This window comes from Streptomyces sp. NPDC006798, assembly GCF_040635975.1.
Taxonomy (GTDB): domain Bacteria; phylum Actinomycetota; class Actinomycetes; order Streptomycetales; family Streptomycetaceae; genus Streptomyces.
This window is the reverse complement of sequence record NZ_JBEYIS010000041.1, coordinates 1-55,527: the sequence shown is the minus strand read 5'-3', so window position 1 is coordinate 55,527 and position 55,527 is coordinate 1. Positions and strand designations below refer to the sequence as shown.

Below are 55,527 nucleotides of genomic sequence, written 5' to 3'. Positions count from 1 at the left end.
GTCCCCGGCGTCCGCGGTCCCGCACCCCACGAGCCCGGCCATCGCCGCACCCCCGACCCCGATCGCCACGATGCCCCGGATGGTACGGCCGTTCATAAGAAGTCCCTTTCCCCTGCCCGCCCCGCTGACGTTTCTCCAAGCTAGGCCGACCGCCCCGCCCGCTCGATCCGGTGACCCACCCGATCCGTGGTGGGGCTGTCCCCCGTAAGCCCGGCGCCACCCCGGGAACGGGTTTGCGACCGGCCCCGGTGGGCCATGTAGGCTGGTGGCTCATCCACGGGTGCGTAGCTCAGGGGTAGAGCGCTGCTCTTACAAAGCAGATGTCGGCGGTTCGAAACCGTCCGCGCCCACCGGTAAGCGAGTACGGCGAAGGCCCGGTCCGACGACGCGATGTCGTCGGACCGGGCCTTCGCCGTGTGCCGAGCCCCTGTCGGAGCCCCTGCCGTGGCTCAGCGGAAGAGGGTGGAGATCTTCTCGCCGAGCGAGGTCAGCTCCGTCACCGTGGGGAGGGCCGCGCAGATGCCCAGCCAGAGGGACTTCAGGACCGTCTTCTTCGGGGTCTCGGCCGAGAGTTCGGCCGAGAGCGCGTCGAAGTACTCCGCCGCCTCCTCGTTCTGCGACTCGGCCACGATCTCCCCGACGCGCCGCAGGGCGTCCGCCACGTCCGGCCCGTGGTCGGACCGTACCCGGTTCAGCGAGTTGATCAGCACGCTCTTGTTGATGACCGTCGCGCCGTCGCCGATATTGCTGAAACTGTCCCCCATGACTTTGTCCCCCATGATCTTGTCGCCGCCGACGATGTCACCCGCGTGATCGTATTCGGTCATGCTTCCTTCGGCTTTCTTCCGGGTATGTCGATCAGCCTCTGAACTTCTTGTCACCCATGATCTTGTTGCCCATGGTCTTGTCCCCCATGACTTTGTCGCCGTGAACGGTATCGCCCATCTTGAAATTATTGACCGTCTGCTGGAATGTGACCGACGGGTCGTTGATCGCCGCCATGATCTTTCCGGCGATATCGGCGATTACTTTCGGGTCGTCGTTCACCAGGGCGGTATGCGGATCGCCCGCCGTCTCGATCACCAGACCGTAGTAGGTCCTCCGGCGGGTGATCTGGACGATCCGGTATCCGGCGAACCCCGTCGCGACCACGGCTGCCAGCCCGACCACCACACCGGCCTGGGCGGACGCCGCATCGGCCACCGCGGAGCCGATCCAGAGCGCGATCGCCAGAGCGAGTGCCTTGGCGGCCGGCCACACCAGGTAACGCAGTCGGATGGTCCACTCCACCGAACTCACACGGGCCACGCTCTGCAGCGGGTAGAACGAGGAGCCGATTGTCAGGATCTGCCGGCTCACGGAGACATCGATAGGTGAGCTTTTGCTCATGGTTTCTCCCCCGATGGTGCTTGTTCCCGCACCCTGAAATCACTTCCCGGGCCCGGGTCGACAGGTGTCCGCATGGCGAGGCAAGGAAATTGTGTTCCTGCTGAATGAGTTCGATCGGCCGGTTGTGCGGACTCCGGCGGGCAGGTGAATCGTAGGTGAAGGGATGTCTGGCGGCGGATGGCCGTCGGCTCGTGGCGGACGGCGCCGGGGGTAGCGGCGGCGGAGTCGTTGACCAAATCGATGCCGACCGGGTCGGCCGGTTCTCATGGGTGAAGCCGCCGATCGGTGCTGACCGGTACGCGCGCACCGAAAAATCCGGTCATCCCCTTTCACCTGCGGGGAGATGGAACGGTCGGCTATGGGCTGCTTATTCGGGTTCGGTCACTTTCGATAGTGATGCCGGTTGTCCGAGGGGGTCCGACCGGACGCCCGCCGCTGCCGCCGTCCGCCTTCGAGCGCAGCAAGACTCCTCCGAACGCCGCCCCGGAACCGTCGCCGGTGTACGAGACGACCTCGGGGAACATCCCGTTCCCCGGCGGCCGGTGACTACGGCGGTATGCGCAGTTCTCCCGGCAGGCCGACGAGGCGGACCGCAGTCGATCGGCCGAGACGCATCGGACGGGTGGCGCGATCCGTGCGCCCCTCGAACAAACGGGCTGCGCCTAGGATCGGGCGGATGGGTAAGAAGATCGAACTCACGGATCAGTTAATCGAGTTGGAGACCCGGGCCTGGGCGGAGATCCGGGACGGGGCGCTGACCCTGGCGACCGCGGAGGTCGTGCAGGCCGCCATCACCGCGCACGCCGAGGCCAGTGGGCAGAGCCGGCAGGCGGTCGAGCAGGCGCTCAAGGGGCGGGTGCGGGGGACGGAAGTGGGGGAGGCGGCGGAGTGACCGGGCGGCCGAACATGTGATGAATGGACGGCAGTTGAGGGGTTTCGTCACTCACATGGAGTACCCCTAATGGGTGAGTGCCCGTGGCCCGCGCGGAAGCGGTTCGTTGCCAGATGGGGGCAGGGCGTATCCGCCGGGAGCGTGCGGAGGGGCCCGTCGCCCCGGTGAGGGCGACGGGCCGGGAACCGCGGAAGGGATGGGGGGACGGTGGGTTACTTCGTGCCGCGGAGCCGTGCCCACGCCCCGGACCAGGTGGCCGCGGGGAGCAGGGTCAGGCGGAGGCCGAGGGTCATGGCGAGGGCGAGCAGCAGCGCCGGGACCGGTGGCTGGTCGCCGACCGTGAGCAGGACCGCCAGGGTGCCCGGGCCGGTGGAGGCGAGGGCCGCCTCGGTGGGGGCCCGGAGGGTGAAGGGGCGGTCGGGGTCCGGGGGCGGCGGCGGGGTGCCGCGGTCCTCGGCGGGGGGCGGGTGGGGGAGAGGACGGCCCGCGGGAGACCGCGGGTCCTCGGGGGGTTGCGCCATGGCGACCTCCGGAGAAAAGGGGAGGCGTCGCGCGGGCTCGCCGGATCCTGCCAAGACGAGACGAGCCGCGCGGCGCCGGTCCCGGACCAGTGCGTCGCCATCGCTAACGGGGCGCGCTCCCCGGGGGGTGCGCTCCTCCACTTGGATGAATGAATCCCGTCCGCTGACGTGTTGACGCGTGATGTTGACGATCGCCTGACCGAGGGATCACCCGGGGATAGCGTCGGGGTGAAAGAGGGAGGTGGTCCCATGGGGTCGTGGGACGCGGATGGTCCGGGAGTGCTGGAGCTGCCGTCCGGACGGCTGGTACGGGGCCGGGGGCTGCGCAGGCCCCGGCCCGAGGGGCCCGTGCCCGAGCTGGGTGTGTATCTGCTGGGTGAGCGGCCGCCCGCCGTGGAGTGGGAGAGCGACTGGATCCGCTGGCCGGACTTCCGGCTGCCGGCCGACCGGGAGCGGGCCGCGGCCGTGCTGCGGCGGACCTGGGAGCGGTGCGCGGGGGAGCGGGTCGAGGTGGCGTGCGGCGGCGGCCGGGGCCGTACGGGGACGGCGCTGGCCTGTCTGGCCGTACTGGACGGGGTGCCCGCGGCCGAGGCCGTCGCCTACGTCCGGGCGCGGTACGACCGGCGGGCTGTCGAGACGCCCTGGCAGAAGCGTTACGTTCGACGGTTCGGGCCGGGCTGACGGCGGCACCGGGCCCGGTGCCGCCGTCAGCCCCGGGCCCGTTGTCGGTGGGCGGGGGCACACTGGAGGCATGTGCCGCAGTATCAAGACGCTTCGACCGCCCGCCCTGCCCGAAGAGGCCACCGAGGAGGACATGCGCGCCGCCGCCCTCCAGTACGTACGGAAGGTCTCCGGCTTCCGGGCCCCCGCCGCGCACAATCAGGAGGTCTTCGACCGGGCCGTGGACGAGATAGCTGAGGCGACCGCCCGGCTGCTCGACGGGCTGGTGATCAAGGGGAGGGCGTAGCCGCGGCCCTCGCGGGCGGACCGGGTCGCGGTCCGTCGCGCCCGATCACGTCGCACCGGTGCTGATCGGGCGTGTGCCGTCAGGCCGGTTCGGTGGCCGGCTGCGGGGCCGGGCGGCGGCGCATCACATACGCCGCCAGCGCGCCCGCGCCGAACAGGGCGAAGACCGAGACCGCCGCGCCCACCCAGCTGGCGCCCAGCCACTGGCCGCCGAAGTAGCCGAGGCCGACGCTGTAACCCGCCCAGATCACTCCGGCGAGGGCGGACCACGGCAGGAACTCCCGGACCCGGCGGCGGGCGGCGCCCGCGCCGAGGGAGACGACCGAGCGGCCCGCCGGGGCGAACCGGGCGATCACCACCAGGGCGCCGCCGCCCCGGGCGAGGGTCGAACCGAGTCTGTCCTGTGCCTTGGTGAGCCTGCGGGAGCGGGCGATGGCCCGGTCGAAGCGGTCTCCGCCGCGCCGGGCGAGCCGGTAGGCGAAGAGGTCGCCCAGGACCGAGGCGGTCGCGGCGCAGAGGATGAGGATCAGCAGGGACGGCACCTCGCGGGGCACCTGGCCGGTGACGGTGGTCGAGCCCGCCGCGGCGGCCGTCGCGGCCGTGATCACCAGTACGCCGCTCGGCAGGACCGGCAAGAAGACGTCGAGCAGCACGGAGAGCGCCACGACGGCATAGATCCAAGGGCTGCCGACCAGCGGCCCCAGACTCTCCAGCACTGTTTACTCTCCCCGTTGCCCCATGTGATGACAGTGCTGTGTCGGTCTGGTCGGTCTGTGTTCAGGTGACGATGGCACTGACAGCTGTACAGCGTACGCGCGGTGTCCACCGGAAGTTCGTCCTGGGCGGCGGATGTTGTGATCATCACCTTGGCTGCCGGTGAGTCCGTCGTCTCCGTCCGCGCCCGGGAAACCCCCAAAACCGTCCGGACGGCTCGACGTTACTCGGCCGCGCAGACCACGGGTAACGCCCGAACCCTCCAAAGAGGGGCCGGGCGCTCCGTTGTGTATCGACACATACCTGATGGGTGATGCGTCGGTTGTCGCCGCCGGTGCGGCGGATCAGCAGGTCGGCGGCGGTGTCGGTATCGGCGTCAGTGGCTCGTGCCGGCCTCGGCGCGCGGCCGTGGCCGGTCCTCGGCGCCGGCCGGGCCGCGGCCGAACGCCGTGTCGAGCGCCAGCGCGCCGGGGCCGGTGAAGACCAGCAGCAGGAAGGCCCAGCAGAACATGGCCGACGCCTCGCCCATGTTCTCCATCGGGAACAGGCCCTCGGGCTGGTGGACCTTGAAGTACGCGTACGCCATCGAGCCCGAGGAGACGAACGCGGCCGAGCGGGTGCCCACGCCCAGCATCACCAGGCCGCCGCCGACCAGCTGGATCACCGCCGCGTACCAGCCCGGCCAGGTGCCGGCCTCGGCCGTCGCGTTGTCGGGCACGCCCAGCAGCCCGAAGAGGCTGGCGGCGCCGTGGCAGGCGAAGAGCAGGCCGACCACGATCCGGAAGGCGCCGATGGCATAGGGCTGATAGCGGGTGAGGGTCCGGGTGACGTCGGTGCTGGTGGTCATGTGGGGGCTCCTGAGTGGTGGGGGGAGCGGAGGGGACGGTCTCGGCCCCGGGTGTTCGTCCCGGACGGGACGCTGTCACAAGTTAGGTACCCCTTATGGATGCTTGCAAGTTCAAGTAACGGTTCGAGGGTGATTTTCATGCGACTTTCATCGAGCGCCCCGAGCCCCCGTGCGCCGGTGTGCGGCCCACGCGCCGGTAGCGGCGCGCGCCCGGCGCGCACATAGGGTTGGCGCGTGCTGCTGACGGTCGGTGTCCCCTTCGGCGCGGTGCTCGCCGTACTGCTCGCCGCGGCCGCGACCGTGGCCGCCGTCGCCCATCTCGGACGCTCCCGGGAGATCGTCGTCGCGGGCGTCAGGGCCGCGGCCCAGCTCGCGGCGGTCTCCCTGGTCATCGGCTGGGTGGTGCGCGCGCTGCCGCTGCTCTTCGGCTTCGTCCTGCTGATGTACGCGGTCGCCGTCCGGACCGCCGGGCGGCGGCTGACCCGCAACACGACCTGGTGGTGGGCCGCCCTGCCGATCGCGGCCGCGGTGTTCCCGGTCGTCGCGGCGCTGCTGCTGACCGGTCTCGTACCGCTGAAGGGGATCGCCCTGGTCCCGGTCGCCGGGATCCTGATCGGCGGCGCCCTCACGGCGACCGTGCTGGCCGGGCGGCGGGCCCTGGACGAGCTGCGGCAACGGCGCGGGGAGGTCGAGGCGGGTCTCGCGCTCGGGCTGCCGGAACGGGACGCCCGGCTGGAGGTGGCCCGCCCGGCCGCGGCGGACGCCCTGCTGCCGGGCCTCGACCAGACCCGTACGGTCGGTCTGGTCACCCTGCCCGGGGCATTCGTCGGGATGCTGCTGGGCGGCGCCTCCCCGCTGCTCGCCGGGGCCGTACAGCTCTTCGTGCTGGTCGCGCTGATGGCGGTCCAGGCGGTGGCCGTCGCGGTGGTCCTGGAGCTGGTGGCCCGGGGGCGGCTGCACCGGACCGGCTGCGACGGCCCTTCCGACCGGCACTGACCGGCACTGAGCGGTTCTGGCCGGCTCCGGCCCACTCCGATGGGCTACCCTGGGCGGAGCAGAAGGGGAGTAGCTCTTCGCCGGAACGTCGACATACTGCCGCATCAGGGTCCTGGGGCCCCGGTCCGGCCGGCGCCCGGAGGCGGCGGACCGTGTCATCGGTCCGGTCCGCCAGCGAGACCTTCGGCCGCAGTGTCCTATTGACGCTGCCGTGCCGAAGCGACCCCTTTTCCGGGTGAGCGGATTCCCCGAGGATCCCGGTCCCGCGGTCTCTCGGTACGGGCAGCCCGACCGACAGAGGAACCCATTCCGTGATCAGCTTCACCGTCATGGCGATCACCTTCGGCGTCGTCTTCCTGGCCGAACTCCCCGACAAGACAGCCCTGGCCGGGCTGATGCTCGGCACCCGCTACCGCGCCTCCTACGTCTTCGCGGGGGTCGCGGCGGCCTTCGCCGTCCATGTCGCGCTCGCGATCGCCGCGGGCAGTGTGCTCACCCTGCTGCCGCACCGGCTGGTGCAAGGCGTGGTGGGCGCGCTCTTCCTGGGCGGCGCGCTGATTCTGCTCTTCCGCAAGGCGGACGGCGACGAGGAGGGCATCAAGCAGCCCGAGGACCAGTCCTTCTGGAAGGTGTCGGGCGCCGGGTTCATGCTGATCCTGGTCGCCGAGTTCGGTGACCTGACGCAGATCATGACCGCGAATCTGGCCGCGCGGTACGACAATCCGATCTCGGTGGGGCTCGGGGCCGTTCTGGCGCTGTGGGCCGTGGCCGGTATCGGGATCCTCGGTGGCCGGACCCTGATGAAGTACGTACCGCTGCGGCTGATCACCAAGATCGCGGCGGCGCTGATGCTGGCCCTGGCGGGGTTCAGCTTCTACGAGGCGATCACGGGCTGACCGGGGCCCGAAGCCCAGGCGGCCCGAGACCACCGGTGGCCGGGCGGTGCGGCGCCCCGGGCGGCCCGAAGCCCCGGCAGTCCGGCACCCCGGACAGCTCGGCGGTCCGGCGCCCCGGCGGCCGGCCGCGGCCAGGGCCGGGGTGGGCGCGGGAAAGGGGGCGTACGGAACATTCTCCGTACGCCCCCTTCGGCTGGGCGGCACCCCCGCCCGAAGGCGGAGGCGAGGGCGCTCCGGGCGCGTCAGACCAGGGCGAGCCGGATCCGGCCGTCGGCCTCGGCGGTCACGGTCAGCCCGGTCAGATCGGCCACATGCAGGTCGGGTCCGCACGACAGGGCGCGCGGCCCGACCCCGACGACCCGCATCCCGGCGGCGCGACCGGCCGCTATCCCCGCCTCGGAGTCCTCGAAGACGACACAGTCGGCGGGGGCGAAGCCCAGCTCGGCGGCGCCCTTGAGGAAGCCCTCGGGGTCGGGCTTGCTGGCGCTCACGGACTCGGCCGTGACCCGGACGGACGGCAGCCGCAGTCCGGCCGCGGCCATCCGGGCCGTCGAGAGCGCCACGTCGGCCGAGGTCACCAGTGCGTGCGGCAGATTCGCCAGGGCGGCGAGGAAGGCGGGCGCGCCGGGCACGGGCACGACCCCCTCCATATCGGCGGTCTCCCGGGCCAGCATCACCGCGTTGTCCGCGTGGTTCTCGGCCATCGGCCGGTGGGGCAGCAGTTCGGCCATCGTGGCGTACCCCTGACGGCCGTGGACGACCTTCATCGTCGCCTCGGGGTCGAGGCCGTGCTCCACGGCCCAGCTCCGCCAGACGCGTTCGACGACGGCGTCCGAGTTGACGAGGGTGCCGTCCATGTCGAGGAGAAGGGCTCGGGCGGTGAGGGCGGTGGCCTGCATGGGCGTACTCCTGGCGCGGCATGGGCAGGCGCCGGGCCGGCCTGGCGGCGCGGCGGCGCGCTGCGGGGCGTACATGGATTCCGCGTGCGCCGGACGGGGCGCGGCGCCGGGTGGCGTATCCGGGCCGTCGGTGTCCGGTTCCGCGCGGTGCGCGTCGGCGGTCGGTGCGGCGGGCTGCCGCACCGGGCGGAAACAAGCGGCTCCGCCCACCGGTCAGGGAGACGGGCGGAGCCACTTTGTTCAATCATGGTACAAAGCGCTGGCCGAAAGTGCCACCCCCGGCCGGTTCGACGGGCCGCGACGGAGTATTCGCCCCACTATGGGATGGCGGGAACACGACCGGGCCCGACGCCGGGCGTACGGCTCCCGCCAGGATCCACGAGGCGCGCCCCGGGCCTCGGCGGTGGGTCCCGGACGGCGAGGAGGCCCGGATGGCACAGCAGCAGCCGCGGACGTATGCCGGGGACCCGGCGCCCGGCGAGGGGCAGGACCGGCGCGGCGTCCTGCTGGCCATCGGCGCGCTGCTGCTCGGCATGCTGCTCGCCGCCCTCGACCAGACCATCGTCTCCACGGCGCTGCCCACCATCGTCAGCGAGCTGGGCGGACTCGAACACCTCTCCTGGGTCGTCACGGCCTATCTGCTGGCGTCCACCGCCGCCACCCCCCTCTGGGGCAAGCTCGGCGACCAGTACGGGCGGAAGAAGCTCTTCCAGACCGCGATCGTGATCTTCCTGATCGGCTCGGCGCTCTGCGGCATAGCGCAGAACATGCCGCAGCTGATCGGCTTCCGGGCGCTCCAGGGCCTGGGCGGCGGCGGGCTGATGGTGCTCTCGATGGCCATCGTCGGCGATATCGTCTCGCCCCGGGAACGCGGCCGCTACCAGGGCCTCTTCGGCGCCGTCTTCGGCGCGAGCAGCATCCTCGGCCCGCTGCTCGGCGGCTTCTTCACCGAGCATCTGAGCTGGCGTTGGGTCTTCTACATCAATCTGCCGATCGGGGCGGTCGCCCTGGTGGTGATCGCCGCCGTGCTGCGCATCCCGGCCCGGCCCACCCGGCACACCATCGACTACCTCGGTACGTTCCTGATCGCGGCGGTCGCCACCTGTCTCGTCCTGGTGGCGTCCCTCGGCGGGACCACCTGGGCCTGGGGTTCCGCGCAGGTCATCGGACTGGCGGTACTCGGCCTGGTGCTGCTGGTCCTCTTCGTCCTGGTCGAGCGCCGGGCGGCGGAGCCCGTACTGCCGCCGCACCTCTTCCGGATCCGGACCTTCACCCTGGTCTCGGTGATCAGCTTCGTGATCGGCTTCGCCATGTTCGGGGCGATGACCTTCCTGCCGACCTTCCTCCAGGTCGTCCGGGGGGTGAGCCCGACGCTCTCCGGGGTGCACATGCTGCCGATGGTGCTCGGGCTGCTGATCGCCTCCACCGCGTCCGGCCAGCTCGTCAGCCGTACCGGCCGCTGGAAGGTGTTCCCCGTCGCCGGGACCGCGATCACCGCCGTGGGGCTGTTGCTGCTCCACCGGCTGACCGAGTTCAGCTCCGACGCCGTGATGAGTCTCTCCTTCTTCGTCTTCGGCTTCGGTCTTGGCCTGGTGATGCAGGTCCTCGTGCTCGTGGTGCAGAACGCCGTACGGTACGAGGACCTGGGCGTCGCCACCTCGGGCGCCACCTTCTTCCGCTCCATCGGGGCCTCGTTCGGGGTCGCGGTCTTCGGCACGATCTTCTCCAACGGGCTCCGCGACAAGCTCTCCGCCGCCCTCGCCGGACGCCCGGTGCCGCCGGGCGCCGGGGCGGACCAGCTCGCCGCCGACCCGCAGGCCATCTCCCAGCTGCCGCCCGCCCTGCGCGGCCCGGTGGTGCACGCCTTCGCCTCCGCGATCACCGATGTCTTCCTCTACGCGGTCCCCGTCGTCGTCCTCGCCTTCGTCGTCTCGTGCTTCCTGCGGGAGGACCCGCTGCGCGCCTCGGTGACCGCGCCCGAACCCAGTCAGACGCTCGCCTCCAACCCGGTGGAACGTTCCTCCCACGAGGAGGCCGCACGCGCCCTGTCGGTACTCGGATCGAGGGAGGGGCGGCGGCACATATACGAGAAGATCACCGAACGCGCCGGATACGACCTGCTGCCCGCGTCGAGCTGGCTGCTGCTGCGGATCCGCCGCCACGGGACCGTCGAGCCGGGGCTGCTCGCCGACACCACCCCCGTACCGCTGCGGGTGATCACGGACGCGGCCCGGCAGGTGGAGGAGCGGGGCCTGGCCGCCCGGGAGGGGGTGCAGCTCGTCCTCACCGAGCCGGGTCTGGAGACGGCGGTACGGCTGGCGAAGGCGCGCGAGGAGTCCCTGGCCGAGCTGCTGGGGGACTGGTGGGGGCCGGACCGGCCGACCGATCTCGTCCAGCTCGTGGAGGAGCTGAACGCGGAGCTGTGCGGCTCCGACCAGGAGCGGCCGGGCGGGCCGGGGCCGCGGGGCGACCACGCGCCGCCGTCGTCGCCGGGCGGCTGACAGCCGCTCCTTCGGGGCGGACGCCGGTACGGCTCACTCAGGCGGCGGCCCGGCGCTCCGTCTCGACGCGCCGCTCGGCGTCGCCCCAGGCGATCGGCAGCTCGTCGGCGGCGACCTCCCAGTAGACGAAGGTCGAGTCCTTCATGGTGGGCCGCAGCCCGGTCATGACGCTCCGGTGCGGCTCGGCGCGGGCGTACGCGTACAGGGCGTCCCGGCTCTCCCAGGCGGAGAGGGTGAAGAACTCGCGGCGCAGCGGCCGGGCGTTCAGCGACGCGCCGAGGGCGCCCGGCGCGGTCCGGAGCTGCCGCCAGGCCCGGATTGCCCCGGCCAGGAAGCGGGGCACGTCCTTGAGCGAGTGGACCTCGAACCGGGACGCCATCACGACGGCGCGGGTGCCGGGGTCGGCGGGGTGCGGGGTGATCCAGGGCAGGGCGGGCATGGTGACCTCCAAAGGGACGGTCCACAGTGGATAGCTTTCCTATCTACTTCAGAGAGTAGCACTCGCCGCTATCTATTGCTGAGCGGTGGCGGCTCGGTCGCTCCCGGTCGTCGGGACCCCGGACGGCTCCGCCCGGCGGCTCGGGCGATACGGTCGGGCGAGACCGACTCTGCGAAGGATGTCCCGTGGCCAGTGTTGTGAAGATCAACGTCCTGACCGTCCCCGCCGAACAGCGCGAGGTGCTGGAGAAGCGGTTCGCGTCCCGCGCCGGAAGCGTCGACAACAGCGACGGCTTCGAATGGTTCGAGCTGCTGCGCCCGGTGGACGGCACCGACCGCTATCTCGTCTACACCCGCTGGCGCTCCGAGGCCGACTTCGAGGCCTGGATGGCCGGTTCGATGCGCGGCGCCCACAAGCCCGCGGAGTCGGCGGAGTCCGCCGAGGGCGGCGAGAAGCCGAAGCCCGCCGCGACGGACTCGACCCTCTGGTCCTTCGAGGTCGTCCAGTCCGCCGGCCCGAGGAACACGGACCAGGGTTGATCCGGGCGTAGCCTCACCACCCGGGCCCCGCGCGGCGGCCTGATGTCGTCGGCGGTCCGCGGCCCGCCTGTGGCTTGTCTCGCAGTTCCCCGAGCCCCTGAACGCTCGCCCGAGCACCGCCCCTGAACAGGTGCCCGCCTCTCCACGAGAGTGGCCGGGAGGGCAACCCAGGGGCTCGGGGAACTGCGAGACAAGCCGACCACGGCCCGGAGAAGGAAAACCACTGGCCCGGGGCGGGCCCGCCCGGTACACAGGCGGCATGATCATGCCCGCCGCCCCGGCCCCGGTCTGGACGCTCGCCCCCGAGCCGGTCGCCTCCCCCGACGCGACCCGGCTCCGCCGGGCGTACTACGACGAGGTGGCCAGTCGCTACTGGCGACGGCCTGCGACGACGGCGGAGGTCGACGAAGGGCTCGCCGGTGACGGGGCGGAGCTGCTGACCCCGCCGACCGGACAGTTCGTCGTCGGCTGGCACGGGCGCCCCGGCGCCGCGCCGGAGGCGCTGGCCTGCGGCGGAGTTCTCCTCCTCGACGCCGGCCGGGCCGAACTCACCCGGGTCTACATCAGTCCCCGGGCCCGCGGCACCGGCGGCGGCGCGCGGCTGCTGGCCGCACTCGAAGACGCCGCCTGCGGCCTCGGGGCCCGGCGGGTGGTGCTGAACACCCGGCTCGATCTCGTCGAGGCCCGTGCCCTGTACCGGCGCAACGGCTACGAAGACATCGAGCCGTACTGCACCGGCCCCTATGTGGAGGTCTGGTACGGCAAGGACCTCACCGGCCCCGCCGCCCGGGGGTGACGCGGCCCGGGGCCTACTCCACCACCCGGGCCACCAGCAGGCCGTCGTAGCCCTTCGCGCCCACCGTCTGGACCGCCGTCGCCTCCAGGCGGGGTTCCCGGGACACCAGGTCGAACATCTCCCGGGTGCCCCGCAGCGCCGGGTCGTCCGACGGGTCGATCAGCGCGCCGCCCCGGACCACGTTGTCCACCACGATCAGCGACCCCGGCCGGGTCAGCTTCAGAGCCCACTCCACGTACCGGGCGTTGTTCACCTTGTCCGCGTCGACGAAGACCAGGTCGAACGGGCCCGCGCCCGGCTCGGCGGCCAGCTTGGGCAGGGTCTCCAGGGCCGGGCCCGTACGGATCTCCGCGATCGAGTCCAGCCCGGCCCTCGCCAGGTTCGCGCGGGCCACCTCCGCATGCCGCTCGTCGTACTCCAGCGAGATCAGCCTGCCGCCCTCGGCCAGCGCCCCGGCCAGCCAGATCGTGCTGTAGCCGCCCAGCGTGCCGATCTCCAGTACCCGGCGGGCGCCCAGGGTGCGGGCCAGCAGCCGCAGCAGTTTGCCCTGGTTCGGGGCGACGGCGATCGACGGCAGCCCCGCCGCCTCGCTCTCCGCCAGCGCCCCGGTCAGGGCCTCGTCCCCGGGAATCAGCTTCTCGGCCAGATAGGCGTCGACGGCGTCCCAGCGCGCCCGGGCCGTCTCTTCGTACGCATCGCTCATGCGCTCAACCTAAGCTGTTCCCCGTGCCCCGCGACCCCCTCGGCGTCGCACCGGTCACCGTGGCGTGACCAGCGGTACGGAAGACCTGGCGCCGCACGCGTCCGTACCGGGCGGCTCCGTCGCACCGGATCCGGCCGGACATCCGAGCAAAACCGGGCGACAGTCAGGCAAAGAGGGGGTTGCCCGAGTCTCATTCTCTGGGCAATGCGAGGCTTTTCGGGGCCGTGTCATCTCTTCACCAGGTGGCGACGGCCCGCCGGACCGGGAAACACAGGCAAATCGGGATGCAGGGGAGGCGCGGCGCGAGTGGCGAACGCGGAGCACAGCGTGCGCGGAAGTGATACCGCGAGGGGGACGGTGACCAGGACGGGCGCGGCGAGAGCCGCGCTCTGGCTGCTGGCCGCCGTACTCGCCGTACGGCAGCTGACGGTCGTCCTGCGCCGGCCCCACGGCGAGCGGCTGATCGACCTCGACGCCTGGGTCGGCCCCGAAGGCGTACTGCACGTGGCCGGGTCCCTCTACGAGAACGACCGGTTCAACGGCACCCCCTTCGCCGGGCTCGTACTGAAACCGCTGACCCGCAGCGCCGAACAGAGCCTGGGCGTGGTGTGGACCTTCGCCACCCTGCTGCTCGTCGTCGGCATAGGACTCGTCGTCGCCCGCGCCCTCCCCGGCCCCGTATCGCGCCGTACGGCCCTCCTCGCCGCGCCCCTCGCGATCAGCCTGCTGATGCTGTCCCTGCCCGTACGGAACAGCTTCTATCTCGGCCAGACCAGCATCATCCCGGTCCTCCTCGTCCTGCTCGGCGCCCTCGTCGTCCGCGGTGAACGGGGCTCGGGCGTCCTGATCGGCATCGCCGCCGCCCTCCAGCCCACGGTGCTGCTCTTCACCCCGCTGCTCTGGTTCACCGGCCGCCGCCGGGCCGCGATCACCGCGGGTGCCACCTTCGCCGCCGCCACCGCCGTCGCCTGGGCCGCGATGGCCGGGGACTCCTGGACGTACTGGATCGAGCACGCCGCGGGCGCCGGCCTCGGCGGCGCCTCCGACGCGGTCGCCAACCAGTCCCTGCACGGCGCCCTGCTCCGGCTCGGCCTCGAAGGCCCGCTGGAGATCGCGCTCTATCTCGCCCTGGCCGCCGCCGTCGCCTGGTTCGGGCTGCGGCGCGCCGTCCGCTACGCCCGGGACGGTCAGCTGCTGCTCGCCGTCGCGGTCACCGGCTGTGTCGCCGCCGTCGTCTCGCCCACCACCTGGCAGCACCAGTTGCTGTGGGTGCTGCTCGCCGTGGTCGGCCGGGTCGGCAAGAAGGCCGCCGACCGGATGCTCTGGCCGGTGCTCGTCGTCTTCGCCCTGACCCTGCCGGGCAAGATGCTGCTGCCGAACATGGAGTTCCTGTACCCGCTGCGGGACAACACGGTACTGATCGCGGCGCTCGCCGCGGCCGTCGCGATGCCGTTCCTGCCCCGTACCGATCCGCATTTCGCCCGGCCGCTGCCGACGGAGTACGCCACCCCGCCCGCGTCCCGCTGGCGATGGGTGCCGCTGCTGCCGTTCTGGCGGCGGGCGCTGAGCCGTCCCAATCTGCTGCTGGAGCTGGTGGCGATCCGGGTCGGCTACGCGATCTACTCCAAGATCCGGCTGGCGGCCACCGCCTCCACGGCCACCGCCGAGGAACACGGCCGGCAGATCGTCGCTATCGAGCAGGCCATCGGGATCGACATCGAGCACGGCATCAACATGGCCGCCGCGAAGGTGGAGTGGCTGACGGACTTCCTGAGCTTCTACTACACCTCGTTCCACTTCCCGGTACCGCTGGCGGTCCTGGCGGTGCTCTACGTCCGGCGCCCCACGGACTACCGCTGGGCCCGGGCGTCCCTCGCCTTCGCCACCCTGCTGGCGCTGGTCGGCTTCTGGCTCTACCCGCTGGCGCCGCCGCGGCTGATGCCGGGGATGGGCTTCATCGACACGGTCCACCGGACGGAGGACCTGTCGAACCCGGAGTTCGGCGCGATGACCGCCGTCACCAACCAGTACGCGGCGATGCCGTCGCTGCACTTCGGCTGGTCCCTCTGGTGCGGTGTGGTGATCGTGATGCTGGCGCCGAAGCTCTGGATGAAGGCGCTGGGGCTGCTGCATCCGCTGATCACGCTCTATGTGATCGTCGCCAGCGCCAACCACTGGATCCTGGACGCGCTCGGCGGGGCGATCGTGGTCGCCGCGGGCTTCGGCCTGACCTACGTCCTCTCGGGGCGGCGGTCGGCCCTGCCGGAGACGGCGAAGTCCGCGGCGACGGAGGCGGCGCGGGTACCGGCAGGACCGGCCGCCGCCCCCGCCGACGGGGTCGCCGGGACGGCCCCCGCCGTCGAGACGAAGATCTCCGTACCGGCGGCCCGTACCCCCGTGGACGGCTCACCCGACCCGGCCGGGACCGGGGCCGGGACCGGTGGCCGCGACCCGGACGGCGGCGGTACGGCGGTCACCGGGAAGTCGGCGACCTGAACCGGGCGCGGTGACGGTACGCGTGTCTTCGTGGGCGCGGGTGCTGAAGGAGTGACGGACGGGCGGGCCGCTCGGTGGTACGAGCGGCCCGCCCGTCCGTTGTCCGGCCGTATCGGTCGGGACGCGCCGGGCGGCGGGCGGCTACGCGCTCCCGGCCTGGGCCGCGTTGGCCTCCCAGACGGAGTCGCCGACGCAGGGGTGGTCGGCGAAGCGCCCGGAACCGCCGCCACCGAGGCCCACCCGGTCGCCCTCCCGGGCGAAGACCGCGCCTTCGGCGTCGTGGACCACCGCCTTGCCGTTCTCCGTCCGTACGCTCCAGCCGTCGGCCCAGGCGATCGGGGTGGGGGCGGTACCGGCCGCCCCGGTTGCGACCGCGAGGCAGCGTTCCGGGGTGACCACCAGGGTGCCCTGGAGACGGGCGTAGAGGGCGACCCCGGAATCGGCGGCCGAGCGGACCACCATCCGTGGCTCGGAATCCCGGGCGGCTGCCTCCGCCTTCGTCCCGGCCCGGTCCGCGGCGGGCCGCTCGGACGCCGTACGCTCCCCACCCGGCCCGGACTCCGCGGCGGCCGGGCCCGCGCAGCCGGTCGCGGCGGCCAGCAGCACGGCGGCGGCGGTGGCCGCCCCGGCGAGCGGAGCGCGTCGGCTCCGGGTCAGGTCGTGCCTCGGACGATCGTTCTTCATAGCGGCTTCGTCCCCTCCCGGCCCGTCCACCCGGCCGTCGGCCGTGGACGGGCTTGGTGTGTGGGCCCGTACGGTACCGGGACGCGGGCCCGCGGTGCGGCGGGGCGGGTGATAGCCGCACGGATCCCGCCCGGGCCGTCCGTGGGAGACGGCCCCGGGTTCCCGCTCCGGCCGACGCGGCGGGCCCGCCGGGTCCGTACACGACGGTCCGGATCCCGCCCGGTCATGGGCCCGGGACCCGAGAACACCGCCTGGTTCGAACCCGTGGTCCCCGGCGTGGCGCCGGAGCCGTACAGCACCGGGCCCGGGCCGGATCCGGCTCCCCGGTGCCGAACCGGGCCGTACCGGTGCCGTACGGGGAGGGCCGTCGGCGCGGCTCGTCGCGTACGACCGCCGCGCGCGGGCGCGGGGCCGCCGCGGCCCCCGTCCGGCCGCTAGGGTGCGTCCCCATGCCTTCCGAGACCCCCTCCCACCTCCGTACCACCGCCGACGCCTACGACGGCGTGGCCCAGCTCTACGCCGACCTCTTCCGGGACGAACTGGACGGGAAGCCGATCGACCGCGGGCTGCTCGCCGAGTTCGCCGCGGAGGTACGGGAATCCGGCGGCGGTGCGGTCGCCGAGGTGGGCTGCGGCCCCGGGCGGATCGCCGCCCATCTGCGGGGGCTCGGCACGGACGTCTTCGGGATCGATCTGTCGCCCGAGATGATCCGGCTGGCCCGGGAGGCATATCCGGAGCTGCGGTTCGAGGTCGGCTCCATGGCCGCGCTCGACCTCGCCGACGGCGCGCTCGGCGGTCTCGTGGCCTGGTACTCGATGATCCACACCCCGCCGGAGGAGGTGCCGTCGTACTTCGGTGAGTTCCGCCGGGTCCTGGCTCCCGGGGGACGGCTGCTGCTGGCGTTCTACGAGTCCGGGGACGACCCGCTCACCGTCTTCGACCACAAGGTCACCCCGGCCTACCGCTGGCCGGCCGACGCCCTGGCCCGGACGGCGGCCGCCGCCGGATTCACCGAGACCGACCGGATCGTGCGCCTTCCGCGTGAGGGGGAGCGGTTCCGGCAGGGGCGGCTGATGATGCGGCTCGCGTGACGCGAAGGACCCCGTACGCGAAGGACCCCGTACGGCACTCCTGCCGTACGGGGTCCTTCGTCCGTGTCCCGGGGGCGCTGCCCGGTCACCCGGTCACTATCCGGTGATCAGTACCAGCCCTGGGTCTGCCACTTCGTCCAGGCGCCGCACGGGCTGCCGTACCGGTCCTTCATGTAGTCGACACCCCACTCGATCTGGGTCTCCGGGTTCGTCTTCCAGTCCGAACCGGCCGTGGCCATCTTCGTCGCCGGGAGGGCCTGGACCAGGCCGTAGGCACCGCTCGACGGGTTCGACGCCTGGACGTCCCAGCCGCTTTCCTTGGTCACGATCTCGCTGAAGCACCGGAACTGCGCGTCGTCGCCGATCAGCTTCTGGGCGATCGCCTTCGCGGACGCGGCCTCCGCGACGGCGGGGGCCGCCGCCGGGGCGGCGGAGGCGGAGCCGGGGGCCAGGCCCAGCACCATCGTCGCGGAGGAGGCGACGACGGCCGCGCCGAAGAGCGCGGTACGGGGCCGGTGACGGAGGGCGGCGGCGAAGGAGCGGGGCACAGGTGATCCTTACGTCGGGGACGGGGAACGCCGGCCGGGCGGGGCGGGAAACGCCTCGGCGCCCGGCGACCGGAACAGTTGAGCAGCCGCCCCCGGCCGCCCGCAACGCGCCCCGCTACGACGCGGCGTCGCACCCGGGGCGCCACATTCCGTGATCCGGGCCGGTCAGACTCCCGGCACCCGGCCCCGCGGCTACGAAGACGCCTCGTAGGCCCTCGGCGGGCTGTGGGGCGGCTCACCCGGCGGACCGTCCCCGGGGGCGTCGAATGTGATCCGCGCCTCGAACGCGGCCCGCCGGGTCGCCCGCCGCAGCAGCTTCAGCACCGCCGGGCCCGCCGTCAGCGTCAGCACCACCGTCAGCACCGCCCGGCCCAGGTCCCAGCCCAGGGACGTCGCCGCCACATAGGCGAAGAAGCGGACCAGGTTGTCCCCGAGCGGATCGCCCGGCTGGAACGAGATCCCCGTCGCCATGCCCGGCACGATCGTCCACCCCTGGAGATTCATCACCGTGCCGTACGCGAACGCGGCGAAGGCCCCGTACGCGGCCAGCATCAGCGCCTCCGCCCGCCCCCGCAGCCGCTCCGCGCCCGGCAGCAGCCCGGCGCCCATCGTGAACCAGCCCATCGCCAGCATCTGGAACGGCATCCACGGGCCCACCCCGCCCGTGAGCAGCGCCGACGCGAACATCGTCACCGAACCGAGGACGAAGCCGAACCCCGGCCCCAGCACCCGGCCCGCCAGCACCATCAGAAAGAACATCGGCTCCAGGCCCGCCGTCCCGGCCCCCAGGGGCCGCATCGCCGCCCCCACGGCCGCCAGCACCCCCAGCATCGCGACCGCCTTCGGCCCGAGCCCGGTATCCGCGATCGTCGCCACGACCACCGCCACCAGCAGCGGCAGCAGCAGCGCGAAGAGCCACGGCGCGTCCTCCGCGTGCGCCACCACCCCGGACCGCTCGGCCGCCAGCAGCGGCCAGCCGAAGAACGCCACCCCGATCGCGCTGATCAGGACCAGGGCCGCGACCGAACGGGGCCCCAGCCGTACCGGCCGCGCGGACCCGGCCGAAGGCGAAGGCACTGACGGCTCCGGCGGCACCAGCGGCGCCGAACCGACCGGCGGCTCGGGCGGTACCGGCAGCTTCGGGGTCCGCCCGCTCACAGCGCCGCCTCCACCTGCGAGACGGTCAGCCAGCGCCGCGGCGCCAGCACCTTCGCCACCTGCGGCGCGAACGCCGGGGAACCCACCACGACCTCCGCCATCGGCCCGTCGGCGACGATCTCGCCGTCCGCCAGGATCACCACCCGCTGCGCCAGCTCGGCCGCCAGCTCCACATCGTGGGTCGCCAGGACGATCGCACGGCCTCGGGCCGCCAGTCCCCGCAACACCGTCACCAGCCGCGCCTTCGCCGCGTAGTCCAGACCCCGGGTCGGCTCGTCGAGCAGCAGCAGCGGCGGCCGGGAGGTCAGCACCACGGCCAGCGCCAGCGCCAGCCGCTGCCCCTCGGACAGATCCCGCGGATGCGTCTCGTCCGCCACCCCCGGCAGCAGCTCCGCCACCAGTTCACGACAGCTCCCCGGCGCGGCGCCCGCGTCGGCGTCCGCCGCCGCGCACTCGGCCGCGACCGTGTCCGCGTAGAGCAGGTCGCGCGGCTCCTGCGGCACCAGGCCGACCCGCCGGATCAGCTCCTTCGGCCGGGTACGACGCGGTACGAGCCCGCCCACGGACACCCCGCCCGACACCGGCTCCACCAGCCCGACCAGCGTCGACAGCAGGGTCGACTTCCCGGCCCCGTTCCGGCCCATCAGGGCGACCGTCTCCCCGGCCCCCACTGTCAGCTCCACCGACCGCAGCGCCGTGACCCGGCCGTGCCGGACCGTCGTGCCGCTGAGTTCGGCGACCGGCTCACCGGGGGCGTACGCCGGGGGCGCGGCGGGCTCGCCGAGCCGCTCCCGCAGTCCGGCCGCCCGGCGCCGGGCGTCCCGTACCGACAGCGGCAGCGGATCCCAGCCCGCCAGCCGCCCCAGCGCCACCACCGGCGGCGCCACGGGGGAGACCGCCATGATCTCCCCGGGCCCGCCGGTCACCGGCGGCCTCCCGGGACCCGGCAGCAGCACCACCCGGTCCGCGTACTGCACCACCCGCTCCAGCCGGTGCTCGGCCATCAGTACGGTCGTGCCCAGATCGTGGACCAGCCGCTGGAGCACCGCCAGCACCTCCTCGGCGGCGGCCGGGTCCAGCGCCGATGTCGGCTCGTCGAGGACCAGCACCTTCGGATGGGCCGTCAGCACCGAGCCGATCGCCACCCGCTGCCGCTGCCCGCCCGACAGGGTCGCGATCGGCCGCTCCCGCAGCTCGGTCAGGCCCAGCAGATCGAGGGTCTCCTCCACCCGGCGGCGCATCACGTCCGGCGGGGTGCCCAGCGATTCCATCCCGTACGCCAGCTCGTCCTCGACGGTGTCCGTGACGAAGTGCGCCGACGGGTCCTGGCCCACGGTGCCCACCACATCGGCCAGCTCGCGCGGCCGGTGCGTCCGGGTGTCCCGGCCGTCGACCGTGACCCGGCCGCGCAGCGTACCGCCGGTGAAGTGCGGCACCAGCCCGGACACCGCGCCCAGCAGGGTCGACTTGCCGACCCCGGACGGGCCGACGAGCAGGACCAGCTCGCCCTCGGGGACGGTCAGATCGACCCCGTCGAGCACGGGCGCCGCCATGCCGTCGTAGACCACCGACACGTTCTCGAACCGGATCACGACGACTCCTCGGGCGGGCTCGGACGGAGGCCCCTCGACTCGGGGCGGGCGGCGACAGGGGCGGGGGTACGCATGGGTACGGGGGCGACGAAGGCGGGCAGCAGCCCGATCAGCACGGCGGCGGCGGGCCACAGCGGCAGCGTCGGCGCGGTCAGCGGTACGACCCCGGGCTCCAGCGCCGCAGGCGCGGACGACGCCGCCCACACCATCAGCCCGGCGACCGCGGCGCCCGAACCGGCCACCAGCCGGGAACGCGGACCGAACCGGTCCGGGCGGTAGCGGGTCCGAACCGTACGGCGGCCACCGAGCCGCAGCCCGGCGATCGCCGCCGCGACCCCCGCGACCAGCAGCGGCAGCCCGTACCCCGCGCCCTCGGCGGCCAGCAGGGCGTAGCTGCCCGCGCAGACGCCCAGCAGCCCGCCGAGGGTCAGTGCCGTGGTGGTGTGCCGGATCCGGGCCGGGACCTCGGCCGTCCGGCCGTAGCCCCGGGCGTCCATCGACGCGGCCACCGCGATCGACCGCTCCAGCGCGCCCTCCAGCACCGGCAGCCCGATCCGGATCATCGCCCCGGGGCCGCCGGTGGACCGGCCGCGCAGCCGCCGGGCCGTCCGCAGCCGGGCCACGTCCGCGACCAGATTCGGGGCGAAGGTCATCGCCACGACCACCGCGACCCCGGCCTCGTACAGCGCGCCCGGCAGCGACTTCAGCAGCCGGGCCGGATTGGCGAGCGCGTTCGCGGCGCCCACGCAGATCAGCAGCGTGGCCAGCTTGGCGCCCTGGTAGAGGGCGAGGACGAGCTGTTCGGCATAGACCCGGCCGCCGATCCTGATGCCCTTCGCCCACTCCGGCAGCGGCACCTCGGGCAGGGTGAACAGCAGCCGGGTCCCGGGGATCGGCGCGCCCAGCAGTACGGAGAACAACACCCGGATCACCAGGACCAGCAGCCCCAGCTTGACGAAGGCGATATACGCCCGGGCCCAGGGCGCGTCGGTCCGGCGGGCGGCGACGACATAGCCCGCGACGGCCACGATCAACCCGAGGAGCAGGGGGTTCGTGGTCCGGGACGCGGCGGCGGCGAGCCCGAGGGCCCAGAGCCACCAGGCCCCGGGGTGGACGGCGTTGGCCCGGTCGGCGACGGGGGCGCGGAACCGTTCCAGCGGGGAGCGCGCGGGCGGCCGTACGGTACCGGTACGGGGGGTACCCGGCTCGGACGGCCGCTCGGACCGTGTGGGGCGTGGGGTCATCGGGACCGGCGGCGGGACTGCCGGAAGGTGGCCGCGCCGAGTACGGCGAAGACCGCGAGCGCCGCCACGACGCCCACGGACGGGCCGCCGTCATCGCTGCCGCTGTCGCTGTCCGAGGCGGAAGCGGAATCGGTCGCGGCGGCCGGGTCGGACTTTCCGCCGGAGCCCGCGACCTGTTCGCCGCAGCCCTTCGCGGGATAGCCGGAGATGGCGCAGAGCATCGCGTTGGCGTCGTACCGCAGCGGCTCGGCGACCTTCGCCAGGGCCTCGGCGGCGGTCGCGTCCTTCGACACCACCGCACAGACCGTACGGGACGCGGGCGGGCGCTCCCCGCCGGGCGCGTCGGCCGCCGTACCGGGATCGACGACGAGCGCGACCCGCTTACGGTCCGGCTCGGGCGCGGTCGACCCGCAGATCGCGGCGAAATCGGGTGCCGTACGCGGTACGGAGGCATCCGAACTGTCCGCGCTCACGGCGAAGCGGAAGCCGTGGACGGCACCGTCGGCGGGCCTGGCGGTCGCCGGGCCCTCGGTGGCGTACGTCCACTTCGCCCCGTCGGCCTGCCAGTACGACCAGTAGCGGTATCCGGCCGCCTGCGCGGTCCCGGCGGACCCGACGACCCCGGCCCCGGCCGTGACGAGTACGGCGAACCCCGCCACGACGGCCCCGACCGACCGCCGGAGGCGTGCGGAACGAGGACCGGGGCGGAGCCGGGACGCGCCGGGCTGCGTACCGGCGGCAGGGACGGGCGCGGGGCGCGGCACGGAGGTCACGACCGGGGCTTGCGGCGACCGCTGAACAGGAAGCCCGCACCGGCGCTCGCCGCGAAGAACGCGCCGACGATCCACCACATGTTCGGGCCCGAGTCCTTCTTCTCTTCCTTCTTCTTCTCGTCACCCGACGCGGACGCCGACGGCTCGGGCGTCGGGCCGGTCGCGGTCAGCGCCGCCACCAGGTCCGTACCGCCGAAGTCCTTCGGGTCGCCGCCCGCCGCCCGCGCGGCGAAGATCAGCTGGGCGTACGCGGCCGGTCCCGACTGCTTCGCCCAGGCCGCGGCGTTCCCCTCCAGCCAGGTCAGCGACTTCCGGGCCTGCTCGGTACGGCCCTGGACGGCCAGCGCCACCACGGCGTCGGCCGTATTGCCGAAGTCCGGCTTGGGCGCGGAGTCCTCGGCGCCCGGCATCGGGGCCGTCAGCAGATGCCCGGACTTCGCCGTCGCGGCCGTCAGATAGGCGGCACCGTTGCCCGCGGCGCCCTTCAGGTCCTTCGCGGCCTTGTCGCAGCCCGCGGCGGCCGTCCCGGCGCCGGTGGCGGTACCGGCCTTCGGCGCCAGCCCCAGGCCGTGCGCGGCGGTCACGGCGGCGGCGGTCGAGTCGCCGATCGCGCCGGGCATCCGCGGCTGGTAGACGAAGGCGCCGCCGTCCGCGCCGCCGCACGGGCGGGCGAACGTCAGCAGCGCGTCGTACGGCGACTTGCCGCCCTTCGCCGAGGTCACGGCCTCCGGCTTCGCACCCGCCGCGACCAGCGCGCCGATCACCACGGAGGTCGAGTTGGCGTCGCTCGCGCCGCCCGGGTTGTAGCTCCAGCCGCCGTCCGCGTTCTGGACCGACTTCAGCCAGCCGACGGCCTTGGTCACGGACCGCTCCGCGCCGCCGGTGGCGGTCAGCGCCTGGACGGCGGCGGCCGTGGCGTTGGAGTCGCGCAGCACCTTGGCGTCGCAGGGCCTGGAGACGTCCGCCCGGTACGAGGGGAACGCGCCGTCCGCGCACTGCTGCGCGGTCAGCCAGTCGACGGCCTTGCCCGCGGGCGTCAGCCCGGCGGTGTCCTGGGCGAGCAGCGCCAGGGACTGCCGCCACACCCCGTCGTACGCCGGGTCGGAGGTACCGAAGAGACCGGACGGCAGCGGGGCGGCGGACGGCGGCGGGGTCGTCGAGGCGGGTGCGGCGGTCGCGGCGGGCGCGGCGGCCACCCCGAACACGGCGGAGACGGCGAGCGCGGCGGCGGCGCGGCGTACGGCGGTACGGCGTGCGGTGGTGGCGGTGGTCATGACGGGTGGTGCCTCTTCCCGCGCCCTGCTGGACGCTGCCGGGATCCGGGCACGGACGCGTCCGGGGGGCGACGCGCCAGGGCTCCGGCCCCGTATTCCTCGACGGTGCCGATCACCGGCGGCTGCCGGTGGCGTGAGCCGGTCACGGCCGGGGACAGGGCATTCCGACTGGGCGCCGGGGCGACGGCGGGACGCGGCGACCGTGGGTTCACGGTCACGCGGCCCGGGGCGCGCCGACGGCTCACGGCTGCGGGTCAGTGCCGGATTCGCACCGGCTTCCCCCTGTACGGGCGTGATACGACCCACCTACTCTACCGACGCCCCGGCATGGAAACGGCACCGGAAAGCCGCCGGGTGTCCCGGCTCACGTGAACACGTCCCTTGTCGCGGCATCCGGCGCGGCGCCCCGCCGGATGCCGGACCGGGCCGGGACGGGCCGGTCGCGGTCGCGGTCGCGGCTACGGCGTCACGATCCCTGGACGCGCGAACACCGAGTTGTCGATGACGACGTCCAACGCTCGTCTTCCCGGCGGCGGTGAGACCGTCGATCCCCACGAGCAGACGGCCCCCGCCGAGAGCCAGGACGCGCTCGGCCATCTCCCGGACCAGGGTGTCGCGCTCGCCGGAGGCCGCCGGAGGGCGGGGCTGCCGCCAGGGCGGCGCCGAGTGACGTATGCCCGCCTTCGGTGATCCCATGGAGCCGAACCTATCGGCCGGTTGGCGGCCGGGAGGCGTGACTCATCAGGAATCGGAGACGCCGACCCGCGGTCGGGCGGCCGTTGTTCGGTGGCCGTTGTTCGGTGGCCGTTGTTCGGTGGCCGGTGGTCAGCCGTCCGCCGTCAGCCGGGCGACGTCCTCCGGGGTCCAGTCCTCCGCGCCGGGCGCCGCCGCCAGATAGCGGGCGATCGCCGTCGGCTCCCAGGCCCCGGCGCCCAGCAGCCCGGCGGCCAGATGGCGGAGGTACCCGGCGGCCGGGGAGACCCCGGGGACCCCGTCGTACCGCCAGGGCGCCGTGAAGGCCAGTACCGGAAGACCCGCCACCCAGCCGGGGTGGACCAGGGTCTCGTACCGCCCGGGGCCGAGTGCCGCCCGGCCGTGTGCGAGTACCCCGGTGAGATCGAGGTCGGCCGCCGGTCCCGGCGGCCGGTACATCTCCTGGGCCGCCAGGTCCGAGAACTGCCCGGCGGTGATCAGATGCGCCCGGACCAGGGTCGTGCCGTCGGCATCGGGGTCGTAGAAGGCCCGGCCGCCGGACCAGACGGGGGAGTGGGTGGCGAAGTACAGCACGCCCGGCAGTTCGAGGGGGATCGTCCGCTCCGGCGGGCTCGGGTCCCGGCCGCCGGGGGTGTCCAGGGCCGCCCCGGCGGGACGACCGCCGCGCAGATAGGCGGCGAGCCGGGCCGGATCCGTATTGGAGCCGTACGAGGCGTACCAGACCCGGTCGGGCCGGTCGGGCGCCGTACGGGGGCGGGGCCCGGGACGGAGGGCGCGCGGGGTGCCCGGTACGCCGGGAACTTCCGGCACGCGCGGGGTGCTGCCGCTCATCCGCCCACCGTACGGCGCCGGTCGCCGGGGTGTGTCCCGGACGCGCGCCCTCAGGACCGGCTCGCCGATCCCGTCCCGGAGTCCCGCTCCACCGGCTCCACCGGCTCCACCAGGTCGATCAGCCAGCAGACCGTCTCGATGTCGGTCCTCACCCGGGCGATCGGGGCCCGCCCCGACAGCCAGGTGATCAGCGCCGAGTACCAGGTGTGCTCGATCACCCGGACCACCGAGAGCTGTTCCGGCGTCGGATCGTCGATCCCCATGGCGTCCAGGACGATCGCCGTCGTCTGCCGCGAGACGGTGTCCACCTCGGCTCCGGCGCTCCGGTCGGCGAAGATCAGCGCCCGCACCATGGCATCCGCGAGCCGGGGGTCCCGCTGGAGGGCGCGGAACGCCCGCATCAGGGTCTCCGTCACCCGCTCGGCGGCCGTCGCCCCGCCGGGGGGCCGTTTGCGCAGCGTCGCGTGCAGGCGCTGGAGCTGGTCCTGCATGGTGGCCACCAGCAGATGGACCTTCGACGGGAAGTAGCGGTAGAGCGTGCCGAGGGCTACCCCGGCCGCCTCGGCGACCTCCCGCATCTGGACGGCCTCGAAGCCGCCCCGGCCCGCGAGCCGGGCGCTGGCGTGCAGAATCCGGCGGCGGCGGGCCTCCTGGCGTTCCGTCAGGGGCGGGGAGCCGGGGGCCGTCTCCGTACCGGAGGTCCGGGCCGGTCCGCCTCCGGCGGCCGGAACCGGCCGCCGCCGTACCCGCTGGGCCTCGGCTGTCATCGTCCGCTTACCCCGTTCCCCGTCGGCGCTTCGTCGCTGTGTGGTCCGGCCGGTGCTGGTGATGGTCCAGGACCGGTCCCGGCGGATCCGGCGATGGTCTCGCGGATCCCCCCGGTTCCGGCTCCTTCGTGGTGTGAATCACCTGATCCGGCGGCCACGGCGGAGCTACCTGCGGGTAGATTCAGTGCTCCTTGAGCGGGCAGGTCTGAAACTTGTTCTAGATCAAGGCGAGCGGTTACGCTCCGCCGAAACGTAGGGGAGACAGGGGGCCGTGAGTGACCGCTGAGGCCATCGAAGCCGGCTCCCGCGAACCGGAGGACGGCCCCGCGCCCGGCCCCGGACGGACCCCGGACGACGACGGACGACCGCTCCGGATCGCCCTCCTCACTTACAAAGGGAACCCCTTCTGCGGCGGCCAGGGCGTCTACGTCCGCCATCTCTCCCGCGAACTGGCCCGCCTCGGCCACGACGTCGAGGTGATCGGCGCCCAGCCCTATCCCGTACTCGACGAGGGCGTGCCCCTCACCGAACTCCCCAGCCTCGACCTCTACCGCAGCCCCGATCCGTTCCGGACGCCCCGGCGCGAGGAGTTCCGCGACTGGATCGACGCCCTGGAGGTCGGCACCATGTGGGCCGGGCGCTTCCCGGAGCCGCTCACCTTCTCCCTGCGGGCCCGCCGTCATCTGCGCTCCCGGCGGGGCCGGTTCGACGTCGTCCACGACAACCAGACCCTGGGTTACGGACTCCTGGGCGACCTCGGCGCGCCCCTGGTCACCACCGTCCACCACCCCATCACCGTCGACCGGCGGCTCGACCTCGAAGCCGCCGAGAGCTGGCAGCGCCGGGCCTCCGTACGCCGCTGGTACGGCTTCACCCGGATGCAGCGGCGGGTCGCCCGGCGGCTGCCGTCCGTACTCACCGTCTCCGGCTCCTCCCGGCGCGAGATCGAGGAGGATCTGGGGGTACGCCCCGACCGGATCCAGGTCGTCCACATCGGCGCCGACACCGGGCTGTTCTCGCCCGATCCGGCCGTGCCCGAGGTACCGGGCCGGATCGTCACCACCTCCAGCGCCGACGTCCCGCTCAAGGGCCTCGTCTATCTGGTGGAGGCGCTGGCCAAGCTGCGGACCGAGCACCCCGGCGCGCATCTCGTCGTGGTCGGCAAGCGGGCCGAGGACGGCCCGGTCGCCCGGGCGATCGAGCGGTACGGGCTCGGCGGCGCCGTCGAGTTCGTCAAGGGCGTCTCCGACGCCGAACTGGTCGATCTGGTGCGGGGGGCGCAGATCGCCTGCGTCCCGTCGCTGTACGAGGGCTTCTCCCTGCCCGCCGCCGAGGCCATGGCCACCGGGACACCGCTCGTCGCCACCACCGGCGGGGCGATTCCCGAGGTCGCGGGGGACGACGGCGAGACGTGTCTGGCGGTACCGCCCGGTGACGCGGGCGCCCTCGCGGCGGCGCTGGCGCGGCTGCTGGCCGATCCCGGGCTCCGGGCCCGGCTCGGCGCGGCCGGACGCGAACGGGTGCTGGAACGGTTCACCTGGGCGCGGGCCGCGGCGGGCACCGTAGAGCTGTACCGGGCGGCGATCGACCGGGCCGCCGCCGGCCGGTCGGCCGGGCGCCGGACCGGGGCGGCCGCTCGGTGACACGCCGCCCCCGGACCCGTACCGCCGCGGTTTCCGCCGCCCCGGTCTCTGTTCGTACCGGTGGCGCCGGAACGTTTCCGTACCCCTGCTCCCGGGCGCCTCGGCCTGACCGGTCCGCCCGGTCCGACCGGTCCGACCGGCCCGTCTCCCCGCCGTACCGCATCGCCCGTCCCGTCCGTGACCCCTCCCGTGCCGACCGTTAAGGCAGGAACGCGTGCTGACCGTCGACTTCTCCCGCTTCCCCCTCGCCGCCGGCGACCGCGTCCTCGATCTGGGCTGCGGCGCGGGCCGCCATGCCTTCGAGTGCTACCGGCGCGGCGCCCGGGTGGTCGCCCTCGACCGCAACCCCGAGGAGATCCGCGAGGTCGCCACATGGTTCGCGGCGATGGCGGAGGCGGGCGAGGCACCCGAGGGCGCCACGGCCACCGCGATGGAGGGCGACGCCCTCAACCTCCCCTTCCCCGACGAGTCCTTCGACGTCGTGATCATCTCCGAGGTGATGGAGCACATCCACGACGACAAGGGCGTACTCGCCGAGATGGTCCGGGTCCTCAAGCCCGGCGGCCGGATCGCCGTCACCGTGCCCCGCTACGGCCCCGAGAAGATCTGCTGGGCCCTCAGCGACGCCTACCACGAGGTCGAGGGCGGCCATATCCGGATCTACAAGGCCGATGAACTCCTCGCCCGGATCGAGGAGGCCGGACTCGTCCCGTACGGCACCCACCACGCCCACGCCCTGCACAGCCCCTACTGGTGGCTGAAGTGCGCCTTCGGCGTCGACAACGACCGCGCCCTGCCGGTGAAGGCGTACCACAAGCTGCTCGTCTGGGACATCATGAAGAAGCCGGCCGCCACCCGGCTCGCCGAACAGGCGCTCAACCCGCTGATCGGCAAGAGCTTCGTCGCCTACGCCACCAAGCCCCAGCTCCCCGCCGGGGCGCAGGCGTGACGACGCCCCGCGTCCCCGGCACCGAACGGCTCGCCCTGCCCGGCGTACTCACCGCCGGACAGGCCGCCGCGACCGTCGCCGGGATCCGGGCCGAACAGCGCCCCGACGGCGCGATCCCCTGGTTCCGCGGCCACCACCTCGACCCGTGGGACCACACCGAGGCCGCGATGGCGCTGGACGCGGCCGGGGAGCACGGAGCGGCCGCGGCCGCGTACGACTGGCTGCGCGCCCATCAGAACGACGACGGATCCTGGTACGCCGCCTACCACGACGGGGACGCCGAACGGCCCACCGACCGGGGCCGCGAGACCAACTTCACCGCCTATGTCGCCGTCGGCGTCTGGCACCACTACCTCACCACCGGCGACCCGGCCTTCCTCGACCGGATGTGGCCCGTCGTCCGGGCCGCCATGGGCTTCGTACTGGCCCTGCGGCAGCCCGGCGGCCAGATCGGCTGGAAACGCGAGCCCGACGGCACCCCCGTCACCGACGCCCTGCTCACCGGCTCCTCCTCCGTCCACCACGCCCTGCGCTGCGCCCTGGCGATCGCCGAGGAACGCGGCGAGCCGCAGCCCGACTGGGAGCTGGCGGCCGGCGCCCTGGCCCATGCGGTACGCCGCCACCCCGAGCGCTTCCTCGACAAGTCGCGCTACTCCATGGACTGGTACTACCCCGTCCTGGGCGGCGCGGTCACCGGCGCCGACGCGCGGGCCAGGCTCGCGGAGCGCTGGGACGAATTCGTGGTCCCCGGGCTCGGCGTCCGGTGCGTGCTGCCGAACCCCTGGGTCACCGGCGGCGAGAGCTGCGAACTGGCTCTGGCTCTCTGGGCGGCGGGCGAGCCCGACCGGGCGCGCGAGGTACTGCGCTCCATCGCCCATCTGCGGGCCGGGGACGGGATGTACTGGACGGGGTACGTCTTCGGGGACGACGCGTACTGGCCGGAGGAGCGGACGACCTGGACCGCCGGGTCCCTGCTGCTCGCGGTCGCGGCCCTGGTCGGCGACGGACCCACCCGGGCGGTCTTCGGCGGTACGGGACTTCCGGCCGGGCTGGCACCGGACTGCTGCGACGCCTTCTGAGCCGACGGCCGTGCGCCGGGCCGTGCGACGGGTGTCGGTTCGGGCCGCTGTCCTGGCCTTGGTTTTCGGGTCTTGGTTCGCTGCCGTACGGGTACGGCAGCGGCCCCCCGCCCGGAAGGGCGAGGGGCCGTTCGGAGCTTCGGGCGGGGCGTCGTCGGCCCCCGCCACGGGCTCAGCCGCGCTGGATGCCGGTGGTGTCCTGAAGCACGCCCCGGCGACCGTCCTGGGTCTGGGCGATCAGGGCCTGGCCGCGCTGGTCGACGGCGAGGTACCAGGTGCCCGGCGCCAGTTCGGCGATCGGGGTCGGCGAACCGTCCTCCGGGTAGAGCGGCCGGGCCACCGGCACCGCGAACCAGAACGGCGCGAACTCGGGCGCGCCGCCCGGCGCACCGGCGGCCGGGGGAGTGGCGCCCTGCGGGCCGGGCTGCGGCCCGCCGAACGGCTGCGGCTGGCCGGGCTGGCCGCCGAACGACGGCTGCTGGGTGCCGGGGTAGCCGTAGCCGCCGCCCTGCGGCTGGCCACCGTACGGGGACGGCGCCGGGGCCGGGGCCGCCGCGCCGACCAGCGGGGCCCTGAACGCGGGGACGAGCTGGCCGCAGAGCGCGCCCGCCGCCAGCAGCAGCGTGGCGATGAAGCCGAGGATCAGCCCGGTGCCCGCGTCGAGGCTGAACTCGCCCATGTCGAAGGAGCCGGTCGGGTCGAAGATCGCGCCGAGGGCGGTCCAGGCCGCGAAGACCGTCAGCAGGACACCGATGTGGCCCAGCTCGATGCCGATGACCTTCGGCGCCCGGGGCAGCAGATGGGAGAGCGCGATCAGCGCGGCGCCGATGACACCGGCGAGATAGACGCCCAGCAGCAGGGCCCCGTTGTCCCAGGCGTTCGGCACGTCGTCACAGCTGCTTCCGGAGCAGTCGAACGTGTCGAGGAACGAGGCGATGAACAGCAGTACCGCTGCTCCGATCACCACGCCGTCGCCTCGTGTGAGGGAGCGGATGTTCACGTGTGAGTCCTTCGTCAATCGTCTCGGGTCGTCGTCGCATCGGGGCGTTCGGCGCGAGAGCGGGGGGTGACTCCCCCGTCACCCGGGTGAATCTATCGTCTGACGCGCGACGGCGTCTGCCCGGTATACGGACTCGTGGGGGCGGGAGTACGGGAAGGGACCGGATGGAAACCCGATCGGAATGGGATCGGGACCTGGGACGACGGGGCCGGGGCCGGGCGGAGGGCGGGGCGCGGACACCGGTCGCGCGGGCGATGTCCGGCGGTGCTGCCGACGGGGGAGAGAACCCGGTGCCCGTACGGCGTCCGCACTCCGTTCGTATGACTATCGGCGCGGCATTCGTCCGGCAATCGGCGGTGCGGGGGAGGGAGTGCGGCCCGGGAACCCGTACCCGGCGGGTGGATTGTCAGACCGGTGGACGCAGGAAGTCGCCGATCCCGGCCGCGAGCCCCTGGGCCGCCTTCTGGCGCCAGTCGGCGGCGGCGAGCAGTGCGGCGTCCTCGGGATCCGCCATATTTCCGCACTCGATGAAGACCTTGGGGACGGTGGAGAGATTGAGTCCGCCGAGATCGGTCCGGACCTGGAGCCCGGTACCACCGCCCAGGTAATTCGCCCGCCGGGCACCGGTGCTGAGGGCGAAGGCGTCGGCGATCCGCTCGCCGAGGGTCCGGGACGGTGCGACGATCGCGGTGGTGTCGGCGGCGCCGGAGGAGACCTTGCCGGGCAGGATCACATGGAAGCCCCGGTGGCCGACCGCCGAGCCGTCCGCGTGGACGGAGACGACGGCGTCTGCCTTCGCCTCGTTGCCGATCCGGGCCCGCTCGTCGATACAGGGGCCGTACGCCCGCGCGCCCGCCTCATGGGTGAGGACGACCTTCGCGCCCTCCCGCTCCAGCAGGACGCGAAGCCGCTGGGAGACATCGCGGGTGAAGGCGGCCTCGGTCGCGCCGTCGGCGGCGGCCGTGCCGGTGGTGTCGCACTCCTTGCGGTGGGTTCCGACGTCGACGAGCCGGTTGATCTCGGCGGTGTGCCGGAAGTTGCCGGGGTTGTGGCCGGGGTCGATCACCACGACCTTTCCGGCGAGCCGGCCTTCGGCCGTACCCCCGGTCCCGTCTCCGGTCCCGTCTCCGGCCGGGCTGCTCGCCGGGGCGGCGGTGGAGGCCGAAGGGGCGGCCCGGGGCCGGTCGTCGGCCGTATCGCCGCCGGACTGGCAGGAGACCAGTCCGGTGAGCGCGGCCGTCACCAGTACGGCGACGGCGCCGGTGACGGCGGGTCGTCGGCGGCGCGCCGGACCGGCGGTGCGTACGCCCGCTTTGGCCTGCTCGTGTGGCTCATGGGGCTCGGGCGACTCAGGCGACTCGGGTGGCTTGTGCTCATAGTGCGACACGACTGCGAGGGTAGACCCGGGAGGTCAGATTCCCGGGGCGATCCGCCGCAGGACACGGAGCGAGTCGGTCGCGGAGACCTCGGCGAAGGCGCCCGACGCGAGGGCCCGCAGATAGACGTGGTACGGCGGCCGGCCGCCGTCCGCCGGGTCGGGGAAGACGTCGTGGATCACCAGCAGCCCGCCGTCCGCGAGACGCGGCGCCCAGCCCTCGTAATCCCCCTGGGCGTGCTCCTCGGTATGGCCGCCGTCGATGAAGACCAGCCCGACCGGGGCCGCCCAGACCCGCGCGACCTGCGGCGACCGCCCGACGATCGCGATCACGTGATCCTCCAGACCGGCCCGCAGCAGGGTTCTGCGGAAGGTCGGCAGGGTGTCCATCCGGCCGACCTCCGGGTCGACCACCGACGGATCGTGGTACTCCCAGCCCGGCTGCTGCTCCTCACTGCCCCGGTGGTGGTCGACGGTGACCGCGACCGTCCCGGCGTCCCGCGCGGCGGCGGCCAGCAGGATCGTGGACCGTCCGCAGTACGTCCCCACCTCCACCAGCGGCAGACCCGGACCGGCCGCCGCCACCGCCGCCGCGTACAGGGCCAGCCCCTCCCCGGGCGGCATGAATCCCTTGGCCGCCGAGAACGCGGCGAGGACCTCCGGCGCGGGGGTGGGGGTGTGGCTCATGGCGGTTCCTTCGGTGGTGCGGGCGCGGCGGACGCCGCGATCGTTCGTACGGACGGCCCGGGTGCGGCCGTTCGGGCCATCCGGTCCGGCCGCCCATGGTGCACCACGGGAGACGGCCGCTCCGGGGCGGGTCGCTCCGGAACGCGGCGGCCGACGCGGACCAGGCCGCGCCCGGCTCACCTGGGAAAGCGGGAAAGGCGGGCCGGGCGCGGCCCCGGGCGTCGGGTCAGCGGCCCCGCCGCAGCCGTGCCGTATGGGCGTCGCGCAGCAACTCGGGCGCGCCCCGCCGGTGCAGCGGGGTCAGCGCCGACCAGACCCGCGCCCCGGCCGGCCGTTCGAAGTGGACGACGGTGGCCAGTGACACCTCGTCGCCCCGGACGTGGACGACGATATGACCGGTGATCATCCACGACCGGGCTTCGAGCAGGACCAGTCCGTCACGGCGTTCGGCGATCCGCCACCCGGCTATACGGTCCGGTGACGGCCCGCGCCGCAGCCGCAGTCCGAGGATGACCCGCCAGACGAACCAGCCCTTGCGGCCCGCGACCTCGTCCAGCGCCGTACGGGCCCACTCCTCGGGCGAGGTGTCCGACGCGCCCGGCGTGACCAGGGTGTAGACATCGCCGTAGTCGTGGCCGGGCGGGACGACGGCACTGATCGCCGGGGGAATGCCCGGCTCCTCGCGGATCTCCGGCGCGACGCTCCCGTTCCCCGGGGCGGCGCCCCCGCCGTCCGGTCCGCTCCGGCGGCCGGGACGGTCGGTACCTGTGGTCATCCTCGTCAACTCCTCGATCCGGTGGCGGGGGAGAGCCCGAGCACACCGGTGACGGCGTGCTCGGCGAGCAGTTCGTCGTACGGGGCCTGTCCGGCCAGCGCGACGACGGTTCCTTCGAGGGCGCCCACGAAGGCGAGCGCCAGGGTCCGGGTCGGCGGGCCGGGCGGGAGGGCGCCGGCGGCCCGGCCGGAGTCGATGAACCGGACGCAGTGCTCGACGAGTACGTCGTAGGCCCGTTCCACCGCCACTCCGACGGGATGGTCCTGGCCGGTGAACTCCAGCCGCAGGGCGATCGCGATCCGGGCCACCTCGCGGCGGCAGAAGACGGCATGGCCGCGCGCCAGGGTCAGCAGCGCCGCGACGGGATCGGGCTCCCGGTCGACGGCGTCGCCCACCTCCTCCTGCCAGGTGTCGAGCACCCAGCCGAGGGCGGCCAGCGTCAGCTCCTGCTTGTCCTTGAACTGGTGGTACAGGGCGCCTCTGGTGAATCCGGCGTCGGCGGCCACCTGTGCCAGGACGAGATTGCCGTAGCCGTAGCGGGAGAGCCCGCGGGCGGCCGACTCCAGCAGCGCGGCCCTGGTCCGGGCGCTGCGGGCCTGCGTCCCGCGCCCGCCACCGGGGCCCGGCCCGCCGGGCGCGGGCTGGCTGTCCGGACCGAAGCGATTCCGTACATGCATGTATGTATGTTATCGGGGCCCTGATCGGCCGCTCGATCGGCTCCTCTCCGATCGCTGTGCCCGGTACGGAATATGATCTCTCGTCATATATCGGCGGGTCCTGCTCCGTGCCCGGTGCGCGCCCGGGGGCGGAGCCGAGGGGTTGTCCACAGGGCGATGCGCGCGGCGGCGGTCACTGCGACCATGGCGGACATGTCCGAGTCTCCCCGACGGTCCCGCGTGCCGAACGAACCCTCCGCCGTCCCGCCGCCCGACGCCGCGCGGTCCGCCGCGCCCCGCCCCGGATCCGGGGCGGGGGCCGGCGCTCTGGCCGCCGCCGCGACCTCGGCCGCCGTGCCGCCCCCGGCGGTGCCCTTCCCGGCCGCGGCCCCGGACGCCGCGCCCCGGCGCCCGGGGCGCACCTGGCTGGTGCTGGCCGCGGCCTGCGCCGGTCAGTTCCTGGTCGTGCTCGACGTCTCCGTGGTCAATGTGGCCCTGCCGTCCCTCCGCTCGGACCTCGGACTCTCCACGGCGGCCCTCCAGTGGGTGCTCAACGCGTACACGATCGCCTTCGCCGGATTCATGCTGCTCGGCGGGCGGGCGGCGGATCTCTTCGGCCGGAGGCGGATGTTCCTGGTCGGCCTCGGGCTCTTCACCGCCGCGTCCCTCGCGGGCGGGCTGGCCCAGGAGGGCTGGCAGCTCATCGCCGCCCGCGCGGTCCAGGGCCTGGGCGCCGCCGTCCTCGCCCCGGCGACGCTCACCATCATCACCGCCGCCGTCCCGTCCGGCCCGGCCAGGACCCGGGCGATAGCCACCTGGGCCGCCGTCGGCGCCGCGGGCGGCGCTGCGGGCGGACTCGTCGGCGGGGCTCTGACCGAACTGCTCTCCTGGCGGTGGGTGCTGCTGATCAATGTGCCGATCGGTGTGCTGGTGCTGGCCGGGGCGGCGATCTCGCTCGCCGAGGGCCGCCGGGACCGGGGACGGCGGCTCGATCTGCCGGGCGCCGTGCTGGTGACCGCCGGTCTGGTCGCCCTGGCGTACGGCATCGTGGAGACCGAGACCGCCGGATGGGCCGCCGGGTCGGCACTGCTGCCCCTGGCCTCCGGGCTGGTGCTGCTCGGACTGTTCGTCGCCGTCGAGGCGCGGGCGGCGGCTCCGCTGATGCCCCTGAAGTTCTTCCGGTCACGGACGCTGAGCGCGGCCAACGCGACGATGCTGATGATCGGCTCGGCCTCCTTCTCCTCCTGGCTCTTCATGACGCTCTACGTCCAGAACGTGCTGGAGTACTCGCCGCTCAAAGCCGGGCTGGCGCTGATACCCAGCTCCATCAGCGTCGTCGTCGGCTCCAAACTGGCCCCGGCGCTGATGGCCAGGGCGGGGGCGCGCGCCGTCGCCGTGACCGGTGTCCTGGTGTCGGCGACCGGCTTCGGCCTGCAGTCGGCGATGACGGCGGAGGGCCACTACCCGACCATGATCCTCCTCCCGGGCGTGCTGATGATGCTGGGCGTCGGGCTGGCCCAGACCCCCCTCTCGTCCCTGGCCACCGCCGGAGCCCCGGCCGAGGACGCCGGACTGGCCTCCGGGCTGATCAACACCTCCCGCACGATGGGCGGCGCGCTCGGCCTGGCCGCCCTCGTCACCGTGGCCGCCGCCCGTACCGACGGCCGTACGTCCCCGGAGGCGTACACCGAGGGCTACGCCCTGGCGTTCCGCTGCGGCTCCGGGGTGCTGCTGGCCGCGGCGGTCCTGCTGCTCCTCTGGCTCCCACGCGGCGGCCGGGACGCGTAGGGCCTCTCTTCCGGATCTTGCCGGGGCTCGCGTGCCCTGGCGGCGCGGGTGGGGGTCCCCCGGGCGGAGCCCAGGGGGCGTACCCCCACCGCGGTGGCTCAATCCTCCGCCGTGCGATACACGGCACCGGACCCCGCTCACCATCCCGGCCTGATCCGGAAGAAGGACCCTGGAAGTCCGGCGGGGCCGGGTACGAACGGCCTGCTCGGGTGGGGGCGTACGCGGGGTGGCGCGGTGGCCGCGGGCGCGGGCGCGGGCGCGGGGGCGGGGCAGGCGACGGGCGGTGGGACAGGGCCCGGGGTCAGACGCCCTCGGCCGGGTCGGGTGCCGGGGGCGGGGTGCCGGCCGGGCCGGGCGCCGGGGCCTTGCCCGCGCGGCCGGTGCGGCGTGCGCGCCGCCCGCGTGGTGCGCGGGCGGTACCGGCCGGCGGCGACGGCGGTGGCGGTGCGAGGGCCGGGTCGATCACCTTCTCCCCGGTCAGGGACCGGCGGACCGCATGGACGAGGTCGTCGAGCGGGCCGTCCTTGACCAGGAGGCCCGCCGCGCCCGCCGCCAGGGCGCGTTCCGGATAGCCGGGGCGGGCGGAGCCGGCCAGGATCAGCACCCGGCAGTCGGGCATTTCGGCGAGCAGCCGGACCGTGGTGTCGAGGGCGTCCTCGCCGTCGGCCAGTACGGCGTCCAGCACGGCCACGTCCGCGTACCGGTCCCGGGCCGCGATCACGGCGTCCGAGCCCCGCTCCACCTCCGCGACCACCGTGAAGTCGGGCTCCAACCCCAGCAGCAGCGCCAGCCCGCCGCTGATCGTCCCCCGGTCCCCGGCGAGCAGGATCCGTACGGACACGGCCGGGCGATGATCCCGGGGCATTTCCTCCATATCGGCAGGGTATGTCGCGGCCCGCCCTCCGCGCGACACGGGCCGGACTCCTCGCCCCGTCCCTCACGACGCGTCCGTCACAGCTTGTCGCAGATCCCCCGGGCCGTCTTCAGATGCCCCTTCGCCTCGTCGTCGAGGGCGAACCGGCCGGCGATGATCGCCTGCGCCTTGCGGATGGCGTCGTGCAGCGGCTGGTGGGCCCGGTCCCTGTCCGCCGCCGCGCCGGAGGACGCGTAGGCGGCCGAGAAGCGGAGCATGGGTGCCTGGGAGTCCCCGGACTTCTTCGGTATGAGGGCCGACTCGTCGACCCCGGCCAGTGCCTCGCAGGCCGCGCGGGCGTCGTCCTTCGCGGTCGGACTCCCCGCCCGGCCGCTGCCGCCGTCGGCCTCGTCACCGGCGACGGCCCAGACGCCCCCGACCGCGCCCGCGCCGATCAGCAGACCCGCCAGCGCCGCCACGATCAGGGGCCCCTTGTCGCGCCGGGGCGGGTCCGGGGGAGCGGGGGCCGGTGGTCCGTAGGAAGGGCCGGGCGGTACGGGCGGCGGACCGAACGGTTCCGGCGGTACGGAGTTGCTTCCGGGCTGCTCGGGGGACGGCGGGCTCTGTGGCTGCATTCGCGCCACCCTACAAACCGGCCCGCAGATCGAAAGGCCCGGTCACGAAGGTGGAAGCATTTCGTGACCGGGCTCCGACGAACCGATTCCGGCTACCGCGCCCCGGGCTTGCGGTGCTTGCCGTGCGGCTCACCCGCGGAGTCGTCCGGAGCGGCCGGCCCCCGGTGCTTGCCGTGGCCCTCCGCGTCGGCGGCTTCGGCGTGCGGCCCGCCGCCCTGGGACTGGGCCGGGGGTGCTTCGGTACGGACTTCAGACATGGTGTGGAATTTCCCCGTCGTGGTTGCTGATCGTCGAACTTCACCGTTCACCGCGGTTCGCCGCCGGGCCGCCGGGACCGGAAGTCGCCGTCGAGCAGGCGAACTACGCGCAGGTCGGAGAGAGTTTAACCAGCCCGGCCGACACCCCTGAGTGGTGCCTGCTGCAACGGCACGGGCCGCAGCGCGACGGGGAGTTGCCCACCCGGGACCCCGGCCGTGACGGGCTCCGGGGACCCGGGGCCCGCCCCTTCGGCGGCCCCTCCGACGACGACCTCGACCGACTCGGCCACCTCGACCGACTCCGCCATGTCGGCTGCCTCCACCGCCTCGGCCGCCTCCGCCGTCTCCGCCCTCTCGGTCCGCCCCGCTACCTCCACTGCCTCAACTGCCTCCACCGACTCCGGTGGCGGTTCGGCCGGGGGCGTCAGCAGGGCCGTACCGCACGGCACCGCCGCCGTCGCGTACGGCAGCCGGAGCGTGCCCCGCTCGTCCCAGCGCCCGGCCCCCGGGAACCAGCCCGCGGGAGCGGCGCGTTGGTACAGCCGCCGACCCTCCGGCCGCCATACGCCCAGCCATCCGGCCCCCCGCGTCGCGACGGTGAACGCCACCGCGCAGCCCTCGGGCCGGAGCATCTGCCCCGGCTGCGCGGCGAACGGCGTCACCACCGCCGCCGGGACCCGCAGGCAGTCGGGGAAGCGCACCGGCCGCTCGCTGCCCAGTACGCCCCAGCCGATCCGCTCGTCGCCCGGCGCGTTCGAACGGACCACCAGCAGCCCGCTGTCCGGCTCGGCCAGCAGCAGCCGGTCGTCGCTCTCCGGGGCGATCTGGAGCAGCGGGGAGACCTCGCCGCCGCGTTCCAGGTCGACCGCGACCGCCTTCACCGGCCCGTCGTCGTGCCGCCGCTGGTCGAGGGCGAGCAGTCGCCCCGTACGGTCGAGCCAGACACCGCCGGCGCAGCGGCCCGGGACCTCCGCGACGAGTTCGGGCCCGAATCCCCGGTCGGCCAGCTGCCAGACCGCCGTCGACGTCCGGCCGGGGACGAGGACATGCGCACGGGTACCGCAGGGCGTCGGCGGGAGCAGCCGGACCTCGCCCGGGACGCCCGGCGGTGCCTCCACCCCGCCCAGCGGCAGCTCGCCCGTCTCCGGCCCGGTGGGGTAGAGGAGGGAGAACAGCCGCCGCCCGCCCACCCGGCGGTGGATCAGCACCCGCCCGTCGGCCAGCGGCAGGACCTCGGAGTCCCGCTCCTCCGGCTGGTGCGCGGGGAGCGGTACCGCGTACGGCTCCGGTCCGCCGAGGGTCCACCGCTCCGGGAACAGCGCGTCGTCCCGGCCCGCCAGCCGGGCCGCGTAGGCCCCGTCGGCGGAGAGTACGAGCCGTGCGGAAACGGGCGTACGAACGGGCTGGCCGCGGCCCTTCCGGGCGGCCGTGCTCGGCAGCACGATGGTGGATGTCGCCGTCGTCTCGACGGTACAGGCTGTCATCGGTCCGTCACCTCCGGCCACGAAGCTAGATTTCGCACTTCCTGCCGAACAACGCCGTACCGGTCACTTCACACAAATGGGCGACGGCCGGGTGATTCGGCGCCGGATGAGGGACGGGATGTGCTGCCCGGGCGGATGGAGCAGGAGGGTCCCGAGCCTTGACCGCGTTGAGCTGGAACGTTTCAGCATCGGGTGGGCCCGGCGCTCGGCCGCGGGAACGGCCGCCGACCGTTCCGGGCCGTACGGCCTCTCGGCGGCGGGCCCCGGAGTCCGCCGCCCCCGGACTCCCGGCCCGGGAGGCCGGGAGCCTCCGCCACCCGGACCGGCCGGTGTGATGATCGGGCCGGAGTTGTGGACAGGGCAGGCCGACGGGTGACGGGGCGCGGGTAACCTGTGTCCCGTGCCCCGCCTCTCCGAAGTCATCGCCGCCCTCGACGCCCTGTGGCCCCCCGAGCGGGCCGAGCAGTGGGACGCCGTCGGGACCGTCTGCGGCGACCCCGATGCCGAGATCGACCGGGTGCTGTTCGCCGTCGACCCCGTCCAGCGGATCGCGGACGAGGCGGTGGCCCTCGGCGCCGGTCTTGTCGTCACCCACCACCCCCTCTATCTGCGGGGGACGACGACGGTCGCGGCGGACCATTTCAAGGGCCGGGTCGTCCACACACTGATCAAGAACGACATCGCGCTCCATGTCGCGCACACCAACGCCGACACCGCGGACCCCGGTGTCTCCGACGCCCTCGCGGGCGCGCTCGATCTGCGGGTCGTCGGACCCCTGGTGCCTGACCCCACCGACCCCTCGGGCCGCCGGGGCCTCGGCCGGATCTGTGAGACGCCCCGCCCCGAGACCCTCGCGGCCTTCGCCGAGCGGGCCGCGAAGCGCCTCCCGGCGACCGCCCAGGGCATCCGGCTCGCGGGTGACCCGGACGCCACGGTGCGCCGGGTCGCGGTCAGCGGCGGCTCGGGCGACAGCCTCTTCGACGCCGTCCGCGCCGCGGGCGTGGACGCCTTTCTCACCGCCGACCTCCGCCACCACCCGGTCTCCGAGGCCACCGAGCACTCCCCGCTCGGACTGGTGGACGCCGCGCACTGGGCCACCGAGTGGCCGTGGTGCGAGCAGGCCGCCGCGCAGCTCGACGCGATTTCCGACCGGCACGGCTGGGGCCTGCGCGTCCATGTCTCGGCCACGGTCACCGATCCTTGGTCATCCCATACCTCTTCCTCTGGAGCCCCCAACTGAACGCCGCGCCCGCCGACCAGATCCGACTTCTCGACGTCCAGAACCTGGACGTACGCCTCTCGCAGCTCGCTCACAAGCGGATGTCGCTGCCCGAGCACGCCGAGCTGGAGTCACTGACCAAGGACCTCGCCCAGCTCCGCGATCTGCTGGTCGCGGCGCAGACCGAGGAGAGCGACACCGCCCGCGAGCAGACCAAGGCGGAGCAGGACGTCGACCAGGTGCGCCAGCGAGCCGCCCGCGACCAGCAGCGGCTGGACTCGGGCGCCATCACCTCCCCCAAGGATCTGGAGAACCTCCAGAAGGAGATCGTCTCCCTCGCCCGCCGCCAGGGCGATCTGGAGGACGTGGTCCTCGATGTGATGGAGCGCCGCGAGGCCGTCCAGGAGCGGGTCGCCGAGCTGACGTCCCGGGTCGAGTCCGTCCAGGCCAAGGTGGACGACGCCACCGCCCGCCGGGACGCCGCCGAGCGGGAGCTGGACGACCAGACCGCTACGGTCACCAAGGAGCGCGAGGCCGTCTCCGCCGCCGTCCCCGCCGATCTGCTGAAGCTGTACGAGAAGCTCCGCGTCCAGCAGGGCGGGGTGGGCGCCGCCCGGCTCTACCAGCGCCGCTGCGAGGGCTGCCGGCTCGAACTGAACATCACCGAGGTCAACGACGTCCGCAAGGCGGCGCCGGACACCGTGGTCCGCTGCGAGAACTGCGGCCGGATCCTGGTCCGTACCGGCGAGTCCGGGCTCTGATGGCTACGTTCGTCGTCGAGGCGGACGGCGGATCCCGGGGCAACCCCGGCCCGGCGGGCTACGGCGCGGTGGTCCTCGACGCCACCACCGGCGAGACTCTCGCCGAGGCCGCCGAGTTCATCGGCGTCGCCACCAACAACGTCGCCGAGTACAAGGGCCTGATCGCCGGGCTGCGGGCGGCCCACGGGCTCGCGCCCGACGCGACCGTCCGGGTCCGGATGGACTCCAAGCTGGTCGTCGAGCAGATGTCGGGCCGCTGGAAGATCAAGCATCCCGATATGCGCCCGCTGGCGGCGGAGGCGGCGGAGATCTTCCCCCGCTCGGCCGTGACGTACCAGTGGATCCCCCGGGAGAAGAACAAGCACGCGGACCGGCTCGCCAATGAGGCGATGGACGCGGGCAAGCGGGGCGAGCAGTGGGAGCCCGCGCGCTCCACGGCGGCGCTCGCCACCGCCGGGACGTCCGCCGCGGAGTCCCGGACCGTGGGCGACGCCGCCGCGGGCGCCGCCAAGGCGCGGGCCGCCCTCCGCACCACTACGCCCGAGACCGTGCCCCCGGCCGCGGCGGCCGGGGACCACGTCAACGGTACGGATCTCACCACCCCCGCCGCCGCGCCCCTGGGCTGGGCCGCCCCCGCCGACCTCGGCGCCCCCACCACCTTCGTCCTGCTGCGCCACGGCGAGACGGCGCTCACGCCCCAGAAGCGGTTCTCGGGCAGCGGCGGCGACGATCCCGAGCTGTCCCCGGCCGGGCTGCGGCAGGCGGAGGCCGTGGCGGCGGCACTGGCCGCCCGCGGCACGATCCAGGAGATCGTCAGTTCGCCGCTGAAGCGCTGCCGGCAGACCGCCGAGTCGGTCGCGGCCCGGCTCGGGCTCGACGTCCGGGTCGAGGACGGGCTGCGGGAGACGGACTTCGGCGCCTGGGAGGGGCTCACCTTCGGCGAGGTCCGGGAGCGCCATCCCGACGACCTCTCCGCCTGGCTGGACTCCGCGAAGGCCGCGCCGACCGGCGGCGGCGAGAGCTTCGCCGCCGTCTCCCGCCGGGTGTCGGCGGCCCGTGACCGGCTGATCGCCCGCTCGGCCGGGCGTACGGTCCTGGTGGTCACGCATGTGACCCCGATCAAGACCCTGGTCCGGCTGGCCCTCGGTGCCCCGCCGGAGTCCCTGTTCCGGATGGAGCTGTCGGCGGCGTCCGTCTCGGCGGTGGCCTACTACGGCGACGGCAACGCCTCGGTACGCCTCCTGAACGACACGTCCCACCTCCGCGGCTGACCCGCCGTCCCCCCGTGCCTCCGGGCGCGGGGGTACGGGAACCCCGGCCCCGCGTGCCCCTTCGACCAGGGGCGCGGCGGGGCCGTGGTACTGCCGGGGCGTGGGCACCTCCGGCCGCCCGGCGCGCTGTTCGGTGGAGCACCCCGCCTCAGGGCGGCCCGTGACGCGACAGGCGGCGCCGGACACCGCCCGAACCGGGACGGGGAGCCGTCCGTCGCTACGGGGCGAGGCGCCGGACCGCGCCGGAAGGCGCGGGCGGCCGGGCGGGGCGTCAGGACCCGCAGGCTCCTGGAACGCCCGGCCCGGCGGGGACGGGCCGGGGCGTCAGGACGCGGACGGGCGCGCCAGTTCGGCCGCCTCCGCCGCGAGGTCCCGGATCCGGGTCCAGTCCTTGGCCGCGATGGCGTCCGGCGGCAGCATCCAGGTACCGCCGACACAGGCCACATTGGGCAGGGAGAGATAGACGGCGGCGGACTGCCGCGAGATGCCGCCCGTCGGGCAGAACCGGGCCTGCGGCAGCGGACCGGCCACGGACTTCAGATAGGGCGCGCCCCCGGCGGCCTCGGCGGGGAAGAACTTCATCTCCGTCACGCCCCGCTCCAGCAGCGCCACGACCTCCGACACCGTGGAGACCCCCGGCAGGAACGGCACGCCCGAACTCCGCATGGCCGCCAGCAGCCCGTCCGTCCACCCCGGGCTGACCAGGAACCTGGCCCCCGCCCGGACCGCCGTCTCCACCTGCTCGGGGGAGACGACCGTACCCGCGCCGACCACGGCCTCCGGCACCTCGGCGGCGATGGCCCGGATCGCGTCCGGGGCGGCCGGGGTCCGCAGCGTCACCTCGATCGCGGGCAGTCCGCCCGCGACCAGCGCGAGGGCGAGAGGGACGGCGTCCTCGGCGTTCTCGATGACGACGACGGGGATCACGGGCGCGAGATCAAGCACGGAGGTCATAGGGGCCATCCTGCCGGGACGCCTCATTGTCTGCAACGGGCGTTGCGCATGTTGCAACATGCTGATGTCGTGGCGGTGCTTCGGTGCTTCGGCTCAGCGGTCCGGTGCTTCCGCCCCCGCGGTCCGTTCAGTGGATACTGCGCACGATCACATCGAGCGCCCACGGCCGGTCCGCGCGGGCCGGGGGCTCCGCCTCGACCACATGTCCCAGCTCCCGCAGGGTCTCCACCAGCCGGGCGGGATCCTTCGGCCGGGCCCCGGAAACCAGCAGGTCCCGGACGATCCGGCCCTTGGTCGCCTTGTTGAAGTGGCTGACCACGGAACGCTTCTCGACCCCGTCGGCCATCTGCGAGTGGAGCACCCGGACCGTAGCCGTCCGCCCCGCCACCTCGCCCCGGGGCTTCCAGGCCGCCGCATAGGCCGACGACCGCAGGTCCAGGACCAGTCCGCCACCGGCGGCCTCGGGCAGCGCGGACTCCATCGGCTCCCGCCAGTGCGCGGCCAGCTTCCCCAGGCGCGGCAGCTGGACACCCATGGAGCAGCGGTACGACGGAATGCGGTCGCCCACCCGTACGGCACCCCACAGCCCGGAGAACACCAGCAGAGACGCGCGGGCCCGCCGCTTGGCGGCGGCGTCGAGCGTCGCGAGACCCAGCGCGTCGTAGAGGACGCCCGTATAGATCTCCCCGGCGGGCCGGGCTCCGGCCGTCCGCAGCTCCACGTTCTTGGCGATCTCGCCGCGCAGCCCCTGGCTGAGGCCGAGGACCTCCGCCGCCTTCTCCTCGTCGGCGGCGCACAGCTCGACCAACTCGTCGAGTACGGCGGCCCGCGCGGTACCGAGACCGGGCAGCGCCAGCGACTCGGGCTTGAGCGGGGCACCGCGACCGGAGGCGGCCTTGCCCTCGGACGGCGGCAGCAGCACGAGCACGAACGTTCTCCTCACAGAGTGAAACGGGGAGGCGGGAGGCGGGGCGGCGCCCCGCGCAAGCGTACGCCTCCGGGGAGGCCGGGCCGCCCGGGGAGGAGTACGGGCGGACCGGCCCCGGAGTGGTCGGCGGCGGTGCCGCCGACCAGTCATTGGGTGGACACGCTTATCCCCAGTGGCCAGGTCGAACGCTGGTCCGGCCGGACGATGCCGATCGCCGGCCCGCCGCAGCCCGCCCGGTCGTGGACGAAGACGTAGTTGTTGGTGCGGTTCTCCACGGTGAGGGGGCGGTGGGCGCTGGTGAAGCAGCCGCTGGGGTCGTGGTGGACGGTGCCGTTGACGATCAGATCACCGGTCCCGGCGTAGGCCGGACTCGTGGCCGACGGCACTCCGGCGGTCAGGCTCGCGGCGGCGGCGAGGGTACCGAGCACGATGGTGAGACGGCGCATGACGATGACCTCCGAGGATCGACGATCGAGGGTTGTGGCCGGGCGCTGGATGCGCACGGGAGCGAGCGGGCGCGGTCGGTTCGTACCTCCGCCGTCCGTCTTCTCGGCCCCGTGTCATCCACGTTAGGCAGCGCCGCCGCTACGTACAGTCACCCTTGCGGGTGAACGCGGCGGCGGCGCCGTGCGCCCCCGGCGAAGCCGCAGGCAGCGTGCCCGGCGGCGACGTAAACCCCGCTGGCGTACCCTCGCCACGCCCACGCCCACGCCCACGCCCACGCCCACACACACCCACGCCCACACACACCCACGCCCACACCCACACCCGCGCCACAGCCTGAAGTTCCACCGCCCCCGGAGGCCGCCCGCCGACCTCGTGCCCGAGCGTCACGCCCGGACCACCCGCCGAACTCCCAGGCACAGGCCCAGGCCCCGGCCCCGGCCTCAGCTCCCACCCCCGCTCCGCCGCCTCGCCCCCCGCTCCGCCGCGCGCCGATGTCCGTGTCGACCTACGCTCGACGCATGCCCCGCCGCCTGATCCGCGCCGGTGGCGCCGCCGAAGCCGCCGCGCTGCCCGAGGCCCTGCGCGAGCTGAGGACGGAGCTCGGCGTACCGGACCACTTCCCCGCCGAGGTGCTCGCCGAGGCGGAGTCGGCCGCCGCCGCGCCCCGCCCCCCGGGCCCCGCCCCCCTGGACGCCACCCGTCTCCCCTTCTTCACCGTCGACCCGCCCGGCGCCGCCGATCTCGACCAGGCGGTCCATCTCGCCCGCCGGGACGGCGGCGGCTACCGCGTCCACTACGCCATCGCCGATGCCGCCGCCTTCGTCACCCCCGGCGGAGCGATCGACTCCGAGGCCCGCCGCCGGGTCCAAACCCTCTACTTCCCCGACGAGTCGGTCCCCCTTCACCCGCCCGTACTCTCCGCCGGGGCCGCCAGTCTGCTGCCCGACGGCCCCCGCCCCGCCCTGCTGTGGCGGATCGACCTCGACGCCGAAGGCCGTACCGTCTCCGCCGACGTCCGCCGGGCCACCGTCCGCAGCCGGGAACGCCTCGACTACGCCACCGCCCAGCGCCGGATCGACGACGGCACGGCCGGCGAACCCCTCGCCCTGCTCCGAACCGTCGGCCGACTGCGGGAGGAGCGGGAACGCGAACGCGGCGGGGTCTCCCTCGGCGTCCCCGAACAGGAGATCGTCCGCCGCGACGGCGGATACGCCCTCGGCTACCGCGCCCCGCTTCCCGTCGAGGGCTGGAACGCCCAACTGTCCCTGCTCACCGGCATGGCCGCCGCCGACATCATGATCGAATCCGGTACGGGAATCCTGCGGACGCTCCCCACCGCCCCCTCCGGCGCCGTCGCCCGGCTCCGGCTCACCGCGCGGGCGCTCGGCGTCGACTGGCCGCACCACGTCCCGTACGCCGAGGTGATCCGGTCCCTCGACCCCAGCCAGCCCCACCACGCCGCGTTCCTCACCGAATGCACCACCTTGCTGCGCGGTGCCGGTTACGCGGTCTTCACCGGCGGGCGGCTCCCCGATCCGACCGTCCACGCGGCCGTCGCCCACGCCTACACCCACTGCACGGCGCCCCTGCGCAGGCTCGTGGACCGCTATACCGGTGAACTGTGCCTCGCCGCCCGCGCCGGACAGGGCGTCCCCGAGTGGATCCTGGAGGCCCTCGCCGACCTCCCGGCGACGATGGCCCGGGGCGCGCGCCGGGCCGCCGAGGTCGAGCGGGAGTGCGTCGACATCGTGGAGGCGGTACTGCTGCGCGACCGGGTCGGGGAGACCTTCGACGGTGTGGTGACCGACGTCCGGGAGAACGACCCGGCCGCCGGTACGGTCCAACTGCGCGACCCGGCCGTGGTCGCCCGCGTCACCGGCGACGGCGCCCTGCCCCTCGGCGAACCGCTGCGGGTCCGGCTGGCCCACGCGGACCCGGCGGCCCGCCCCGGCACCGCCCGGGTCCTCTTCACCCCCGCCTGAACACCCGCTCTCCCCGCCCGCTTCAGGCCGTTCGCACCCCGCCGCCGAGCGCGGCCACCAGCGCCTGCGGATCGTCCGCGTGGAACCGGACCGTCCGCGCGGTACCGGCCCGCCCCAGGGGACGGGTGTACGTCACCGGGGACACCAGGTCCACCGCGACATTCGTCTGTCCGCCCACGGCCAGATCGACCGAACCGTCGTCGTGGGCGGTGATCAGACCCCCGGGCGGGAACCTGCGGTCGATCCGGACCCGGACGATGTCCCCGGCCGGTATCCGCAGATCGAACAGGGCGCCGTAGCGCAGCCGCAGCGACCCGTCCGCGCCCGCCACATGGGGACGTACGGCACACGCCGCCTGCATCCCCACCATGAACACGGTGCCGTACACCCCCAGCACCAGCAGCACCAGATGGACCACCGGCCAGGGGATCAGAAACGCCAGGGCCGCCGTCTCGACCACCGAGAGGCCGATCAAGGACCACATCGTCGCGGACTGCGGCGCGGTGTACCCGGCGGCGTGATCGCCGGGGCCGACCCCGTGCGTGCGCCGCCGTACCCGGAACCAGATACTGCGCAGACACCGCACCTCGTGGACCATCAGCCGGACGGCGACCCGGGGCAGCAGCCCGTACGCGGTCTCGCGCAGCGCCGCGACCCGCGACAGGCCCCGGCGGCGGGCCGAGAGCCAGCCGCGCAGCAGCAGTACGGTCTCCACGACGACGGCGGCCACGACCAGGATCCGGGCGAAGAGGACCACCGCACGCGGCAGGGGGACCCCGGCGGCGGACGCGATCAGCAGGGGCAGTTCGACGGGGACGAGCGCCCACATCACCCGGCGGACGGACGTACGGCCCGTCATGTCCCCTCCTCACGGGCACCGCCCGCGTCGCCCGAACCGGCCACCGGAGCCTCCGGCGACCCGGCGGCCAGTTCGGCCCGGCGCGCGTCGAGCGCCGTCAGCATCCGGTGCACGACGGCGGCCTGGGCGGGCGTGAAGTCGGCCAGGAAGGCATGCCCGAAGGCGCCGCCGTCGACCATCGGCGCGTCCCCGATCAGGGCGATCAGCGTGTCCGGCAGCCGGGCGGCGAGCGCGTCGCCGAGCGGGGCGACCCGGGGGTCGTCCGGATCCGCGTCCGCCAGCTCGTCCAGCGCCTCGTACAGCTCCAGGCCCTCCCCGGCCATCGGCCGCAGCGCCTCGTACATCGGCCCCCGGTCCTCCGGTGCCAGCACGGTGTCCAGCAGCGCCAGATGGTCCCGGTCCTTGGCCGCCATCGGGGACGCGGTCGGCGGCAGCGCCGCCAGCAGCCCGGCCAGCTCCGGCGATACCGGCCCCTCGGCGGGCAGGGTCCCCTCCCGGGCCCGGGTGATCAGCTCGCCCAGCCGCTCCCGCCGCCGGTCCAGCTCGGCCCGCTGCCGGGCCAGGTCCAGGTCCAGCTCCTCCAGCACTTCCACCAGCTCCCGCCCGGCGTCGTCCGCCAGGACGTCCCGTACCTCGGCGAGCCCGAGCCCCAGCTCGGTGAGGCGCCGGATCCGGGCGAGTACGACCGCGTGGCGCAGCCCGTAGTCCCGGTAGCCGTTGGGCAGCCGGTCCGGCTCCGGGAAGAGCCCGAGATGGTGGTAGTGGCGTACGGTCCGCGGGGTGACCCCCACGAGTGCGGCGACTTCTCCGATCCTCATGGGTCCAGTGGAAACCCTGACGCCGCGACAAGGTCAAGCGACGGCGTGCCGGGCCACCCGGGCCGGGTAGCATGGACGGCACGGCAGACGAGCCGGGCGGACGGCCGCGTGGGGATCCCCGGATCCCCCCGAGGAACGTCCGGGCTCCACAGGGCAGGGTGGTGGCTAACGGCCACCCGGGGTGACCCGCGGGACAGTGCCACAGAAAACAGACCGCCGGGGATCGTATCCGTACGGCCCCCGGTAAGGGTGAAACGGTGGTGTAAGAGACCACCAGCGCCTGAGGTGACTCAGGCGGCTAGGTAAACCCCACCCGGAGCAAGGTCAAGAGGGAGCGCTTCGGCGTTCCTGCGCGGACGTTCGAGGGCTGCTCGCCCGAGTCCGCGGGTAGACCGCACGAGGCCGGTGGCAACACCGGTCCTAGATGGATGGCCGTCGCCCCATCGGTCGCGAGGCCGACGGGGAAACAGAACCCGGCGTACGGCCCGGCTCGTCTGCCCCTCAAAAGTGCTCCCGGACAATCCTTCGGACGTCTCCGGCTCCGGGCGGCCTTCGGGACGCCCCCGGGCTCCGTCCCGGCACCTCCTGGCATTCCCCGCTTCTTCCCGCGTCGGCGTGATCGCGTTCCGGGTGTGCCCGTATCCGCCTCCCGCAGTCGGATGCGGTGAAGATCCGTACACCGTAGAAGAGGCTTGAATCAGTCTTGGTACTGTCCAGGTTGCCAAAACGGATACCGGCGGGGGCGATAGGCATGCCGAGCTACCACGAAGTGATGACCACCGATCTGTCGAAGCTGACGGCGGCGGCCGCCAAGTGGGACGAGACGGCGAACGATCTCCGGGACAAGACCGAGCCGCCGTACCGGGACGACGTGCACGGCGTCTCCCTCGGCGGCCCGGCCTGGAACGGGCTGAGCGCGACCGCGGCCAACGCCCGGTTCGACGTCACGCTCAAGGAGATCCAGGCGGCCCAGAAGCAGGCCAGAGCCGTCGCGTCGCTGCTGCGCGACGCCCACGCCCAGTTCGTGACCCTCAAGAAGGGGGTCGAGCAGGCCCGGGACGACGCGGTCAAGGCCGGGATGAAGGTCTCCGACCAGGGCGTGTGCCACTACGACTTCTCGAAGGTGGAAGCGGGGGACGCCGCGGCCATCCGCCGCGACCCCGACCTGCCCGGGGTCGAGCGGTCCTGGACCGAGCGGATCCGTACCGCGGTCAAGGCCGTCGACGACGCCGACGAGGGCGTCCGGATCGCCCTGACCGAAGTGGTCAAGGACAGCGACCCGCTCGGCGGGATGCCCGGCGGCTTCAACTCCGGGGCCAAGGGCGACGTCGAGTCGTACGAGGCGGATCTCGCGGAGGACATCGCGGGACGGCTCGCCGACGGCAAGAAGGTGTCGGACGAAGAGATGGCGCAGCTGGAGCGGGCGCTGCGGGACAACCGGGACGACAAGGCGTTCAGCCAGGAACTGCTGCGCGATCTCGGCCCGAATGCCGTGATCAAGCTGGGCAATGAGCTGAACGAACGCTCCCAGGACGTCGAAGGCGAGAAGAAGCTCCAGCTCGCGGAGGTGACGAAGAACTTCGCCAACTCCATGGCGACGGCCACCGCCGTCCCCGGCAGCGTCAAGGACCTGCCGCCCGGTTCGCCCGCGTTCACCGCCTGGATGAACAGCAAGGAAGGCGCCTTCTACCGGGAGTGGACCACGGCGATGCAGAAGGAGGGGACGAAGAACTTCGGCCCCAACACCAATCCTCTGTACGGCTATCAGTCCTATGTGAGCCTGATGCAGCACGCCGACAAGGACTTCGACGACCAGTTCCTGTACGACCTCGGTGTGCAGACCATCAAGGCCGAGAAGGAGCAGCCCGGCATCTTCACGATGTGGGGCCCCGGGCACAAGGGCATGGAGACCGACGCCGTCGACGGCGTCCTCGGCCTGATGAGCCGCAACCCGGACGCCGCCACCGCGTTCTTCGACCCCGAGGGCAACGGCTCGGGCAAGGACCACGTCGGCAACGACCATCTGAAATATCTGCTGGGCAGCGGTGACGACGCCCGCGAGTGGCCGAAGAACACCATCACGGGCATGGTCGTGAAGGACTTCGACGACCCGACCAGCCGGATGGGGCTCGGCAAGGCCCTGGAGGCGGCGGCCACCGGCAACGAACCGCTCCGTGAGGGGCAGCGGGGCGACGCCTCCGCCCCGCACACCGCGGCGCAGGCCCGGGTCATGCAGGGCGCGATCAATGTGCTGGACGACGGCGCCGGGGGCGAGGAGATCCACTCCAACCTGCGGAAACCGCTGGGGCACGCGATCGCCGACTACGCGGCCGACAACCACAACATCCTCGCCGAGAACGGCACCAAGTACGGCAGCCCGCAGGGCAAGGACACGATCTGGACCAGCGGCGACGACGCGGGTATCACCGTCGGCAAGGACAGCCTCACCCGGGTCATGCGCGGGGTCTCCGCCGACGACCAGACCTACGCCCTCCTCCAGGACACCCAGCGCCAGTACGCCCTCGACCAGCTGTCCCGGGCGCCGGAATCCGGCGGCAGCAGCAATGACGCCTGGAAGAACCCGGCCCGTGACCTCGGCGCCGTCACCGGTGCGATGAACTCCATCGGCTCCGATGTCATCCTCGACGAGCGCGACGGCAAGATCAGCGCCGCCAATGACATGGCCAAGTACGCCTACCACGGCGTGGGCGCCCCGATCACCGGACTGCCGGTGCTCGGCGACACGGCACAGCGGCTGGTCGACGCGGCGACCTACGAATGGTCGAAGGACGTGGCGGACGCGGCCAGCTCCCAGGCCCAGGAGAAGAACTCGGACCACTACGCGTCCGGTATCAACGGGACCTACGACATGATCGACCGCTGGGCAGTGGAGCGGGGCGTCGACATCGACGACGAGAGCAACGCGAAGAACGACCCGAACTGGGTCGCCTGGCAGGCCATGCGGGACGAGGCGAAGCAGTCGTACGGGACGTCACGCGGCGACTCGGCCGTCTATCTGGGCTGGGAGTAGGCGCGTTGAACAACGAAACACAGCCCCGGAACGACGCTGCCGACGTCGCCGACGGCACCGCGATACGGCGGCGGTCCCGGCGAGGCGCCTGGATCACCGCCGCGCTCGCCGCGATCGTGCTCATCGGCGGCACCTTCACCTACTTCAACACCAATCTCCTCGAATCGGGCCGCCTCTGCTACGGCTGGGTGACCCCGGACGAGGCGGACCGGGCCCTCGGCGGCGGAATCGGCAAGGTGACGGCGTCCGAGGGTTCGGCCGGGACCTGCACGATGGAGAAAGCGAGCTGGCTGCCGGGGGAGGAACGGCGGATCAGCCTGAGGGCCGACACCGAGAACAAGGGATTCCCCTTCCCCAGCGGCGTCTGGAAGCTCTCCGGGGATATGCACGTCCTGTCGGGCGGCACCCACGGCGCGTACGACAAGTGGGGCGGCTGGGCGATGCTCCCCGCGGCCTGCCAGAAGGTGACGGGCGACGACCGGGAGGGGCCCGTCGCCCTGACCGCCTCCGTCTTGAACGGAAGCGAGCCGGGTGACACCGACGGCATGGGCCGGTTCCTCGCCTCGGCCGCGCGCGGACTCACCAAGGCGGCCGACTGCGGCGCGCCGGGCTACGGCGACACCGCCGACCGTACCTCCGCCCCCTCGGGCAAGCGTCCCGCCGACCTCGCCAAAGCATGCGGAATCGAAGGCTTCCGGCTCGACGGTCTCCGAGGCCCCCGGGGCGAGCGGGTGACCGAGCGGATCATCGGGGAGCCGGGGCAGGCGGTGTACTGCGATCTCACCTTCGAAGGCGACGAGACAGGGCCGTTCGCCCGGTTCGCCGCCGTCGGCGATCCGCCGCTGGTCGCGACCTTCGGGGACCGTCGGTTCACCCGCGCCCGCTGCGACGGCGCGGAAACGGTCTTCGCCCACGACCTCAGGTACTTCGACAAGAGCGAGCTGGCCGCCATGCGCATGCCGGACAGCGCGCGGTTCAGCAAGGCGTTCGGTGACGCGGCACGCGCCGCACTGCGCTGCCCGTAACAGCGGCGATGTGCGGGACGACGCGTACGGCGATACGCGAGACGGCCGGGACGGCACGGCCGACGAGACAAGGGGGCAGCACAACATGACGAACGATCCCGGTATACGACTCAACCAGCTTCCGGCCGACCCCGGCGGCAACAGCGGTCCGGGCCTGCTGGGCCCGAATCTGGCCTCGACCCCGGCGGAGAAGAAGAAGGCCGCGAACTCCATCGAGAACACCGTGGAGCCGGGCGCCCGCAAGGCGGGCACGCTGGCCGACGAGGCCACCGGGGCCGCGGTGAAGGAGTTCGGGCCCAAGGACGGGGACGGCTGGGCGACCTCGGGTGCGCTCAAGGGCGCGCAGACCACCTGGGACGGGCAGATCCAGACTCTGCTGCGCCGTCTGGGCGGCGAGAAGCAGGCGCTCCGGGCCACGAGCACACTCCTCGGCGGGACGGACGTCCATGTGGGACTGAGCGCCCAGCGGGTTCCGTCGCCCTTGGACGGCTACTAGAGACGACCCGGCGGGCCCTGCTCTCAGGGCGTGACGGCGGCGGCGTCGAGGGGGGCGAGCAGCTCGCGCGCCTCTTCCGCTTCCGGAGCGTCCAGGGCTTCCAGCAGGGACCCCGCCTCCTGCCAGCAGGCTCGCGCGCGGTCGGGCTGGCCCAGGGCGGAGAGGGCCCGGCCGAGGGTGATCAGGACGATGCCGCGGATCCGGTCGCCGCCGATGCAGCCGGTGGCGAGGGCCTGTTCGCAGTGCCGGGCGGCCCGGGCGGCATGGCCGATGGCCAGTTCGGCCCGGGCGATCCGGAAGTGGGCCGTGCCCTGCCAGAGGAGTTGTCGCTCGGTCTCGAAGACCTCCATGGCCTCGGAGAGCTGTTCCAGGGCGTCCGCGTGCCGCCCGGCCTGGGTGAGGGCGACGCCCAGGGCGTAACGGGCGTTGGCGAGGGGGAGGGTGTGCCCGATCCGCTCGTAGACGGCGATGCCCTGCCGGGCCAGGTCGACGGCCTCGGCCACCCGGCCCTGGACCAGCCGGAGCCTGGAGAGATTGCAGAGCGCACCGGCCTCCGCCGAATCGCTGTCGACGCGGCGGGCTCCCTCGGCGGCCCGGCGCAGGAACTCCTCCGCCGCCTCGTACCGGCCCTGGTTGAAGGCGATGATGCCGCGGTCGTTGTCCGCCCAGTAGCCGAGGACGGGGTCGTCGACGACGGTGGCGAGTTCGGCGGCGATCCGGGCCTCGTCGTCGGCGTCCTCGTACCGTCCGGCGATCAGACGGACATGGGTCATCGAGATCCGGGCCCTGGCCTCGGACCCGGCGTCCCCGCAGGACCGCGCCGCGTCCCGGACGGCCGGCGCCGCCGTCTCGTACTCCCGGGAGTACGTACCGGACTCGGCCAGGCTCCGGGTGACCCAGAGCAGGTCGGCGGCGAGCCGGAGCCGTCTGCCGCCGGTGGCCTGCCGGGCCCCGGCCAGCAGCTGGGGCGCCTCGGAATGCAGCCAGTCGACGGCCTCCCGCCGGGTACCGAAGGCGAGGCCCGGATGTCCGGTAGGCCCGAAATCGCGGGGCAGAAGGTTCCCCGGACGCAGGCCGTCGTAGACCCGGGTCGCGGTGGCGAGATAGAAGCCGAGCAGCCGTGTCAGGGCCTCCTCCGGCTCGGCGGGCGGCTCGTCGCGTTCGGCGCAGGCGCGGGCGTAGAGGCGTACGAGATCGTGGTAGCGGTAGCGGCCGGGCGCGGGTGACTCCAGCAGGGACGTGTCGACCAGGGCTTCGAGGAGGTCCTCGGTATCCGGGACCGGACGGCCGAGCACGGCCGCGGCGGCGGCGAGGGAGATATCGGGGCCGTCGGCGAGGCCGAGCATCCGGAAGGCGTGGGCCTGGGCCGGCTCCAGCTGGCCGTAGCCCAGTTCGAAGGTGGCCTTCACGGCCAGGTCGCCCGCCTGGAGTTCGTCCAGGCGACGGCGCTCGTCGGCCAGCTTCGCCGCCAGGACCGAGACGGTCCAGGTGCGTCTCGCGGCCAGCCGGGAGGCGGTGATCCGGATCGCCAGCGGCAGGAAACCGCAGGCCGCGACCACATCGAGGGCGGACTGCCGCTCCGCCGAGACCCGTTCGTCGCCGACGATCCGGGTGAAGAACCACAGTGCGTCCTCGGGGGACATCACATCCAGATCGAAGAGCCTGGCCTCCGTCAGATCGACCAGCCTGGCCCGGCTGGTGACCAGGACCGCACAGCCCGCCGCGCCCGGCAGCAGGGGGCGGATCTGGGCCGCGTCCCTGGCGTTGTCCAGCAGCACCAGGACCCGGCGGTCGGCCAGCGCGGAGCGGTAGAGGGCCGCCCGGTCCTCCAAGGCGTCGGGGACGGCGTCGGCCGAAACGCCCAGGGCGGTCAGAAACGAGCCGAGTACGTCCGACGGAGCGAGGGGGCGAGCGCCCGCGCCCTGGAGGTCGGCGAAGAGCTGACCGTCGGGGAATCGCGGCCGGACGAGATGTGCGGCATGGGCGGCCCAGACGGTCTTCCCCACACCGCCGATCCCGGAGATCGCGCAGACGGGCATGGCCGTCGTGTCCTGTGCGGCGGTGAGGGTTTCGGTCAGCTCCGCCAGCCTGGCCGTGGGACCGGTGAAGTCGGGGATCGTCGCCGGGAGCTGCGCGGGACGGGGGAACGCACCCGGGGTGGCCGGGACGCGCTCGGTACCCGTGACATGGAGGGTGTCGTCGGCGCGGAGGATGCGTTCCTGGAGGCGGGAGAGTTCGGGGTTGGGGTCGACGCCGAGTTCGTCGGCGAGGAGGCGGCGGGTGTC

54 protein-coding genes, 1 tRNA gene, 1 other RNA gene and 1 riboswitch (1 of these 57 only partly in view) are annotated in these 55,527 nt (G+C 73.7%); of the genes, 23 read left to right on the top strand and 33 right to left on the bottom strand.

The window, feature by feature from the left end:
- On the bottom strand, nt 1-96 hold the 5' end (the start) of the coding sequence (locus ABZ714_RS25135; protein WP_358827578.1) for a DUF4097 family beta strand repeat-containing protein. The gene continues 669 nt to the left of window position 1, outside the view; the window shows 96 of its 765 coding nt (coding positions 1-96); it begins with the start codon at nt 94-96; the stop codon falls past the left edge of the window.
- A gap of 182 nt (nt 97-278) precedes the next feature.
- Here ABZ714_RS25135 and ABZ714_RS25130 point away from each other — a divergent pair.
- Nucleotides 279-350 (top strand) — tRNA-Val (locus tag ABZ714_RS25130).
- Nucleotides 351-449: 99 nt separating this feature from the next.
- Here ABZ714_RS25130 and ABZ714_RS25125 read toward each other — a convergent pair.
- Both ABZ714_RS25125 and ABZ714_RS25120 read right to left on the bottom strand, forming a co-directional pair.
- A complete protein-coding gene (locus tag ABZ714_RS25125) occupies nt 450-827 on the bottom strand; it encodes a hypothetical protein (RefSeq protein ID WP_358827577.1) in 378 nt (125 codons plus the stop codon).
- 31 nt (nt 828-858) lie between these two features.
- Nucleotides 859-1,359: a DUF6232 family protein gene (locus tag ABZ714_RS25120; protein ID WP_358827576.1), complete on the bottom strand. Its 501-nt coding sequence runs from the start codon at nt 1,357-1,359 to the stop codon at nt 859-861.
- Nucleotides 1,360-2,065: 706 nt separating this feature from the next.
- On the opposite strand from ABZ714_RS25120, the gene ABZ714_RS25115 reads away from it, so the two are divergent.
- Nucleotides 2,066-2,281, top strand: a complete 216-nt coding sequence (locus tag ABZ714_RS25115) for a hypothetical protein (RefSeq protein WP_358827575.1) — start codon at nt 2,066-2,068, stop codon at nt 2,279-2,281.
- A gap of 212 nt (nt 2,282-2,493) precedes the next feature.
- On the opposite strand, the gene ABZ714_RS25110 is transcribed toward ABZ714_RS25115, so the two are convergent.
- A complete protein-coding gene (locus ABZ714_RS25110) occupies nt 2,494-2,802 on the bottom strand; it encodes a hypothetical protein (RefSeq protein WP_358827574.1) in 309 nt (102 codons plus the stop codon).
- A gap of 249 nt (nt 2,803-3,051) precedes the next feature.
- Between ABZ714_RS25110 and ABZ714_RS25105 the strand changes: the two genes are divergently transcribed.
- Nucleotides 3,052-3,483 (top strand): protein-tyrosine phosphatase family protein, encoded by a 432-nt coding sequence (locus ABZ714_RS25105; RefSeq protein ID WP_358827573.1) that lies wholly within the window; start codon nt 3,052-3,054, stop codon nt 3,481-3,483.
- Nucleotides 3,484-3,553: 70 nt separating this feature from the next.
- Complete coding sequence (locus ABZ714_RS25100) at nt 3,554-3,769, top strand: DUF2277 domain-containing protein (RefSeq protein WP_358827572.1); 216 nt, start codon at nt 3,554-3,556, stop codon at nt 3,767-3,769.
- Nucleotides 3,770-3,848: 79 nt separating this feature from the next.
- Here ABZ714_RS25100 and ABZ714_RS25095 read toward each other — a convergent pair whose 3' ends face one another.
- Entirely contained in the window at nt 3,849-4,484 is a 636-nt protein-coding gene (locus tag ABZ714_RS25095; RefSeq protein WP_358827571.1) for a VTT domain-containing protein, read from the bottom strand.
- A 374-nt stretch (nt 4,485-4,858) separates the two neighbouring features.
- A complete protein-coding gene (locus tag ABZ714_RS25090; protein ID WP_358827570.1) occupies nt 4,859-5,329 on the bottom strand; it encodes a DoxX family protein in 471 nt (156 codons plus the stop codon).
- A gap of 234 nt (nt 5,330-5,563) precedes the next feature.
- Between ABZ714_RS25090 and ABZ714_RS25085 the strand changes: the two genes are divergently transcribed.
- Nucleotides 5,564-6,325, top strand: coding sequence for an ABC transporter permease (locus ABZ714_RS25085; protein WP_358827569.1), 762 nt, complete (start codon nt 5,564-5,566; stop codon nt 6,323-6,325).
- 311 nt (nt 6,326-6,636) lie between these two features.
- Nucleotides 6,637-7,221, top strand: a complete 585-nt coding sequence (locus ABZ714_RS25080; RefSeq protein ID WP_358827568.1) for a TMEM165/GDT1 family protein — start codon at nt 6,637-6,639, stop codon at nt 7,219-7,221.
- 242 nt (nt 7,222-7,463) lie between these two features.
- On the opposite strand, the gene ABZ714_RS25075 is transcribed toward ABZ714_RS25080, so the two are convergent.
- Complete coding sequence (locus ABZ714_RS25075; RefSeq protein ID WP_358827567.1) at nt 7,464-8,120, bottom strand: HAD-IA family hydrolase; 657 nt, start codon at nt 8,118-8,120, stop codon at nt 7,464-7,466.
- A gap of 431 nt (nt 8,121-8,551) precedes the next feature.
- Here ABZ714_RS25075 and ABZ714_RS25070 point away from each other — a divergent pair, with 431 nt between their 5' ends.
- On the top strand, nt 8,552-10,621 hold the full coding sequence (locus ABZ714_RS25070) for an MFS transporter (protein WP_358827566.1): 2,070 nt from the start codon (nt 8,552-8,554) through the stop codon (nt 10,619-10,621).
- A 37-nt stretch (nt 10,622-10,658) separates the two neighbouring features.
- Here the strand turns inward: ABZ714_RS25070 and ABZ714_RS25065 are convergent, their stop codons facing one another.
- Nucleotides 10,659-11,060 (bottom strand): DUF3291 domain-containing protein, encoded by a 402-nt coding sequence (locus ABZ714_RS25065; protein WP_358827565.1) that lies wholly within the window; start codon nt 11,058-11,060, stop codon nt 10,659-10,661.
- Between the two features lie 185 nt (nt 11,061-11,245).
- Here ABZ714_RS25065 and ABZ714_RS25060 point away from each other — a divergent pair, with 185 nt between their 5' ends.
- Nucleotides 11,246-11,599, top strand: coding sequence for an antibiotic biosynthesis monooxygenase (locus ABZ714_RS25060; protein WP_358827564.1), 354 nt, complete (start codon nt 11,246-11,248; stop codon nt 11,597-11,599).
- A gap of 259 nt (nt 11,600-11,858) precedes the next feature.
- Nucleotides 11,859-12,395: a GNAT family N-acetyltransferase gene (locus tag ABZ714_RS25055; protein WP_358827563.1), complete on the top strand. Its 537-nt coding sequence runs from the start codon at nt 11,859-11,861 to the stop codon at nt 12,393-12,395.
- Nucleotides 12,396-12,408: 13 nt separating this feature from the next.
- Here ABZ714_RS25055 and ABZ714_RS25050 read toward each other — a convergent pair whose 3' ends face one another.
- The gene (locus ABZ714_RS25050; protein ID WP_358827562.1) at nt 12,409-13,098 is read right to left on the bottom strand and encodes an O-methyltransferase; all 690 of its coding nucleotides are present in this window, start codon (nt 13,096-13,098) and stop codon (nt 12,409-12,411) included.
- Between the two features lie 357 nt (nt 13,099-13,455).
- Here ABZ714_RS25050 and ABZ714_RS25045 point away from each other — a divergent pair, with 357 nt between their 5' ends.
- Nucleotides 13,456-15,594, top strand: a complete 2,139-nt coding sequence (locus ABZ714_RS25045) for a bifunctional glycosyltransferase 87/phosphatase PAP2 family protein (protein ID WP_358827561.1) — start codon at nt 13,456-13,458, stop codon at nt 15,592-15,594.
- 141 nt (nt 15,595-15,735) lie between these two features.
- Here ABZ714_RS25045 and ABZ714_RS25040 read toward each other — a convergent pair whose 3' ends face one another.
- The gene (locus ABZ714_RS25040) at nt 15,736-16,278 is read right to left on the bottom strand and encodes a hypothetical protein (protein WP_358827560.1); all 543 of its coding nucleotides are present in this window, start codon (nt 16,276-16,278) and stop codon (nt 15,736-15,738) included.
- Nucleotides 16,279-16,727: 449 nt separating this feature from the next.
- Here ABZ714_RS25040 and ABZ714_RS25035 point away from each other — a divergent pair, with 449 nt between their 5' ends.
- The gene (locus ABZ714_RS25035; protein WP_358827559.1) at nt 16,728-17,369 is read left to right on the top strand and encodes a class I SAM-dependent methyltransferase; all 642 of its coding nucleotides are present in this window, start codon (nt 16,728-16,730) and stop codon (nt 17,367-17,369) included.
- Nucleotides 17,370-17,476: 107 nt separating this feature from the next.
- Here the strand turns inward: ABZ714_RS25035 and ABZ714_RS25030 are convergent, their stop codons facing one another.
- The 8 genes from ABZ714_RS25030 to ABZ714_RS24995 form a co-directional block, all read right to left on the bottom strand.
- Nucleotides 17,477-17,833, bottom strand: coding sequence for a transglycosylase SLT domain-containing protein (locus tag ABZ714_RS25030; protein WP_358827594.1), 357 nt, complete (start codon nt 17,831-17,833; stop codon nt 17,477-17,479).
- Between the two features lie 276 nt (nt 17,834-18,109).
- Nucleotides 18,110-19,015 carry an ECF transporter S component gene (locus ABZ714_RS25025; RefSeq protein WP_358827593.1) on the bottom strand — a complete coding sequence of 302 codons (906 nt, stop codon included), beginning with the start codon at nt 19,013-19,015 and terminating at the stop codon, nt 18,110-18,112.
- A gap of 56 nt (nt 19,016-19,071) precedes the next feature.
- On the bottom strand, nt 19,072-20,667 hold the full coding sequence (locus ABZ714_RS25020; protein ID WP_358827558.1) for an ATP-binding cassette domain-containing protein: 1,596 nt from the start codon (nt 20,665-20,667) through the stop codon (nt 19,072-19,074).
- On the bottom strand, nt 20,664-21,911 hold the full coding sequence (locus tag ABZ714_RS25015; protein ID WP_358827557.1) for an energy-coupling factor transporter transmembrane protein EcfT: 1,248 nt from the start codon (nt 21,909-21,911) through the stop codon (nt 20,664-20,666). The genes ABZ714_RS25020 and ABZ714_RS25015 overlap by 4 nt, the downstream gene beginning before the upstream one ends.
- The gene (locus ABZ714_RS25010) at nt 21,908-22,570 is read right to left on the bottom strand and encodes an SCO2322 family protein (RefSeq protein WP_358827556.1); all 663 of its coding nucleotides are present in this window, start codon (nt 22,568-22,570) and stop codon (nt 21,908-21,910) included. Before ABZ714_RS25010 ends, ABZ714_RS25015 begins: the two co-directional genes overlap by 4 nt.
- Before the next feature lie 110 nt (nt 22,571-22,680).
- Nucleotides 22,681-23,958 carry a prenyltransferase/squalene oxidase repeat-containing protein gene (locus tag ABZ714_RS25005; RefSeq protein ID WP_358827555.1) on the bottom strand — a complete coding sequence of 426 codons (1,278 nt, stop codon included), beginning with the start codon at nt 23,956-23,958 and terminating at the stop codon, nt 22,681-22,683.
- A gap of 199 nt (nt 23,959-24,157) precedes the next feature.
- A riboswitch (cobalamin riboswitch) is annotated at nt 24,158-24,269 on the bottom strand.
- Nucleotides 24,270-24,783: 514 nt separating this feature from the next.
- Nucleotides 24,784-25,503: a histone deacetylase gene (locus tag ABZ714_RS25000; protein WP_358827554.1), complete on the bottom strand. Its 720-nt coding sequence runs from the start codon at nt 25,501-25,503 to the stop codon at nt 24,784-24,786.
- Between the two features lie 50 nt (nt 25,504-25,553).
- Complete coding sequence (locus ABZ714_RS24995) at nt 25,554-26,270, bottom strand: TetR family transcriptional regulator (protein WP_358827553.1); 717 nt, start codon at nt 26,268-26,270, stop codon at nt 25,554-25,556.
- Between the two features lie 275 nt (nt 26,271-26,545).
- Here ABZ714_RS24995 and ABZ714_RS24990 point away from each other — a divergent pair, with 275 nt between their 5' ends.
- The 3 genes from ABZ714_RS24990 (at nt 26,546) to ABZ714_RS24980 (ending at nt 29,941) form a co-directional block, all read left to right on the top strand.
- Complete coding sequence (locus tag ABZ714_RS24990; protein ID WP_358827552.1) at nt 26,546-27,913, top strand: glycosyltransferase family 4 protein; 1,368 nt, start codon at nt 26,546-26,548, stop codon at nt 27,911-27,913.
- A 214-nt stretch (nt 27,914-28,127) separates the two neighbouring features.
- A complete protein-coding gene (locus ABZ714_RS24985) occupies nt 28,128-28,862 on the top strand; it encodes a class I SAM-dependent methyltransferase (RefSeq protein ID WP_358827551.1) in 735 nt (244 codons plus the stop codon).
- Nucleotides 28,859-29,941, top strand: coding sequence for a prenyltransferase (locus ABZ714_RS24980; RefSeq protein WP_358827550.1), 1,083 nt, complete (start codon nt 28,859-28,861; stop codon nt 29,939-29,941). The genes ABZ714_RS24985 and ABZ714_RS24980 overlap by 4 nt, the downstream gene beginning before the upstream one ends.
- Before the next feature lie 172 nt (nt 29,942-30,113).
- Here ABZ714_RS24980 and ABZ714_RS24975 read toward each other — a convergent pair whose 3' ends face one another.
- From ABZ714_RS24975 to ABZ714_RS24955, 5 genes are all read right to left on the bottom strand, one after another.
- Nucleotides 30,114-30,941: a hypothetical protein gene (locus tag ABZ714_RS24975; protein ID WP_358827549.1), complete on the bottom strand. Its 828-nt coding sequence runs from the start codon at nt 30,939-30,941 to the stop codon at nt 30,114-30,116.
- A gap of 406 nt (nt 30,942-31,347) precedes the next feature.
- Entirely contained in the window at nt 31,348-32,187 is an 840-nt protein-coding gene (locus ABZ714_RS24970; RefSeq protein ID WP_358827592.1) for an N-acetylmuramoyl-L-alanine amidase, read from the bottom strand.
- 165 nt (nt 32,188-32,352) lie between these two features.
- Entirely contained in the window at nt 32,353-33,003 is a 651-nt protein-coding gene (locus tag ABZ714_RS24965; RefSeq protein WP_358827548.1) for a class I SAM-dependent methyltransferase, read from the bottom strand.
- 226 nt (nt 33,004-33,229) lie between these two features.
- On the bottom strand, nt 33,230-33,778 hold the full coding sequence (locus ABZ714_RS24960; RefSeq protein ID WP_358827547.1) for a hypothetical protein: 549 nt from the start codon (nt 33,776-33,778) through the stop codon (nt 33,230-33,232).
- Between the two features lie 5 nt (nt 33,779-33,783).
- Nucleotides 33,784-34,455 (bottom strand): TetR/AcrR family transcriptional regulator, encoded by a 672-nt coding sequence (locus ABZ714_RS24955; protein ID WP_358827546.1) that lies wholly within the window; start codon nt 34,453-34,455, stop codon nt 33,784-33,786.
- 192 nt (nt 34,456-34,647) lie between these two features.
- On the opposite strand from ABZ714_RS24955, the gene ABZ714_RS24950 reads away from it, so the two are divergent.
- Complete coding sequence (locus tag ABZ714_RS24950) at nt 34,648-36,222, top strand: MFS transporter (protein WP_358827545.1); 1,575 nt, start codon at nt 34,648-34,650, stop codon at nt 36,220-36,222.
- Between the two features lie 301 nt (nt 36,223-36,523).
- Here the strand turns inward: ABZ714_RS24950 and ABZ714_RS24945 are convergent, their stop codons facing one another.
- The 4 genes from ABZ714_RS24945 to ABZ714_RS24930 all read right to left on the bottom strand — a co-directional run bounded on the left by ABZ714_RS24945 (nt 36,524) and on the right by ABZ714_RS24930 (nt 39,451).
- Entirely contained in the window at nt 36,524-37,096 is a 573-nt protein-coding gene (locus ABZ714_RS24945; protein WP_358827544.1) for a response regulator, read from the bottom strand.
- A 77-nt stretch (nt 37,097-37,173) separates the two neighbouring features.
- The gene (locus ABZ714_RS24940; protein WP_358827543.1) at nt 37,174-37,710 is read right to left on the bottom strand and encodes a hypothetical protein; all 537 of its coding nucleotides are present in this window, start codon (nt 37,708-37,710) and stop codon (nt 37,174-37,176) included.
- 92 nt (nt 37,711-37,802) lie between these two features.
- On the bottom strand, nt 37,803-37,967 hold the full coding sequence (locus ABZ714_RS24935; protein WP_358827542.1) for a hypothetical protein: 165 nt from the start codon (nt 37,965-37,967) through the stop codon (nt 37,803-37,805).
- Between the two features lie 125 nt (nt 37,968-38,092).
- The gene (locus tag ABZ714_RS24930) at nt 38,093-39,451 is read right to left on the bottom strand and encodes a hypothetical protein (protein ID WP_358827541.1); all 1,359 of its coding nucleotides are present in this window, start codon (nt 39,449-39,451) and stop codon (nt 38,093-38,095) included.
- A gap of 400 nt (nt 39,452-39,851) precedes the next feature.
- Between ABZ714_RS24930 and ABZ714_RS24925 the strand changes: the two genes are divergently transcribed.
- Genes ABZ714_RS24925 through ABZ714_RS24915 form a run of 3 tightly spaced genes read left to right on the top strand, consistent with a single transcriptional unit; the run spans nt 39,852 to nt 42,702 of the window.
- The gene (locus ABZ714_RS24925) at nt 39,852-40,691 is read left to right on the top strand and encodes a Nif3-like dinuclear metal center hexameric protein (protein WP_358827540.1); all 840 of its coding nucleotides are present in this window, start codon (nt 39,852-39,854) and stop codon (nt 40,689-40,691) included.
- Nucleotides 40,688-41,431, top strand: coding sequence for a C4-type zinc ribbon domain-containing protein (locus ABZ714_RS24920; RefSeq protein ID WP_358827591.1), 744 nt, complete (start codon nt 40,688-40,690; stop codon nt 41,429-41,431). The genes ABZ714_RS24925 and ABZ714_RS24920 overlap by 4 nt, the downstream gene beginning before the upstream one ends.
- Nucleotides 41,431-42,702: a bifunctional RNase H/acid phosphatase gene (locus ABZ714_RS24915; RefSeq protein WP_358827539.1), complete on the top strand. Its 1,272-nt coding sequence runs from the start codon at nt 41,431-41,433 to the stop codon at nt 42,700-42,702. The genes ABZ714_RS24920 and ABZ714_RS24915 overlap by 1 nt, the downstream gene beginning before the upstream one ends.
- A 324-nt stretch (nt 42,703-43,026) precedes the next feature.
- Here ABZ714_RS24915 and eda read toward each other — a convergent pair whose 3' ends face one another.
- The 3 genes from eda to ABZ714_RS24900 all read right to left on the bottom strand — a co-directional run bounded on the left by eda (nt 43,027) and on the right by ABZ714_RS24900 (nt 45,030).
- Entirely contained in the window at nt 43,027-43,656 is a 630-nt protein-coding gene (gene eda / locus ABZ714_RS24910; RefSeq protein ID WP_358827538.1) for a bifunctional 4-hydroxy-2-oxoglutarate aldolase/2-dehydro-3-deoxy-phosphogluconate aldolase, read from the bottom strand.
- A gap of 127 nt (nt 43,657-43,783) precedes the next feature.
- The gene (gene yaaA / locus ABZ714_RS24905; protein ID WP_358827537.1) at nt 43,784-44,584 is read right to left on the bottom strand and encodes a peroxide stress protein YaaA; all 801 of its coding nucleotides are present in this window, start codon (nt 44,582-44,584) and stop codon (nt 43,784-43,786) included.
- A gap of 146 nt (nt 44,585-44,730) precedes the next feature.
- Nucleotides 44,731-45,030, bottom strand: coding sequence for a hypothetical protein (locus ABZ714_RS24900; RefSeq protein ID WP_358827536.1), 300 nt, complete (start codon nt 45,028-45,030; stop codon nt 44,731-44,733).
- A gap of 519 nt (nt 45,031-45,549) precedes the next feature.
- On the opposite strand from ABZ714_RS24900, the gene ABZ714_RS24895 reads away from it, so the two are divergent.
- Entirely contained in the window at nt 45,550-47,013 is a 1,464-nt protein-coding gene (locus ABZ714_RS24895; RefSeq protein WP_358827535.1) for an RNB domain-containing ribonuclease, read from the top strand.
- Between the two features lie 22 nt (nt 47,014-47,035).
- Here the strand turns inward: ABZ714_RS24895 and ABZ714_RS24890 are convergent, their stop codons facing one another.
- Both ABZ714_RS24890 and ABZ714_RS24885 read right to left on the bottom strand, forming a co-directional pair.
- Entirely contained in the window at nt 47,036-47,872 is an 837-nt protein-coding gene (locus ABZ714_RS24890; protein WP_358827534.1) for a hypothetical protein, read from the bottom strand.
- Nucleotides 47,869-48,690 carry a MerR family transcriptional regulator gene (locus ABZ714_RS24885; protein WP_358827533.1) on the bottom strand — a complete coding sequence of 274 codons (822 nt, stop codon included), beginning with the start codon at nt 48,688-48,690 and terminating at the stop codon, nt 47,869-47,871. The genes ABZ714_RS24890 and ABZ714_RS24885 overlap by 4 nt, the downstream gene beginning before the upstream one ends.
- 88 nt (nt 48,691-48,778) lie before the next feature.
- On the opposite strand from ABZ714_RS24885, the gene rnpB reads away from it, so the two are divergent.
- The 4 genes from rnpB to ABZ714_RS24865 all read left to right on the top strand — a co-directional run bounded on the left by rnpB (nt 48,779) and on the right by ABZ714_RS24865 (nt 53,242).
- An RNA gene (gene rnpB, locus ABZ714_RS24880) (RNase P RNA component class A) lies at nt 48,779-49,187 on the top strand.
- A 275-nt stretch (nt 49,188-49,462) separates the two neighbouring features.
- Nucleotides 49,463-51,721 (top strand): hypothetical protein, encoded by a 2,259-nt coding sequence (locus ABZ714_RS24875; protein WP_358827532.1) that lies wholly within the window; start codon nt 49,463-49,465, stop codon nt 51,719-51,721.
- Nucleotides 51,722-51,726: 5 nt separating this feature from the next.
- The gene (locus ABZ714_RS24870) at nt 51,727-52,746 is read left to right on the top strand and encodes a hypothetical protein (protein WP_358827531.1); all 1,020 of its coding nucleotides are present in this window, start codon (nt 51,727-51,729) and stop codon (nt 52,744-52,746) included.
- An 85-nt stretch (nt 52,747-52,831) separates the two neighbouring features.
- Nucleotides 52,832-53,242 (top strand): hypothetical protein, encoded by a 411-nt coding sequence (locus ABZ714_RS24865; RefSeq protein WP_358827530.1) that lies wholly within the window; start codon nt 52,832-52,834, stop codon nt 53,240-53,242.
- Nucleotides 53,243-53,265: 23 nt separating this feature from the next.
- Here ABZ714_RS24865 and ABZ714_RS24860 read toward each other — a convergent pair.
- The coding region (locus ABZ714_RS24860; RefSeq protein WP_358827529.1) for a tetratricopeptide repeat protein at nt 53,266-55,527 on the bottom strand (2,262 nt) is incomplete at its 5' end.

Excerpts from the sequence above, each read along its gene's own strand:
- ABZ714_RS24930 (WP_358827541.1), bottom strand. The coding sequence starts at position 39,451 with ATGACAGCCTGTACCGTCGAGACGACGGCGACATCCACCATCGTGCTG.
- ABZ714_RS24865 (WP_358827530.1), top strand. The coding sequence starts at position 52,832 with ATGACGAACGATCCCGGTATACGACTCAACCAGCTTCCGGCCGACCCC.
- ABZ714_RS25115 (WP_358827575.1), top strand. The coding sequence starts at position 2,066 with ATGGGTAAGAAGATCGAACTCACGGATCAGTTAATCGAGTTGGAGACC.
- ABZ714_RS25055 (WP_358827563.1), top strand. The coding sequence starts at position 11,859 with ATGATCATGCCCGCCGCCCCGGCCCCGGTCTGGACGCTCGCCCCCGAG.
- ABZ714_RS25050 (WP_358827562.1), bottom strand. The coding sequence starts at position 13,098 with ATGAGCGATGCGTACGAAGAGACGGCCCGGGCGCGCTGGGACGCCGTC.
- ABZ714_RS24950 (WP_358827545.1), top strand. The coding sequence starts at position 34,648 with ATGTCCGAGTCTCCCCGACGGTCCCGCGTGCCGAACGAACCCTCCGCC.
- ABZ714_RS25090 (WP_358827570.1), bottom strand. The coding sequence starts at position 5,329 with ATGACCACCAGCACCGACGTCACCCGGACCCTCACCCGCTATCAGCCC.
- ABZ714_RS24935 (WP_358827542.1), bottom strand. The coding sequence starts at position 37,967 with ATGTCTGAAGTCCGTACCGAAGCACCCCCGGCCCAGTCCCAGGGCGGC.
- ABZ714_RS24940 (WP_358827543.1), bottom strand. The coding sequence starts at position 37,710 with ATGCAGCCACAGAGCCCGCCGTCCCCCGAGCAGCCCGGAAGCAACTCC.
- ABZ714_RS25100 (WP_358827572.1), top strand. The coding sequence starts at position 3,554 with ATGTGCCGCAGTATCAAGACGCTTCGACCGCCCGCCCTGCCCGAAGAG.
- ABZ714_RS25030 (WP_358827594.1), bottom strand. The coding sequence starts at position 17,833 with ATGGTGCTGGGCCTGGCCCCCGGCTCCGCCTCCGCCGCCCCGGCGGCG.
- ABZ714_RS24875 (WP_358827532.1), top strand. The coding sequence starts at position 49,463 with ATGACCACCGATCTGTCGAAGCTGACGGCGGCGGCCGCCAAGTGGGAC.
- ABZ714_RS24945 (WP_358827544.1), bottom strand. The coding sequence starts at position 37,096 with ATGGAGGAAATGCCCCGGGATCATCGCCCGGCCGTGTCCGTACGGATC.
- ABZ714_RS25105 (WP_358827573.1), top strand. The coding sequence starts at position 3,052 with ATGGGGTCGTGGGACGCGGATGGTCCGGGAGTGCTGGAGCTGCCGTCC.
- ABZ714_RS24965 (WP_358827548.1), bottom strand. The coding sequence starts at position 33,003 with ATGAGCCACACCCCCACCCCCGCGCCGGAGGTCCTCGCCGCGTTCTCG.
- ABZ714_RS24900 (WP_358827536.1), bottom strand. The coding sequence starts at position 45,030 with ATGCGCCGTCTCACCATCGTGCTCGGTACCCTCGCCGCCGCCGCGAGC.
- ABZ714_RS25110 (WP_358827574.1), bottom strand. The coding sequence starts at position 2,802 with ATGGCGCAACCCCCCGAGGACCCGCGGTCTCCCGCGGGCCGTCCTCTC.
- ABZ714_RS24915 (WP_358827539.1), top strand. The coding sequence starts at position 41,431 with ATGGCTACGTTCGTCGTCGAGGCGGACGGCGGATCCCGGGGCAACCCC.
- ABZ714_RS25070 (WP_358827566.1), top strand. The coding sequence starts at position 8,552 with ATGGCACAGCAGCAGCCGCGGACGTATGCCGGGGACCCGGCGCCCGGC.
- ABZ714_RS24995 (WP_358827553.1), bottom strand. The coding sequence starts at position 26,270 with ATGACAGCCGAGGCCCAGCGGGTACGGCGGCGGCCGGTTCCGGCCGCC.
- ABZ714_RS25125 (WP_358827577.1), bottom strand. The coding sequence starts at position 827 with ATGACCGAATACGATCACGCGGGTGACATCGTCGGCGGCGACAAGATC.
- ABZ714_RS25065 (WP_358827565.1), bottom strand. The coding sequence starts at position 11,060 with ATGCCCGCCCTGCCCTGGATCACCCCGCACCCCGCCGACCCCGGCACC.
- ABZ714_RS25015 (WP_358827557.1), bottom strand. The coding sequence starts at position 21,911 with ATGACCCCACGCCCCACACGGTCCGAGCGGCCGTCCGAGCCGGGTACC.
- ABZ714_RS25075 (WP_358827567.1), bottom strand. The coding sequence starts at position 8,120 with ATGCAGGCCACCGCCCTCACCGCCCGAGCCCTTCTCCTCGACATGGAC.
- ABZ714_RS24895 (WP_358827535.1), top strand. The coding sequence starts at position 45,550 with ATGCCCCGCCGCCTGATCCGCGCCGGTGGCGCCGCCGAAGCCGCCGCG.
- ABZ714_RS24955 (WP_358827546.1), bottom strand. The coding sequence starts at position 34,455 with ATGCATGTACGGAATCGCTTCGGTCCGGACAGCCAGCCCGCGCCCGGC.
- ABZ714_RS25005 (WP_358827555.1), bottom strand. The coding sequence starts at position 23,958 with ATGACCACCGCCACCACCGCACGCCGTACCGCCGTACGCCGCGCCGCC.
- ABZ714_RS24960 (WP_358827547.1), bottom strand. The coding sequence starts at position 33,778 with ATGACCACAGGTACCGACCGTCCCGGCCGCCGGAGCGGACCGGACGGC.
- eda (WP_358827538.1), bottom strand. The coding sequence starts at position 43,656 with ATGACCTCCGTGCTTGATCTCGCGCCCGTGATCCCCGTCGTCGTCATC.
- ABZ714_RS25040 (WP_358827560.1), bottom strand. The coding sequence starts at position 16,278 with ATGAAGAACGATCGTCCGAGGCACGACCTGACCCGGAGCCGACGCGCT.
- ABZ714_RS24885 (WP_358827533.1), bottom strand. The coding sequence starts at position 48,690 with ATGAGGATCGGAGAAGTCGCCGCACTCGTGGGGGTCACCCCGCGGACC.
- ABZ714_RS24890 (WP_358827534.1), bottom strand. The coding sequence starts at position 47,872 with ATGACGGGCCGTACGTCCGTCCGCCGGGTGATGTGGGCGCTCGTCCCC.
- ABZ714_RS25035 (WP_358827559.1), top strand. The coding sequence starts at position 16,728 with ATGCCTTCCGAGACCCCCTCCCACCTCCGTACCACCGCCGACGCCTAC.
- ABZ714_RS25000 (WP_358827554.1), bottom strand. The coding sequence starts at position 25,503 with ATGAGCGGCAGCACCCCGCGCGTGCCGGAAGTTCCCGGCGTACCGGGC.